The organism is Mycobacterium sp. 050272 (assembly GCF_039023525.1).
Taxonomy (GTDB): domain Bacteria; phylum Actinomycetota; class Actinomycetes; order Mycobacteriales; family Mycobacteriaceae; genus Mycobacterium.
Genome location: NZ_JBCHKV010000016.1, coordinates 55,464 through 111,006, shown reverse-complemented (window position 1 = coordinate 111,006; position 55,543 = coordinate 55,464). Strand labels below are relative to the sequence as shown.

Here is a 55,543-nt window from a genome sequence, read left to right as displayed (position 1 = left end):
CATCAGCGCGAGTGCGCTGTAGGTCGCATACGGGACGATCAGCAGGTTGGCGCGCCGGTCGCCGGCCTCGATGGTCATGACGTGGTGATGCTTCTGGTCCCAGCCCGGCCAATTGAAGTCGGGTGGTCGTTGCAGTGGTTGCCAGTTGACTTTGATCGTCGTGATGTCTCCCAGCATCGGAGTCAGCAGGGCAACCAGGCCGGGCAATTCAATGCTGATGCGGTCGGCGCGCGGCCACCACGCGCCGTCGATGGCGCGGCCGAGCTCCCGCGCCAGCGACAACCGGATGGGTTTCGCTGCGCCTCGACCGGCGAAGGGACGGCTCATCGCCGATGTCCCCTTGCGCTGCGCAGTGTCATAGACTTCACGGGCGATCCCTTCACCGTCGACACTGCCCCCAAAGTCGGGGGCGGCGGAGCGGGGCGCCGATGCGGTTGTACCACCGCTGACAACGAGGCCAACTCGCGCTTGACGCTACGCCACAGCTCGGCAATTCCGGAATGTGACGGTGTGACGCGGCCCAGAAGTGGGGATGGCTCTCTGATGGCAATTCAAGACTGGAATGACGCACCCGAGATTCATCCGTCGCAGATTCGAGTGGGTGACGTCATCGGGACGATTCGCCCCACCGGTCAGCGCTACACCGTCAAAATGATCGGCTCACCACACACAGGCCCGCGACAGTGGACGTTTTTCTGCCGGGACGACGGGGGCCTGCAGCACACCAGCACGTTCCGCGAGGACGAGTTGGTCCGCAGGTACACCAAAGCCTCGTGACAACCGACCGACTAGGTTGCAGCGACTTCGCGGCGTAACTGGCGAACGTAGAGCCATTCGACCGCCGGCATCGCCGCGGTGACGGCGGCGGCCAGCCCATAGCCGACCCAGGACGGGCCATCGTGTCCGACGGCCATCGAGTAGGTCGCCGCGGCGACGGCAATCAGCGCGATGCCCATCGTCGCGGTCAAGACGACGGTGCCGCGCAACCAGATTCGGTCCACCGCCTCGCCGGACCACTCCCCGTCCGCGCCGGCGGCCGGGGCGCGCTGCGGGCGCACCCGTTCGACCACGGGGCGCGTGGTGGACGGCCGGGTCGGCGGCCGCCCCTGCAGGGCCGTCGACCGTACGATCGGCGGTTCCGCCTTGGTCATCCGGCGGGCCCGCAACAGCACCGGGATGGCGCCGGCGATGATCAACGCCGACACGATGATGACGGTGTACAGCACCCACGGCGTGCTGTGCGAATTCCGCGCCGCGCTGTGCAGGCCGCCGCCGAGATCGGCCAGCGCGACGGCAGCGGCCACGCTGACCCCCAGCAACAGCAGCCAGATCGCGGCGCACGTACCCAGCAGGAGGCGATCGATGACATCCGGCGGAACGGTGTCAGGCCCGCGACGATACGCGGAGTATCTGCTGACCATCAGCAGCTCGTCTGGGGTTGGTCAGCATTGTTCGACGACAGCACCGTCCCGTCACTGGTGGTGATCGAGCAATTAAGCCGGCTGACCCGGAAGAGGCTGGACGCCTGCACGGAGCCGACGTCGGACTGCGAGATCGGTGTGACCGTCATCGACCACGGGATGTAGACGTTGTGCTGGGTGCGTGAGCGGCCCGAGGCGTCGACGTAGGTCACCGAGATGATGTCGCCCGGCGCCTTGGTCCCGGTCACCGAGTAGGTGACCTGCCGCGGGCCGGCCGGTGTCGTCGTCGGCGGAGGCGTCGGAGGCGGGGCCGCGGTGGCCGACGTGGTGGCCGGCGGGGGTGCGGTGGACGGCGCGGGCGGCGGCGGAGGCGGTGGGGGCGGTGGGGTCACCGTCACTGTCTGGGTCTCCGTAGCTGTCGGTGGCGGTGGCGGCGGCGGTTCGGTGGTGGTCGGTGGCGGTGGCGGCTTGGTCGTGGTGATTTCGTCCTGCACGGGAGGCGTCGACGACGTGGTGGTGCCCGGATTGGCCAGTTGGCTGGTATCGGTGCGCGCGAACAGCAGCGACACCGACACCACCAGAGCGATCGCGGCCACGATGGCGGCGACACCGACCACCCACGGCCAGCGTGGGGCGCCGCCGTGGTCTTCGTCGTCGTCGGCCGTGTCGTCGTAATTCTCGTAGTCGTAGAGCCTCAGATCGGCCGGCAGATACGGGCCGCTGATGAAATGCTCGGACTCCGGTGCGGAGTAGGCACGCGAATATGCGTCCGTCTCGCCAGTCTGCTCCGCGGCCGGTATTGCGCCGCTGTCGCCGAATGGCTCGAGTTCGTGACGGCCGTGCAATTCGTCGTCGTGCTCGTCTAATTCGTCGTCGGGCTCGCCGCCGGAATTCGGTTCGTGGGTGAGCTCACTGGCCGAATCGGATTCGTCGGGTTCCCATCCCGGGGGTTTCGGCCCGCTCATGTCTGCCTGCCCTGTCCAACTGCGTCACCTGCGCACGCGGCTTCAGGGGTACCTCGTGTCGCACGCGCTCGGGAGATTCTCATGTGCCTGCGCAAACCCTACCGAACCGGGCAGCGCAAAGAAGTCTTGGCAAACGGGCGACAGCTCAACTGATGCCCAGATTGTTACCTTTGAGACGCAAATCAGTGCTTCTCGGGGCCCACGTAGTACTCAAAGACCAATCCGGCGGCCGAAGCAAGGATGAACACCACGCCGGCGACGATCAGCCAGGGCAGCCACAGCGCGATACCGACCGCGGCGACCGAGCCCGACAATGCGAGCATCAGCGGCCACCAGCTGTGTGGGGCGAAGAATCCCAATTCGCCTGCACCGTCGCTGATTTCAGCACCCTCGTAGTCCTCGGGCCGGGTGTCGAGGCGACGGGCCACGAACCGGAAGAAGGTGGCCGTGATCAACGCCAAACCGCCGGTCAGCGCCAGCGCGGTGGTACCCGCCCACTCCTCGCCGCCGGTGGCGTACAGCGCCGTCAGCACCCCGTAGAGCACCGCGCAAAAGACGAAGAACGCGGCGATGAATTCGAACAGCCTCGCTTCGATATGCATTGGGTGTCCTAACCGACTGGTTGCGTCTGTTCGCCGCGGCGAGTGTCGAACGGATGAGTGGTCACCGCGACCGGAGACTGGGCGATCGCCTGCAACGCTTGAGCGTTCGTCTTTCCTTCGCTGCGTTGCTGCAAATAAGCCTTGAAGTCATTGGGCTCAACGACGCGGACCTCGAAGTTCATCATCGAGTGATAGGTGCCGCACATCTCCGCGCAGTGGCCGACGAATGCCCCGGTCTTTTGGATCTCTTCGACCTGGAACACGTTGATCGAGTTGTTCTGCTTGGGGTAGGCCATCACGTCGCGCTTGAACAGGAATTCCGGCACCCAGAAAGCGTGGATGACGTCGGCTGAATTCAGTACGAATTCGATGCGCTTGCCGGCCGGCAGCACCAATACCGGAATCTCGGTGGGCGTTCCCAGCGTCTCGATCTTGTCGAAGTTCAGGTAGGACCGGTCTTCGGTGTTGATCCCGCGCACCGGGCCGACGCGCTCTTCGCCGTGCTCGTCCTTGCCCTCGGGCTTGGAGACCATCGCCTTCTTGCGGGCCTCGTCGGCGCCGTCGTAGTTCAGCGTGCCGTCCTTGAAGTTGATGCTCTGGTAGCCGAACTTCCAGTTCCACTGGAAGGCCGTGACGTCGATCACAACCTCGGGGTTCTTGTCCAGGTGCAGCATCTTCTCCTGCACCACGACGGTGAAGTAGAAGAGCACCGAGATGATCAGGAACGGCGTCACCGTGAGCACCAGCTCCAGCGGCATGTTGTAGCCGAACTGCCGCGGCAGCTCGGTGTCGGTGGCCTTCTTCCGGTGAAACGCCGACGACCAGAAGATCAGGCCCCACACGATGACCCCGACAACCAGCGAAGCGATTACCGCGCCGATCCACAGCTCTCGGTTGAGGTGGGCCTGCGGGGTGATGCCCTCGGGCCAGCCCATGGCAAACACCGTCTGCCAGCTGCAACCACTCAGGGTGACCGCCAGCACTCCCAGCGTTCCGGCCAGCGCCAGCGGTCGAAATATGCGATGCGACAAACGCTGCGAACGGAACTGCCCGCCGGGTGTCACGTTGGCGCCTCCTGCTCGAACGTCGAATACTACGCAGCGTAGACCACGCCGCTGCGCCCGGCGACTAAACCCCGGCCGGTCGGGCGCCGCGTCGTCGCGACCGGCCCGGTGCGGCGCCCACAAGCGTCGTCGAAGTACGGCATATTGGTGGCCGTGTGTGGACTGCTGGCATTCGTCGCGGACCCGGCCGGCCCGGCCGACCGGGCAGGCGGCGCCGGCGCTACCGGAACCGATGACGCGATTACCCGCGCGCTTCGGCTGATGCGGCACCGCGGGCCGGACGAGCCCGGTGGCTTGTTTGATCCCGGCGATGACGGGTCGGTGGTTTTCGGCTTCAATCGCCTCTCGTTTATCGACATCGCGCATTCGCATCAGCCATTGCGCTGGGGACCGCCCGAGGCGCCCGACCGCTACGTACTGGTGTTCAACGGCGAGATCTACAACTACCTCGAACTGCGCGACGAATTGGCCGCCCAGTGCGGCGCCACCTTCGCCACCGACGGTGACGGCGAGGCCATCGTCGCCGGCTACCACCATTGGGGCACCGGCGTGCTGACCCGGCTGCGCGGCATGTTCGCCTTCGCGCTGTGGGACACCGTCAACCGCGAATTGTTCTGCGCCCGCGACCCTTTCGGCATCAAACCGCTGTTCATGGCGACCGGCACCGGCGGCACGGCGGTGGCCAGCGAGAAAAAATGCCTGCTGGATCTCGTCGAGCTGGTCGGGTTCGACACCGCGATCGACGAGCGCGCGGTCCAGCACTACACCGTCCTGCAGTACGTGCCGGAGCCCGAGACGCTGCACCGCGGGGTGCGCCGGCTCGAATCGGGTTGCTACGCGCGCATCCGGCCCGGATCGCCGCCGCAGGTCACCCGCTACTTCGCGCCGAGGTTCGCCGCGGTGCCGTTGACCCGCGACACCGAGCAAGCCCGCTACGACGAGATCACCGCGGTACTCGAGGACTCGGTGGCCAAACACATGCGCGCCGACGTGACCGTCGGGGCGTTCCTGTCCGGCGGCATCGATTCCACCGCGATCGCGGCACTGGCCATCCGGCACAACCCGCGGCTGATCACGTTCACCACCGGATTCGAGCGCGAGGGCTTCTCCGAGATCGACGTCGCGGTGGCCTCGGCCGAGGCCATCGGCGCCCGCCACATCGCCAAGGTGGTCAGCGCCGGCGAGTTCGTCGCCGCCCTACCCGAGATCGTCTGGTACCTCGACGAACCGGTTGCCGACCCGGCGCTGGTGCCGCTGTTCTTCGTCGCGCGTGAGGCCCGCAAGCACGTCAAGGTGGTGCTCTCCGGCGAGGGCGCCGACGAGCTGTTCGGCGGCTACACGATATATCGAGAACCGTTGTCGCTGAAGCCTTTTGACTATCTTCCCCGGCCGCTGCGGCGATCGGTGGGCAAGATGAGCAAGCCGCTGCCCGACGGTATGCGCGGCAAGAGCCTGCTGCATCGCGGTTCGCTGACGCTCGAGGAGCGCTACTACGGCAACGCCCGCAGCTTCTCGGATGCGCAACTGCGCGACGTGTTGACCGGGTTCCGCCACGAGTGGACGCATACCGACGTGACGGCCTCGGTGTACGCCGAATCGGCGGGCTGGGACCCGGTGGCTCGCATGCAGCATCTCGACCTGTTCACCTGGCTGCGCGGCGACATTCTGGTCAAGGCCGACAAGATGACGATGGCCAACTCGCTGGAACTGCGGGTGCCGTTCCTGGACCCGGAGGTGTTCGCCGTCGCGTCGCGGCTACCCGTCGAGGCGAAGATCACCCGAACGACCACCAAGTACGCGCTGCGGCGCGCGCTGGAGCCCATCGTCCCCGCGCACGTGCTGCACCGGCCCAAGCTCGGGTTTCCGGTGCCCATCCGGCATTGGCTGCGTGCCGGCGAACTGCTGGAGTGGGCCTACGCGACGGTGGACGCGTCGCAGGCCGGGCATCTGGTCGACATTGCCGCCGTGCGCCGGATGCTCGACGAACACCGCAGCGGCGTCGCTGATCACAGCCGCCGCCTGTGGACGGTGCTGATCTTCATGCTGTGGCACGCGATCTTCGTCGAGGGCACCGTGGTGCCCCAGATCAGCGAGCCGGTGTACCCGGTTCAGCTGTAGCGGATCGTCGAGTGTGAAACCTGGGCTTGGCGTGTGACGCCACGGCGCTGAGTTCCGGCGTGTCGGCGCCCTGCGCGCACACCCGGCGCCGCGGGTTCACCCTCGACGGCCGGTAGCACTAAGCCAGCACGGCGGCGATCTCGGCGGCCGCCTTGTCGCCGTAGGCATCCGCCAGCCGCGTCTTGGCTTCCGCGTCGTCCCATTTCCAGTTCTGGGTGCCGGTCGTTTCCAGCACCAGCACGGCGACCAGCGAACCCAGCTGAGCCGAACGCTCGATGCTCAGACCGGCGCTGCGCCCGGTGAGGAAGCCGGCCCGGAAGGCGTCGCCGACGCCGGTGGGGTCGGTCTGGCTCTTCTCCGGCACCACGCCGACGTGGGTGGTGGTGCCGTCGCGGTCGACGATGTCCACGCCCTTGGCCCCCAGCGTGGTCACCCGCAGGCCGACCTTTTCCAGCACATCGCTTTCCGACCAGCCGGTCTTGTTGAGCAGCAGCTCCCACTCGTAGTCGTTGGTGAACAGGTAGGCCGCCCCGTCGATCAGCTTGTTGATCTCCTCGCCGGACAGGCGAGGCAACTGCTGGGACGGGTCGGCGGCGAAGTCCAGGCCGAGCTTGCGGCATTCCTCGGTGTGCACCACCATCGCGTCGGGGTCGTTGGCCCCGATGATGACCAGATCCGGCTTGCCGACCGCCGACACGACGTCGGAGAGCTTGATGTGGCGGGCCTCCGACATCGCGCCCGGGTAGAACGACGCGATCTGGGCCATGTCCTCGTCGGTGGTGCAGGTGAACCGGGCGGTGTGCGCGGTCTTGGAGATCAGCACGTTCTCGCAGTTGACCCCGTGGCGTTCCAGCCATTCGCGGTATTCGCCGAAGTCCTCGCCGGCCGCACCGACCAGCGCGACGTCACCGCCGAGCACGCCGATGGCGAAGGCGATGTTGCCCGCCACACCACCACGGTGAATCACCAGGTCGTCGACCAGGAAGCTGAGCGAAACCTTCTGCAGATGCTCGGCCAGCAGATGCTCGGAGAACCGGCCGGGAAAACGCATCAGGTTGTCGGTCGCAATCGAACCGGTTACCGCGATCGTCACGAAATATCCACCCTTCATTGGTAAGCGCGTCCAGCCTACCTACGCGTTTCGACGGCCAACCAGACAGCGCCAGCGTCCACGTCCGGCGCACGGGGGTGCGCTAGCCTCCCTAGGGAACTCACTGAAGTCGCCGGGACCGAATACTCGGGCGGTACCCGCTCGTGGTCGGTGTCTACCAACGTAGGAGAACCACAATGGGCGGTCCGCATTCGCCGAACCATGCTGTCGGCGGCGACGGACCGGTGCCCTACACCGAGCCCGTCGACTTCCCGCACGACCCTCCGGTGGGCGAAACCGCCTACGCACCCAGGCCGGGCAACGAGCGTGCACCGGGCGGCTACCCCGGCCCAACACCGCCGCCGCCGGGCTACCCGAAGCGGCGCTCAACGCGACGGCTGGTCATCGGGGTGCTGGCGGCCGTCGCACTGGTCGCGGCCATGACGGCGGCGATCGTGTATGGCGTCCGAACCAACGGGGCCAACACCGGTGCCGCCTTCTCCGAAGCCTCTGCCAAGACGGCGATCCAGGGCTACCTGGACGCGCTGGAGAACCGCAACACCGACGAGGTCGCCCGCAACGCGCTGTGCGGCCTCTACGACGGCGTCCGCGACCGCCGGTCCGACCAGGCCCTGGCCAAGCTGAGCAGCGACGCGTTTCGCAAGCAGTTCTCGCAGGTCCGACTGACCTCGATCGACAAGATCGTGTACCTGTCGCAGTACCAGGCACAGGCGCTGTTCACGATGCAGGTATCGCCTGCCACCGGCGGCCCGCTGCGCGGCCAGGTTCAGGGGGTCGCACAGCTGCTGTTCCAGCGCGGCGACATCCTGGTGTGCTCGTACGTGCTGCGTACCGGCGGTTCGTACTAGGCCGGCGTTGTGGACGCCGCGCTCAGTTGAAGGAATCCCCGCAGGCGCAAGAACCCGTGGCGTTCGGGTTGTCGATGGTGAAGCCCTGCTTCTCGATGGTGTCCACGAAGTCGATCGAGGCGCCTTCCACATACGGAGCGCTCATCCGGTCGACCGTCAGCGTCACGCCACCGAAGTCGGCGGTCAGGTCGCCGTCCAGCGAACGGTCGTCGAAGAACAGGTTGTAGCGCAGGCCAGCGCAGCCGCCCGGCTGAACTGCGATACGCAGCGCCAGGTCGTCGCGTCCCTCTTGGTCCAGCAGGGACTTCGCCTTGGTGGCGGCGGCCTCGGTCAGGATGACGCCATGGGTCTGAGTAACGGACCCAGCGGTCGACTCGTTTTGCACCGTCATTACTTCTCCTACATGCCTGTCGTTGGGTAGGTGCCCGGGCACCCGAACCACTCGGTGAGAACCCAATGCCTCAACGGTACCTCGCGGGGCCGCTATTCCCGAGTCGCGCCGCCACCTGTGACGCTAATCCCATCAGCTGGTTTGCGGCGTCGGCCAGCGCCAATCCCACCGAGCCGGCGTAATCGGACATGGACAGCGCGGACATGATGCCCGCCGAGCGCACGGACGTTTTATCCAGGCCGACCTGCCCGGCCAGCACGATCACCGGAATTCCCAAGGGGCCGGCCGCCGCCGCGATCGAGCCTACGACCTTCCCGTGCAGCGACTGCTCGTCGAACTTGCCCTCCCCGGTGATGATCAGCTCGGCGATCTGAAGGGCGTCGTCCAGGTAGGTGTGCTCGGCGATGATCGCCGCCCCGGACTCGCAGCGGCCCCCGAGCGCGAGCAAACCCGCGCCGATACCCCCGGCGGCGGCGGCGCCGGGCTCAGAGCTCACGTCGCGTCCGGCCGCCGCTTCCAACTGCAGCGCCCACGCCTCGAGGCGGACTTCCAGCGCCGCGACGGTTGCCGTGTCGGCGCCCTTCTGCGGCCCGAACACCCGGGCCGCGCCCCACGGCCCCACCAGCGGGTATTCCGTGTCCGAGGCGGCGATCAGCTCGACACCGGCCAGTTGGTGCCGGGCCACCTCCAGGCCGCCCAGCTCGGCGATCATGCCCTGCCCCCCGTCGCTGCACGCGCTGCCGCCCAGTCCCACCACGATGCGCCTGGCCCCGGCGCGCAGCGCCTCGGCGATCAGCTGCCCGACTCCCCTGCTGTGTGCCGCCAGCGCCGTCTCGGGGTCGGCCGGACGGCCAAGTAGTGCCAGACCGCAGGCCTGCGCAATTTCCAGGTAGGCGCTCGCCGTCTCCGGATCCCAGACCCACTCGGCTTCGACCGTCGTATCCAAGGGCCCGGCGACCTCGACGCGCCGCTTCTCCCCTAGCCGGCTGGCCAGCACCTCGATGAAACCGGGACCGCCGTCGGACTGTGGGGCAACGATGAACTGGTCGCCCGGGCGGGACCGCGTCCAACCGGTCGCGATAGCGGCGGCAGCTTCGAGCGCCGAAAGACTGTCGCCGTAGCAATCCGGGGCCACCAACACCCGCATAGCCGGCAATTGCAAACGACCCGGAGAAAGACCAGTGGCAACATCGTCCGAGGCCATCGAGCCGTTGTCCATCACCCGTAGCCATTCATCACTGTTAAGGGTAGGTCCAACTAACGTACGGCCGCAGAGCTATCGCGATGCCTGACGAGCCCATTCACCGAACCGGGCGGGTCGCGAAGTAACCTGGCGGTTGTGAAGTTGTTGGGCCGTAAGAAAACCCATGAAGAGGTCGGCGAAGACGATCTCGTGACACCGGTTGCCTCCGATGCCGCCCTGGAGGCGGCATCGCGCGCATCACGCACCACCGGCCCCAAGGGCCGGCCGACCCCCAAGCGCGAAGCTGCCCGGCGCAGCGCGAAGAAGGGCCCCGTCGCCCCGGCGCCCAAGACCGCCGCCGAAGCGCGAGCTCGCCGCAAATCGCTGGCCGGCCCGAAACTCAGCCGCGAGGAGCGCAAGGCCGAGCGCACCGCCGGCCGGGCCCGGATGACCGACCGGCGGGAACGCATGATGGCCGGCGAAGAGGCCTATCTGCTGCCACGCGACCAGGGTCCGATCCGCCGCTATGTGCGCGACGTGGTGGATGCCCGGCGCAACGTGCTCGGCCTGTTCATGCCGGCGACGCTGGGTCTGCTGTTCATCATGTTCGGTGCTCCGCAGCTGCAGCTTTACATCTCCCCCGCGATGCTGGTGATCACCGCGATCATGGCCATCGAGGGCCTGATCCTGGGCCGCAAAGTCAGCAGGCTGGTCGACGCGAAGTTCCCGAGCAACACCGAAAGCCGTTGGAAACTCGGCATTTACGCCGCGGGCCGGGCTTCCCAGATGCGCCGCATGCGGGCGCCGCGGCCTCAGGTCAAGCGCGGCAGCCGTGTCGACTAGCCGTTGCCGGAAAGCCTCCTGACCCCAGTGCGCACCCTGGTGCTCGGCGGGATCAGGTCGGGCAAATCCGAGTGGGCCGAGCAAGCCATCGCCGCGTCGGTGCCGCCCGGGCAACCGGTCCGCTACCTGGCCGCCGGACAAACCGACGACACCGATCCGGACTGGGTTGATCGGATCGCGAGGCACCGCGGGCGGCGGCCCGCGCACTGGTCGACGGTCGAAACCCAGGACATCACCACCGAATTGCGGCAGTCCCCGGCCATCCCGGCCCTGGTCGACGACCTCGGCAGCTGGCTGACCGGGACCCTGGATCGCCACCAAGCCTGGGAGCACGGCTCGGTCGACGGCGCGATCGACGAGATGCTGGACGCTGTCGCTGCGTTCGAATCCGCGCTGGTGCTGGTCAGTCCCGAGGTCGGGTTGACCGTGGTGCCCGCCACCGCCTCCGGCCGCCGCTTCGCCGACGAACTGGGCTCACTCAACCAGCGCGCCGCGGCACTGTGCGATCAGGTGGTGCTGGTGGTGGCCGGTCAACCGTTGTCGATCAAACCGTCAGGGACATGATGGAATTCGCCCCGATCTGCGCCCCCGACGCGGCCGCGGCCGCGGCCGCCCGTGCCCGGCAGGACGCCCTGACCAAGCCGCGCGGTGCGCTGGGCCGTCTCGAGGACCTGTCCGTGTGGATCGCGTCGTGCCAAGGGCATTGCCCGCCAACGCAATTCGCGCGCGCTCGGGTGGTGGTCTTCGCCGGCGATCACGGGGTCGCTCAATCCGGGGTGTCGGCTTACCCGCCGGAGGTGACCGCACAGATGGTCGCCAACATCGATGCCGGTGGCGCCGCGATCAACACGCTGGCCGCGATCGCGGACGCGACGGTGCGGGTGGCCGATGTGGCGGTGGACGCCGAGCCGCTCTCGGAGCAGATCGGCGCACACAAGGTGCGGCGCTGCAGCGGCGACATCGCCGTGCAGGACGCGCTGAGCGACGAGGAGACCGCCAGCGCGATCGCAGCGGGCCAGCGCATCGCCGACGAAGAGGTCGACGCCGGCGCCGACCTGCTCATCGCCGGTGACATGGGCATCGGAAACACCACCGCGGCAGCCGTTCTGGTGGCGGCGCTGACCAACGCCGAGCCGGTTGCGGTGGTCGGCTTCGGCTCCGGCATCGACGACGCCGGCTGGGCCCGCAAGACGGCCGCGGTCCGCGACGCGCTGTACCGGACCCGGCCGGTGCTGCCCGACCCGGTTGCCTTGCTGCGCTGCTGCGGCGGTGCGGACCTGGCCGCGATGGCCGGCTTCTGCGCACAAGCGGCCGTGCGGCGCACCCCGCTGCTGCTCGACGGCATGGCGGTGACGGCCGCCGCGCTGGTCGCCGAACGCCTGGCACCGGGCGCCCGGCAGTGGTGGCAGGCCGGCCACCGATCCACCGAGCCGGGTCATGCGCTGGCGCTGACCGCGCTGGGCCTGGACCCGATCCTGGACCTGCGCATGCGCCTGGGCGAGGGCAGCGGCGCGACGCTGGCCCTGCCGGTGCTGCGTGCCGCGGTGGCCACGCTGTCGTCGATGGCCACGTTCTCCGAAGCCGGAGTTTCCAGCCGGCCCGACGATGCTGCACCGTCTCCGTGATTCGTTCGCTGGCAACGGCTTTCGCGTTCGCAACGGTACTACCCGGGCGAGGAGGCGCGATGGGCCGCGGCGCCATGACCGCGCTGCCGGTGGTCGGTGCGGCCCTGGGCGCACTGGCCGCGGGCATCGTCTGGGGCGGCTCGCTGGCCTTCGGTGCGTCCAGCCCGCTGCCGGGATTGCTTGCGGTGGCGGCACTTCTGCTCGCGACCCGCGGACTGCACATCGACGGCGTCGCCGATACCGCCGACGGGCTGGGCTGCTACGGGCCGCCGGCACGCGCCCTGGCGGTGATGCGCGAGGGATCGGCCGGACCCTTCGGCGTCGCGGCAGTCGTGCTGGTGATCCTGTTGCAGGGCTTGGCATTTTCGGCACTCGGCGCGACCTGGCGGCACGGGCTTGCCGCGATCGTCGTGGCGGTTGCCGCCGGCCGGGTCAGCGCCGTGCTGGCCTGCCGCCGCTCAGTGGCGGCGGCCGACGGTAGCGACCTCGGCGTCGACGTCGTCGGCACTCAGCCACTGCCGGTCGTCGCCGGCTGGATCGTGGTGCTGCTGGCGGCTTCGCTGGTGGCCGGTCCGCGACCGTGGCAGGGCCCGGCCGCGGTGGTGTTCGCGTTGTGCTGCGCCGCGGTGCTGGTCGCGCACTGCGTGCGCCGCTTCGGCGGCATCAGCGGCGACGTGCTGGGCGCCGCAATCGAACTCACCACCACGGTCAGCGCCGTGGCGCTCGCGGCACTGGTCCGGTTCTAGCCCAGCCGTGTCATCCAGCCGTGCGTGTCGACGAAGGTCCCCCGCTGAATGCGGGTCAGCGTGTTGCGCAGCGCCATCGTCACCTCGCCCGGCTGGCCGTCACCGATGCTGAACTCGCTGTCGGCGTACTTCACCCGGCCGACCGGCGTGATGACCGCCGCGGTGCCGCAGGCGAATACCTCGGTGATCTCCCCCGCGGCGGCCTTCTTCTGCCACTCGTCGATATCGATTTTGCGCTCTTCGACCGTGAAGCCAGCGTCAAGTGCCAACTGCAGCAACGAATCCCGTGTGATCCCCGGCAGCAGCGAACCGGACAGCTCCGGGGTGACCAGCCGCGAGGTGCCGCCGCTGCCCAGCACGAAGAACAGGTTCATACCGCCCATCTCTTCGACGAAGCGACGCTCGACCGCATCGAGCCAAACCACTTGGTCGCAACCGTGTTCCGCGGCTTCGGCCTGAGCCACCAGCGACGCGGCGTAGTTGCCGCCGAACTTGGCCGCACCGGTACCGCCGGGGCAGGCCCGCACGTAATCCGTTGACACCCAGACGTCGACGGGGTTGATGCCGTTTTTGAAGTACGCGCCGGCGGGCGAACCGATCAGCAGGTAGCGGTAGTGCTTGGCCGGTCGCACACCCAGCCCCGGCTCGGTCGCGAAGACGAACGGCCGCAGATACAGCGCCTCTTCGCCGCCCGCCTTGGGCACCCAGGCGTTGTCGACAGCGATGAGCTGGCGCAGGGATTCGAGGAAAAGCTCGTCGGGCAGCTCGGGAATCGCGATGCGCCGCGCCGACGCGCGCATCCGGGCGGCGTTGGCGTCCGGGCGAAATGACACGACCGAGCCGTCGGCCCAGCGATATGCCTTGAGTCCCTCGAACACTTCCTGCGCGTAGTGCAGCACGATCGCGGACGGGTCCAGCTGGATTGGGCCGTACGGGATCACCCGCGCGTTGTGCCAGCCCTGGCCCTCGTCGTAATCGACCGAAACCATGTGGTCGGTGAAGAACTTGCCGAATCCGGGGTCGGCCAGGATGGAGTCACGTTCTGCGCCACTAGCGGGATTGGACGCGTGTTGAACGGTGAACTCGAGAAGGCCGCTCGTCATGCGCCGATTGTATATGCGCGTACCAATAGGTTTTTCCCGTATGAAGCCGCGGTGGCTAGCGCGTTTTCAGCTCGACGAACGGTGGGCGCACCACTTCGCACTGCGCCGCACGACCGCGCACGTCGACGGTGACCTGCTGACCGTCTTCGACCCCGGCGTCGGTGTCGATCAACGCCAGCGCGATGCCGGCCTGCAGCGTCGGAGAAAACGTCCCGGATGTGGTGAGCCCGACCGGGTTTTCCCCGGCCAGCACCGTCAGCCCGGGTCGCAACACCCCCCGGCCCAGCATCTTCAGACCCCGCAGCAGCCGCGCCGGCCCCGCCGACTTCTCGGCCAGCAGCGCATCGCGGCCGAAGAACGCGTCCTTCTTCCAGCCGATCGCCCAGCCGCAGCGGGCCTGCAGCGGCGAGATGTCCAGCGACAACTCGTGGCCGTGCAACGGATAACCCATCTCGGTGCGCAGGGTGTCGCGGGCGCCCAGACCGGCCGGTTCGCCGCCCGCGTTCGACACCGCCGTCACCAGCGCGTCGAACACCACACCCGCGGCGTCCCAGGGCGGCAGCAGTTCGTAGCCGTGTTCGCCGGTGTAGCCGGTGCGGCAGACCCGCACCGGCACGCCCGAGAAGGAGGCGTCGGCGTAGGCCATGTAGTCCATATCGGTCGGCAGTCCCAGCTCGGCGAGCACGTCGGAGGAGCGCGGGCCCTGCACCGCCAGCACCGCGTAGGAGCGATGCTCGTTGGTGATCGTCAGACCCGCCGGTGCGGCCGTCTGCAGCGCCTCGACCACCGCGGCCGTATTGGCGGCATTGGGCACCAGAAATATCTCGTCGTCGTCGACGTAGTACGCGATCAGGTCGTCGATGACGCCACCAGATTCGGTGCAGCACAACGTGTATTGCGCCTTGCCCGGTTCGATGCGGCCCAGGTCGTTGGTCAGCGCGGAGTTGACGAACTGGGCGGCACCCGCACCGCGAACCAGCGCCTTGCCCAGATGGCTGACGTCGAACAGGCCGACGGCATTTCGCGTCGCGTTGTGCTCGCTGACGGTGCCCGCGTACGACACCGGCATCAGCCAGCCGCCGAATTCGGCAAAACTGGCGCCCAACTCACGATGACGATCTTCCAGCGGTCCCTTGAGTGCCTGCGTCGCATCGCTCACGACGATCCACCCTAATCGTGGGAGTACCTGGCAGACTGCTGTAGGTGTCCGATTCCCTGGATTTCGAGGCGCTGGAGGCCGCCGGGGTAGCGAATGCGCGCGAGCGGGCCGACTTGATCAAATACCTGGACGACCTTGGCTTCACGGTCGAAGAAATGGCGGAAGCCGAACTCCGCGGCCGGTTGTTCGGCTTGGCCGGTGACGTTTTGTCGTGGTCGGGGCGACCGATTTACACGGTGCAGACCGCGGCCGAGCAACTCGGGATATCAGCCGAAGACGTCGCACGCGCCTGGGCTTTACTCGGCCTGACCGTCGCCGGTCCCGATATTCCGGTGCTCAGCCAGGCCGACGTCGACGCCCTGGCGACCTGGCTGGCGATCAGGGCGGTCGTCGGCCAGGAGGGGGCCTTCGGCCTGTTGCGGGTGCTGGGTGCTGCCATGGCCCGGTTGGCAGAAGCCGAGTCGACGATGATTCGCGCCGGGACGCCGGATATCCAGATGACCCACACCCGTGACGAGCTCGCCACCGCACAGGCGTACCGCTCCGTCGCCGAATTCGTCCCCCGGCTCGGCGCCCTGATCGACGTGGTGCACCGTCACCATCTGACCAGCGCTCGAACCCACTTCGAAGGCGTTTTGCGCGACACGTCGGCCGCCGTGGTGTGTGGTGTCGGTTTTGCGGATCTGTCCGGCTTCACCGCACTGACTCAGGCGCTGACGCCGGCGCAGCTGTCACATCTGCTCAACGAGTTTGCCGGCACCGTCTCGGATGTGGTGCATGCCGACGGTGGCCGGGTGGTGAAGTTCATCGGCGACGAGGTGATGTGGGTGAGTTCGGCGCCCGAGCAGTTGCTGCGGGCGGCGGTTCATCTGGTGGAGCACCCCAAAGCCCGTGACGAAGGATTGCAGGTCCGCGCCGGCCTCGCGTACGGCACCGTCGTCGCCATCAACGGTGACTATTTCGGCAACCCGGTCAACCTGGCCGCCCGACTCGTGGCGGCAGCGGCCCCAGAACAGATCCTGGCCACCTCCGAGCTGCGCGACAAGTTGCCCGACGTGCCCGCGGTCGCGTGTGGACCGTTGACGCTCAAGGGATTTGACGACCCGGTACCCGCGTTCGACCTGAGTGCGGGGACGCTGCCGAGCTAGACACCACCCCAGTTGACTAGGGTGTTTACGCGTGAGTACCGAACCGGGATACCAGGCTCCTTCTGTCACTGTGGCCACGTCGCTGTCTAAACGCGGTGCGGGTTCGTCGGTATTGGTCTTGCCGGTCGTTTCGACCGGTGACGAAGACCGGCCGGGCGCGACCGTAGCCGCCGCCGAACCCTTCCTGTCCGAGGAAGCCGTCGCCGAGATCCTGGCCGGCCTGCAGGCACTGGACGCCACCGGCGCCAGCGAGCAGGTGCACCGTCTGGTGGTGTCGTCGCTTCCGGTAGCCAGCGTGCTCACCGTCGGCCTCGGGAAGCCGCAATCCGAATGGCCCGCCGAAACCGTCCGGCGCGCCGCCGGGGTGGCCGGCCGCTCGCTGGGCAAGGCCGAGTCGGTGATCACCACGCTGGCCGAGCTGCCCGGCCAGGACGTGGCCTCCGCCGCGGTCGAGGGACTGATCCTGGGCAGCTACCGGTTCACCGACTTCCGCAGCGCGAAGACCGCGCCCAAAGACAAAGGGCTGAGCAAGATCACGGTGCTGGCCACGGCGAAAGACGCCAAGAAGCAGGTCGCCCACGGTGCAGCCGTCGCGGCCGCGGTCGCCACCGCGCGCGATTTCGTCAACACCCCGCCCAGTCACCTGTTTCCCGCCGAATTCGCCAAACGCGCAAAGGCTTTGGGCGAGTCCGTCGGCCTCGAGGTGGAGGTACTCGACGACAAGGCGCTGCAAAAGGGTGGCTACGGCGGCATTGTCGGGGTGGGGCAGGGCTCGTCGCGGCCCCCGCGGCTGGTGCGCCTGATCCACCGCGGCTCGAAGCTGGCTAAGAAGCCCAAGCAAGCCAGGAAGGTGGCGCTGGTCGGCAAGGGCGTCACGTTCGACACCGGCGGCATTTCGATCAAGCCTGCCGCCTCGATGCATCACATGACCTCGGACATGGGCGGTGCCGCCGCGGTGATCGCGACCGTCGCGCTGGCCGCGCAGCTCGAACTGCCGATCGACGTGATCGCCACCGTACCGATGGCCGAGAACATGCCTTCGGCGACCGCGCAGCGGCCCGGCGACGTCCTCACCCAGTACGGCGGAATCACCGTCGAGGTGCAGAACACCGACGCCGAGGGCCGGCTCATCCTGGCCGACGCCATCGTGCGCGCGTGTGAGGACTATCCGGACTATTTGATCGAGACATCCACGCTGACCGGTGCGCAGACGGTGGCACTAGGAGCCCGCATCCCCGGAGTGATGGGCAGCGACGAGTTCCGCGACCGGGTAGCCGCGATCTCGCAGCGGGTGGGCGAGAACGGCTGGCCGATGCCGCTGCCTGACGAGCTCAAGGACGACCTGAAGTCTCAGGTCGCCGACCTGTCCAACATCAGCGGGCAGCGCTTCGCCGGCATGCTGGTGGCCGGGGTGTTCCTGCGCGAGTTCGTCGCCGACGGGGTGAGCTGGGCGCACATCGATGTGGCGGGGCCGGCCTTCAACACCGGCAGCCCCTGGGGCTACTCCCCTAAGGGTTCCACCGGGGTGCCGACCCGCACGATGTTCGCGGTGCTCGAAGACATCTGCGAAAAGGGCTAGTGAACGGCTAGCGGGTCAGCCGGTCGAGGAAGGCCTTGCCGAGCCGACGGCGCGGCCAGCCAGTCAACCCATCGCCCGCGAGCGCGGCGCGGGCCGCGTTGCGTCCGCAGGCACCGTGCACCGAGCCGCCCGGCGTCGCCGACGCGCTGCCCAGATAAAGCCGCTCGACCGGCGTTTCGGCCCGGCCCATTCCGGGCGCCGGACGAAAGATCAGCATCTGATGCAATTGCGCGGTCCCGCCATTGAGCGCCCCGAGGTGCAAGTTGGCGTCGCTGGCCTCCAAGTCGGACGGACGTTGCACGAAGCGGTCGATCACCGCCGCGCCGAAGCCGGGCGCATGCTCTTCGATGACCCGGTCCATCGATGCCGCCAGCCGCTGCGCCGAAGCGTCGTCAGCCACATTCCGCGGCAAATGTGTGTAGGCCCAGACACTTTCGGTGCCCGCCGGTGATCTGCTGGGGTCTGCCGTGGTGGTCTGGCCCAACAACATGTAGGGATGATCGGGCACCACGCGGGTATTCAGGTCTGCCATCCAGCGGATCAGGCCGTCCCCGTCGGCGCCCAAGTGGACAGTGCCGACCAAGCCCAGGCTTTTCGCTCGCCACGGAATCGGTTTCGCCAGCGCGTAGTTGACCTTCACCACCGGCGGGTCCCAGCTGTAGTGCGCGAGGTCGCGGCGCAGCGCAGCGGGAACCGCGTCGGGCGGCAGCATGTCGCAGAACAATCTGGGTGCGGTCACGTCGGCCACCACCGCGCGGCGCACGTGCACAGTTCGTCCCTGCGCGGTGCTCACGCCGACCGCCCGTCCGGCCCGCACGTGGATGCGAGACACATTCTGATCGCACTCGATTCGCGCACCGGCCGAGCACGCGCGCGCGACCAGCGCCGCCGTCAATTGCCCGGAGCCGCCCACCGGAACCGGCCAACCGTGATCCTGGGCCAGCATCGTCATCAGAAAGCCCATCGCGCCGCTGACCGGCGCGTCCGGTGGAACATCGGCATGCATCGCGTTGCCCAACAACAACCTTCGCGGCGCCTCACCGTCGAACAGCTGGCTCGCCATGGCATTGGCCGGCTGCACCAGCAGCCGCGCGACCCGGACCGCTTCGGGCGTGCCGAGCCTGCGCAGCAGGCCCAGCAGCGGCCGCACCGGCGGGAACGGCGCCAGCATCGCATCCAGCAGCGGCGCCTTGATCTTGTGCCACAACTCCACGAGACGCCACCAGTTGTCACCGTCGGCGGGGGATCGCCGCGCGAATTCCGCTGCCGTCCGGGCGGCGTCAGGGTAGACGATGGGCGGGTCATCGTCGGCGCCGTCACGCGGGTGGCCGACCACTGCCGGCGCGCGCGACCACCGCAGCCCGTGATCTTCGAGCCGCAGCGACTGCATGGCCGGTGAGACCACCGTCATCGGGTAGAACGAGCTGAACAGATCGGTGACATAGCCCGGAGTCAGCTCGGCGCTGCGTACCGCGCCACCCGGCTCGGGTTGGGCCTCGAGCACCAGAACGTCCCAGCCGGCGTCGGCCAGCATCGACGCGGCGACCAGGCCGTGGTGTCCGGCTCCGATGACGACCGCGTCTGCCGTGTCTGCGGCCACGGGCTACTTGACCTGGCTCGGCTCAAGGCGTTCGGCCAGCGCCGCCAGCCGCAGCAGGCACTCGCGGTTGCGCGGGTAGACGGCCGCGAGCGCCAGTCGGTCGGGGATGATCTTCATCGGACCCGTCGCGGGCACCTCGATCATGTCGATTCGGCATCCATCGCCAATGTCGTTGAGCCGCAGCGTAATCCGGGCAGCGCCAAGGACACCCAGGTGTGCACGAAGTATCAGTTCCTCGCCCGGAGTGCAGCTTTCGACGACGGTTTTGTCGTTGATCACCAACGGCCACACGCCCACCGAGTGCCGGATCGCCGAGCCAGGCTGCGGCCAGTCCGAGTCGACGGCGCGGGTGCGGCTGTTGCCGACCACCCATTGGGTGTAGGTCCATCCGTTGGCCATCGCGTCCCAGACCTGCTGGCGGGAAGCGCGCACCTCCCGGCTGGTGGCCATCTGTTCCTTCGACGTCATGTGAAGTCCTTCGTATCGGGGTCTCGGCTCGGGTACCCCGGCAGCTGCGGCCCAAGCGCGGCAACCACGTCCGCGCTGCCGCCGGCGGACAGTTCAGGCGTTTAGCCACCTCTGTCGATGGATAACCTCCCTGCGATCAGTACTCGAACGGGAGGCGAATCATGACGGTGCGTCGGTTGATCCTTGCTGTGGCCGCCGTGCTGCTACTGGCCGGCGTGATCGGGCTGCTGGTGCCGGTCTCGGTGTCCGACGGAAATGGCGGTTCTTTGGGGTGCGGGAACGCTGTTGTCGCGGATCTCACCGCGGCGCGTAACGCCAACGACAAGAGCGTGGCCAACATCCCGATCGTCAACCAGGTGGTGCCGCACACCGACTACGTGGCGCGCTGCGAGTCGGAGCTGGGTGCCCGTCGGACCTGGACCATCCCCTTGACGATCGTCGGGCTCGTCGCGATAGCGGGTGCACTGCTGGTGCGCCGTGAAGGGGCGCCGGCGGCCTGAGCCGAGCGATCCGCGCGGGTCAGATCACCCGCAACCGCGCGGTGCTGCGCAGTGCTTGCGGCAGCAGCCGCGAAACCCCGTACAGCGCATAGGCTTCCGGCGCCACCGGGCGAATCGGCTTGTTCTTGCGGACCGACGTCAAAATCGCGTCGGCGACCTTTTCGGGCCCGTAGCGGCGCAGCGCGAACATCTTGCCCAGCTGACCCCGTCGGCCGTCGACATGTTCGTCGTGCTTGCCGGCGGGCGCATCGAAGCGGGTGGTGTTGATGATGTTCGTGTTGATCAGACCCGGGCAGATCGTGGTCAGACCGACGTTGGCGGCGTCGAGTTCGGCGCGCAGGCAATCGGAGAACATGTACGTCGCGGCTTTGGACGTGCAGTAGGCGTTCAGCGACTGTAGGGGGGCGTAGGCGGCCATCGACGACACGTTGACGATGTGCCCGCCGGTGCCGCGCTCGACCAACCGCCGCCCGAACGCCCGGCTGCCGTTCACCACGCCGCCGAGGTTGACATCGAGCACCCGGTCGAACTGTTCGGCGGGGGTGTCCAGGAACTGGCCGGCCTGTCCGATACCCGCGTTGTTGACCACGACGTCGGGCACCCCATGGTCGGCGCAGACCCGCTCGGCGAACGCCTCGACCGCGTCGGTGTCGGACACGTCCAGGACGTAGGCGTGCGCGACACCGCCGCGTGCGGCGATCGCGGCCGCGGTCTCCTTGACGGCGGCTTCGTCGATGTCGCTGACGATCAGCTCTGCGCCCTCGCGGGCGAAGGCGTATGCGGTCGCGCGCCCGATTCCACTGCCGGCGCCGGTGACCGACACCAGCGTGTCGCCGAAGACCCGGCGGGGACGGCCGACTTGCGCACGCAGCAGCGCACGGCTGGGCGCCTTGCCGTCGGTCAGGTCCGCGAACTCGTGCACGGCGGCAGCCATCACCTGCGGGTGCGACATCGGCGAGAAGTGCCCGGCCCGGATGTCGCGCCGCCACAGCCGCGGCACCCACCGAGCGGTCTCGTCGTAGCCGTACGGCCGGACGTATTGGTCGCGGGTGTTGACGATCAGCTGCACCGGCACGTCGACGACACCGATGGGCTGGCCGCGCACGGCGAACGAACGAAAGTAGTTGGCGGGATAGGTTTTAACCGAGCTGGCCGCATCCGCGGCCATGTTCGGGGAGTGATGAATCTGCTCAGCGGGAATGTTATCGACCACCATCCGCCGCAGCGCGCGCACCGAGAAGGCCGCCCGAATCAACAGCGGCGCCAGCACCGGGACCGAGAAGAAAAGCATGTAGGTCAGCCGCAGCGCCTGACTGACCGAGCGGGCGAACCGACGCGGGCGCCACGGTTGGCGCAGGCCGCTGAAGATGTATTCCACGAGTTGCTCGTGGCTCGGGCCGGATACCGACGTGAACGACGCCACCCGGTCAGCGGCGCCCGGCCGTTTCAGGTACTCCCAGATACCCACCGAACCCCAGTCGTGAGCCAGTACGTGCACCGGCGCGCTCGGGCACAGTTCATTTGTCACCGCCGCGAAGTCGTCGGCGAAGTGCGCCATCGTGTACGACGAGACCTTCTTGGGCGACCCCGACAGCCCGACGCCGCGGTTGTCGTAGCGCAGCACCCGGAACCGCTGGGTCAGCAGCGGTACGACGCCGTCCCACAGCACGTGCGAATCGGGCCACCCGTGCACCAGTACGACCGTGGGACCGTCGGGGTTGCCTTCCTCGTGGACCGCGATGCGGACACCGTCCGCGCTGTCGACGAACTGCTGTATTGCCGGCATTGAACTTCCGCCTCCCCGCGATCTAGCGTGACCGCCCCCTGACAATTCGGCCCACCGCAGCAAGCGGGTCAGCCCTGGTTGTGTGCCGACGCGGAGGCAATGACAGGATAGTTTCGACGTCAACTTGCAGACACCGCGGTGTGGTAAGTCAGATGTTGACCTGCGCAGACCCACGAGCGATCGAGGAGTCAAAAGACATGGCCTTCTCCGTCCAAATGCCGGCACTCGGTGAGAGCGTCACCGAGGGGACGGTCACCCGCTGGCTCAAGCAGGAAGGCGACACGGTCGAGCTCGACGAACCGCTTGTCGAGGTGTCGACCGACAAGGTCGATACCGAAATTCCCTCGCCGGCCGCGGGTGTGCTGACCAAGATCGTCGCCCAGGAGGACGACACCGTCGAGGTCGGCGGCGAGCTCGCCGTCATCGGCGACGCCTCGGAGAACGGCGCCTCCGCCACGCCCAGCCAACCGGCAGCCGAGCCGGAACCGGAACCCGAGGCCCAGCCGGAGTCGCAGGCCCAGCCGGAGCCCGAGCCCGAACCTGCCGCGCAGGCCGCACCCGCCCCGCAGGCCGCGAGTTCGAGCAACGGCAGCGCGACCCCGGTCCTGATGCCCGAGCTCGGCGAGTCGGTCACCGAAGGCACCGTGACGCGCTGGCTCAAGAAGGTCGGCGATTCGGTCCAGGTCGACGAGGCGCTGGTGGAGGTCTCCACCGACAAGGTCGACACCGAGATCCCGTCCCCGGTGGCCGGAGTCCTGGTCAGCATCACCGCAGACGAGGACGACACCGTCGCCGTCGGCGGCGAGCTGGCCCGGATCGGCAGTGGCTCGGCCGCGGCCGCCACCCCGCCTGCGGCCCCCAAGCCGGAGCCCAAGCCCGAACCGGCGCCGGCGCCCAAGGCCGAGGCCCCGCCGGCCCCCAAGCCCACTCCCGCGCCGGAGGCCCCACCCGCGCCGAAGCCGCAACCCACGCCCGAGTCGGCCCCAGCCCCCAAGGCCGCACCGTCCGAGCTGACCGAGCCCCAGGGCGACGGCAGTCCGTACGTGACGCCGCTGGTGCGCAAGCTGGCCAGCGAAAACAACATCGACCTTGCCTCGGTGAAGGGCACCGGCGTCGGTGGCCGCATCCGCAAACAGGACGTGCTGGCCGCCGCGCAGCGCAAGCAAGAGGCCGCAAAGGCCCCCGCTGCTTCGGCCGCTCAGGCTCCCGCCGCACCGGCGGCCAAGGCTTCGCCGGCGCCGGCACCGGCGCTGGCCCATCTGCGCGGTACCACGCAGAAGGCCAACCGGATCCGTCAGATCACGGCCAAGAAGACCCGGGAATCCCTGCAGGCCACCGCGCAGCTCACCCAGACCCATGAGGTCGACATGACCAAGATCGTGGGACTGCGCGCGAAGGCGAAGACGTCGTTCGCCGAGCGTGAGGGCGTGAATCTGACCTACCTGCCGTTCATCGCCAAGGCGGTGATCGACGCGCTGAAGATTCACCCCAACATCAACGCCAGCTACAACGAGGACTCCAAGGAGATCACCTACTACGACGCCGAGCACCTGGGTTTCGCCGTCGACACCGAGCAGGGCCTGCTCTCCCCCGTGGTCCACAACGCCGGCGACCTGTCGCTGGCCGGGCTGGCCCGCGCGATCGCCGACATCGCCGAGCGCGCCCGCACGGGCAACCTGAAACCGGATGAGCTGTCCGGCGGCACCTTCACCATTACCAACATCGGCAGCCAGGGCGCGTTGTTCGACACCCCGATCCTGGTTCCGCCCCAGGCCGCCATGCTGGGCACCGGCGCGATCGTCAAGCGCCCGAGGGTAGTGGTCGACGAGAGCGGTAACGAATCGATCGGCGTGCGCTCGATCTGCTACCTGCCGCTAACCTACGACCATCGGCTGATCGACGGGGCCGATGCCGGACGATTCCTCACCACGGTCAAGCACCGGCTTGAAGAGGGAGCGTTCGAGGCCGACTTAGGTCTTTAGAAAGGCTTGAGCACATTGGCCAAGCCCGTCGTCGCGATTGCGGGTTCCTCCGGCCTGATCGGTTCCGCCTTGGCTGCGGCCCTACGCGCCGCCGACCATCGGGTGTTGCGCATCGTGCGCCGGACGCCGGCGAATCCCGATGAGCTGCACTGGAATCCGGAAAGCGGCCAGTTCGATCCCGACACGCTCGCCGAGGTCGACGCCGTCGTCAACCTGTGTGGTGTCAATGTCGGCAAGCGCCGGTGGTCGGGGGCGTTCAAGCAGAGCCTGCGCGACAGCCGCATCGCCCCGACGGAGGTGTTGGCCACCGCGGTCGCCGACGCCGGCGTCGAGACCCTGATCAACGCCAGTGCCGTGGGCTACTACGGCAACACCAAAGACCGCGTAGTCGACGAAAACGACCGCGCGGGAACGGGTTTCCTGGCCCGGCTCTGCGAAGACTGGGAGGCCGCGACACTGCCGGCCCAATACGGCGGTGCCCGGGTGGTGCTGGCCCGCACCGGCCTGGTGATGGCCGCGGCGGGCGGCGCGTTACGCCGGATGCGTCCGCTGTTCTCGGTCGGCCTGGGCGCCCGGCTGGGCAGCGGCCGTCAGTACATGTCGTGGATCAGCCTGGAGGACGAAGTGCGGGCGCTGCTGTTCGCGATCGGGCACCCTTCGCTGTCCGGGCCGGTGAACATGACCGGGCCCGCACCCGTCACCAACGCCGAGTTCACCACCGCCTTCGGCAGCGCGGTGAACCGTCCGACCCCGATGATGCTGCCGGCCGTCGCGGTGCGAGCCGCGCTCGGCGAGTTCGCCGACGAGGGGCTGTTGACCGGTCAGCGTGCCATCCCGTCGGCTCTCGAACGCGCCGGATTTCAGTTCCACCACAACACCATTGGCGAGGCGCTGGCCTATGCCACCGCGCGGCGAGACCAGGACTAGCGCCCTACGCGACGTCTGGATCGCCTCCCTGGTGGTGTAACAGTTTCTGCGGGTGGTGGTAGGTGTTGGTGCGGGGTTGGCCGCGTTCTAGGTGCGGCGGCGGTATCCATTCGGTGTCGCCGTTCGCCCGTTTTCGGGTGGTCCAGCCACGAGGCTGCAGCAGGCGGTGGTGGGTGCCGCAGGCCAGGGTGAGGTCGTCGATGTCGGTGTCGTGGCATTGGGCGTAGTCGGTGATGTGGTGGACTTCGCAGTAGTAGCCGGGGGTCGTGCATCCGGGCGCTGAGCAGCCACGGTCCTTGGCGTACAGCACAATTCGCTGCCCCGGTGAGGCGAGCCGTTTGCTGTGATACAGCGCCACCGGCTTGCCCTTGTCGAACACGGTCAGGTAGTGATGGGCGTGGCGGGCCAGGCGGATCACGTCGCTGATCGGCAATCGGGTGCCGCCGCCAGTCGTTCCCCGGCCGGCCGCGGCCTCGAGTTCGGCCAGGGTGGTGGACACGATGATGGTGGCGGGTAGCCCGTTGTGCTGGCCCAGTTCTCCGGAGGCCAGGACCGCGCGCAGGGCGGCATTGAGGCCGTCGTGATTTCGTTGCGCGGTGGAGCGGGGATCGTGATCGATCGCGTCTTGGCTGGGCGTGCCGTCGACACACGGAGAGTCATCGGTGGGGTTGCACATGCCCGGTGCGGCGAGCTTCGCCAACACCGCCTCGAGCGTGGCCCGTGCTTCCGGGGTGAGCCAGCCGGCCAGGGCCGACATGCCGTCGGCCCCTTGCTTGCCCAGGGTTATTCCGCGGCGGCGGGCCCGGTCGTCGTCGGTGAAACTGCCGTCCGGGTTCAAGCAATCGGTTAGGTGCTCGGCGAAGCCGAGGAGCTGATCGGGCCGATACTGGGTGGCCAGGCGGGCGAGGTCGGCTTCGGCGTGGGTGCGGGTCTCGATGTCGATCCAGCCCGGCAGCTGGTGGTAGAAGCGGCGAATCACCGCGACATGTTCGGTCCCCAGCTTTCCGGCTCGTTGGGCGGTGGCGGCCAGCACCGGCGCCAGCGGCTCGCCCGTCAGTGCGCGCCGCTCACCCAGGTCGGCGGCGTCGCGCACCCGCCTCCCGGCTTCGGCGCGGCTGATCAAGGTCCAGTCCGCGATGGCATGGGAGAGTTTGCCGCCCAACTCCGCCGGGGTGGCTTCCTGCTGGAGCTGGTTGATCAGCGGGTGTTCACCGGCGGACAGGCGTCGGCGCATGTTTTCGTAGCGTTGCAGTCTCGTCAGGCGTTCGCGGGTGTCCAGCATGTCCGAGTCCAACCCGAGCACCATCTCGAGGGCCGCGTCCAAGGCATCAAACGCCGCGTCCTCGTCGATGGCCACTGCTGAACTCATACCCCGAAACTATCGGCACCCACCGACAAAAAACCCGGCAATGTGACTACAGAAACACAAGTGGCACAAGAGATTTGACGAGTGTGCACTCACGGCGATTGTCGCTGCGAGGCGGGCACAACAGCGCTTGGTCCGAACACCGCGCCAAGTTGCGTCCCGCCGGCATGACACTGGATCCGCGAGAATTTCACCCGGGGCGTAACCTCGCCAACGTGACAAGCTCCATCCGGTCCAGTGCGGCACCCATCAACGTCCGTCAACTGGGAACGGTCGAATACCGCACCGCCTGGCAACTACAGCGCGACCTGGCCGACACCAGGGTCGCCGGCGGTGCCGACACCCTGCTGCTGCTGGAGCACCCCGCGGTCTACACCGCCGGGCGGCGCACCGAGCCGCACGAACGACCGGCGGACGGCACTCCCGTCGTCGACACCGACCGTGGCGGCAAGATCACCTGGCACGGGCCGGGGCAGTTGGTCGGCTACCCGGTGATCGGTCTGGCCGAGCCCCTGGATGTGGTGAATTACGTTCGGCGCCTTGAGGAATCGCTGATCAAGGCGTGTCGCGATCTGGAGCTGGATGCGGGCCGGGTCGACGGCCGCTCCGGCGTCTGGCTGCCCGGCCAGCCCGCGCGCAAGATCGCCGCGATCGGCGTGCGGGTGTCCCGGGCGACCGCCCTGCACGGATTCGCGCTCAACTGCGACTGCGACCTGAACGCGTTCGGGGCCATCGTGCCCTGCGGCATCACCGACGCCGGGGTGACGTCATTGTCCGCCGAACTCGGCCGCACCGTCACCGTCGACCAGGTCCGCGCGGCCGTCGCCGCGGCGGTGTGCGACGCCCTGGACGGGGTCTTACCGGTGGGGGCACCGGACGCCGCCCGCGTAGCATCAGCAATGTGACTGTCGCTCCGGAAGGCCGCAAACTGCTGCGGCTTGAGGTGCGCAACGCGCAGACCCCGATCGAGCGCAAGCCGCCCTGGATCAAGACGCGGGCCCGGATGGGACCGGAGTACACCGAGCTCAAAAGCCTGGTCAAACGCGAAGGGCTGCACACCGTCTGTGAAGAGGCCGGCTGCCCCAACATCTTCGAATGCTGGGAGGACCGGGAAGCCACCTTCCTGATCGGCGGCGACCAGTGCACCCGCCGCTGCGACTTCTGTCAGATCGACACCGGCAAACCCGCCGAGCTGGACCGCGACGAGCCCAGGCGCGTCGCCGAAAGCGTGCGGACGATGGGGTTGCGCTATGCCACCGTCACCGGCGTCGCCCGCGACGACCTGCCCGACGGCGGGGCGTGGCTGTACGCCGAAACCGTGCGCGCCATCAAGGAGCTCAACCCGTCGACCGGCGTCGAGCTGTTGGTCCCCGACTTCAACGGCGAGCCCGGCCGCTTGGCGGAGGTGTTCGCGGCGCGCCCAGAAGTGTTGGCGCACAACGTCGAAACGGTCCCGCGTATCTTCAAGCGGATTCGGCCGGCGTTCACCTACCAGCGCAGCCTGGGCGTGCTCACCGCAGCACGCGAGGACGGACTGGTCACCAAGAGCAACCTGATCCTCGGCCTCGGCGAGACGTCCGACGAGGTGCGCACCGCGCTGGCCGATCTGCACGACGCCGGCTGCGACATCGTCACCATCACCCAGTACCTGCGCCCGTCGGCGCGCCACCACCCGGTCCAGCGCTGGGTGAAGCCCGAGGAGTTCGACGAGTTCGCGCAGTACGCCGAGGGGCTGGGCTTCGCCGGGGTGCTGGCCGGGCCGCTGGTGCGATCGTCGTATCGGGCCGGGCGGCTCTACGAGCAGGTGGTACGTAGCCGCGCCTCCGACATCCTGGGGTAACTCGACGCCGCCGGTAACCCGCCGCCTCGTATCCTTGGTGATTATGGCTAAACCCCGCACTACCGCCGAGAACAAGGCCGCCCGGGCAGCGGCGGCCGCCGAACGCAAGGCCGCGGCCAAAGAGCGCCGCGGCCAGCTGTGGCAGGCGTTCAACGTGCAGCGCAAGCAGGACAAGCGCCTGCTCCCCTACATGATCGGCGCCTTCGTCCTGATCGTGGCCGTCTCGACGACGGTCGGTGTGCTGGTCGGCGGGTTCACCATGTTCACCCTGATCCCGCTCGGCGTGGTGCTAGGCGCGCTGGTGGCGTTCATCATCTTCGGGCGCCGGGCCCAGAAATCGATCTACCGCCAGGCGGAGGGGCAAACCGGCGCGGCAGCCTGGGTGCTGGACAACCTGCGCGGCAAGTGGCGGGTCACGCCCGGGGTGGCCGCGACCGGCCACTTCGACGCGGTGCACCGGGTGATCGGCCGGCCGGGCGTCATCTTGGTCGGCGAGGGTGCGACGAGCCGCGTCAAACCGCTTCTGGCCCAAGAGAAGAAGCGCACCGCACGACTGGTCGGCGACGTCCCGATCTACGACATCGTCGTCGGCAACGGCGAGGGCGAAGTTGCGCTGTCCAAGCTGGAGCGTCACCTGACCAAGCTGCCGGCCAACATCAGCGTCAAGCAGATGGACACCCTGGAGTCGCGGCTGACTGCGCTCGGGTCGCGCGCCGGGGCCGCCGTGATGCCGAAGGGGCCACTGCCCAACGCCGGCAAGATGCGGGGCGTACAGCGCACGGTGCGCCGCAAGTAGGCGCGGCTAACGCCGGACGACGGCGGTGTTGGTCACCCGGTCCTGAATGCCCCGCCCGTCCCAGTCGGTGAACAACGCCGGGACCACCAAGGCGACCAGCAGCCCGCGCGCCGCCACGCGGCCCACGCCCAGGCGTCCGTCCAGCGCGGTCACCCGAAGGCCGAGCGCGAGCTGACCCGGGGTGAATCCGTACAGCCGCACGGCCACCACACCGAGCAGAAACCAGATCACCAGCACCGCCGTCGACAACATCCGTTCGGAGAACATGCCGAATGCCATCGCCAGCGCTGCCAGACCGTATGCGATCAGCCAGTCGACCATCAATGCGGCGAGCCGGCGTCCCATCGACGCCAGTGAGCCCGGGCCGCTCTTCGGCAAGCCGAGGGTCTCGCCGGGGTACGCCGGGCGCGACTCCGGCATCATCGCACCTTCGTCGCGTCGGAGCCGGCCGCCGACGGCAGGGACGGGTTGCTGCGCCCGCGCGGCCGACCAGATACGATTTTGCGGTCCATGGGCCTCACAATAGAACCCGCCGTTGCTCCACTCCGATCTGTGGGACGCGTGGTCACGTAACCTCCGCGCAACACGGGGTTGATGGGCGGGCAACATCATCTTCATAGCGTCAGGCCGCGGATTACCAAGCAAAGGAGCAATCAGTGACCGAAAAGACGCAGGATGACGTCTTCAAACTCGCCAAGGACGAAAACGTCGAATTTGTCGACGTCCGGTTCTGTGACCTGCCCGGCATCATGCAGCACTTCACGATTCCGATTTCGTTCTTCGACGAGAGCATCTTCGAAGACGGCTTGGCCTTCGATGGCTCGTCGATTCGCGGCTTCCAGTCGATCCACGAGTCGGACATGTTGCTCCTGCCCGACCCCGCGACCGCACAGATCGACCTGTTCACCGAACACAAGACGCTGAACCTCAACTTCTTCGTGCACGACCCCTTCACCCTGGAGGCGTACTCGCGCGACCCGCGCAACGTCGCCCGCAAGGCGGAGAACTACCTGATCAGCACCGGCGTCGCCGACACGGCCTACTTCGGCGCCGAGGCCGAGTTCTACATCTTCGACTCGGTGAGCTTCGACTCGCGCACCAACGGCTCGTTCTACGAAGTCGACGCGATCTCCGGCTGGTGGAACACCGGCTCGCCTACCGAAGAAGACGGCAGCCCCAACCGCGGCTACAAGGTGCGCCCCAAGGGTGGGTACTTCCCCGTGGCCCCCGTCGACCACTACGTCGATCTGCGCGCCCAGATGCTGTCGAACCTGATCAAGGCGGGCTTCAGCCTGGAGAAGGGCCACCACGAGGTGGGCACCGGCGGTCAGGCCGAGATCAACTACAAGTTCAACACCCTGTTGCACGCGGCCGACGACATGCAGTTGTACAAGTACATCGTCAAGAACACCGCGTGGCAGAACGGCAAGACCGTCACCTTCATGCCCAAGCCGCTGTTCGGCGACAACGGCTCCGGCATGCACACCCACCAGTCGTTGTGGAAGGACGGCAGCCCGCTGATGTACGACGAGACCGGCTACGCCGGGCTGTCGGACACGGCGCGCCACTACATCGGCGGACTGCTGCACCACGCGCCGTCGCTGCTGGCATTCACCAACCCGACCGTGAACTCCTACAAGCGGCTGGTGCCCGGCTACGAAGCCCCGATCAACCTGGTGTACAGCCAGCGAAACCGGTCGGCGTGTGTGCGTATCCCGATCACCGGCAGCAACCCGAAGGCCAAGCGCCTGGAGTTCCGTTGCCCCGACTCGTCGGGCAACCCGTACCTGGCATTCGCGGCCATGCTGATGGCCGGCCTGGACGGCATCAAGAACAAGATCGAGCCGCAGGCGCCGGTCGACAAGGACCTCTACGAGTTGCCGCCCGAAGAGGCCGCCAACATCCCGCAGGCGCCCACCCAGCTGTCCGCGGTGATCGACCGGCTGGAAGAGGACCACGAATACCTCACCGAGGGAGGCGTTTTCACGCCCGACCTGATCGAGACGTGGATCAACTTCAAGCGCGAGAACGAGATTCTGCCGGTCCAGATCCGGCCGCACCCCTACGAGTTCGCGCTGTACTACGACGTCTAAGTCGGCTTAACGAACAACACCCGCGTGGCAATCGCCGCGCGGGTGTTGTCGTCGATGCGGGTCAATTCCTGCCACGGCGGCCGGGACCGGCGCCGGGACCGGGACCACCGCCGCCCGGGCCGGGACCATTGCCGGCACCGGGACCGGAGCCCAACCGCCCCTGGCCGGGACCAGGGCCGGCGCTGGGGCCAGCGGCGGGACCGGGCCCGTCACCGGCGAGGGGGCCCGAGCCGGGGCCATTGCCCGCGAGCGGACCGGAGCCATCGGGAGCCTGCCGCGACGGGGCCGGGGCCGCCGGTTGAGGCGAGGCCTCGGCCGCCTCGGCCGGCGGCGGAGCACCCTTCGGAGTCTGAGTCGCGGGCGCGGCCTGCTGCTGTGTCGCCTGCTGCTGTTGCGGTTGCCCCTGCGGCTGCTGTGCTTGCGTCGTCGCCTGCTGCTGAGTGGCCTGCTGTTGCTGTTGCTGCTGAGTACTTTTCGGCGCCGGCTCGGCAGGCACCGGCGACGGCGTGGCCCCGGCCGACGCCGGCGGCTGCTTCGATGTCGCCGCAGGCGCGGGGGTGGGGTTCGGATCCTTCGACGGGTCGGCCCCGGCGATCGGGTCGGTCGCCACCATGATCGCACCAGCCGCCAATGCCGTGCAGGCCGCGAACGCGAGACCGTTGATGAGTGTGCGGCTCATGTGGCAATCCTTCGCTGTGCTGTCCGAGGCGCGGCAGCAAAGTCGGATGCTTACCGTCGCTTGCGCGAAAAACTAGCTCGCACAACAAAACCAGGTAGCGACATGGCGGAGTTTTCGGCCGCTGGTAATCCCCCGTTCGCCGACGTCGGGAGTGGATCCCGCCGGTGGACCGCCGGCCTACTCGTATCCGGGGCGCCCGAGCGTCACAGCGAGTTGCCGGAGCAACGCGGTCCGGAACCGGTCGGCCGAGGGGCTGGGAAACCGCAGCACCCGCGGAATCATGGCGCCGACGATCGTGGCGAACAGCAGATCGACGACGTCCTCCACCGCGATCGCCGGCGTGAAGACGCCGGCGTCACGGCCCTCGATCACGGTGCGCAGAAACGGTGCCCGGTAACGGGCCCAGCCCTCTTCTCCGTAGTCCCGCAATTCCCCGTCGCGGATGCCCGAGCGCCAGAACTCGATCAGCATCTGGTGGTTGCGCAGCGGCGTATTGAGGTTGCGGTCGATCATCGCGACCAGGCGGTTCCACGGGTCTTTCTCGGCGTCGGCCACGGCCTCGAGCGCGGCCACCTCGACTTCGGTCGCATGTCGCATCGCCTCGATCAGCATGTCCTCGCGTGAGCCGAAGTAGTTCTGCAGCGTGCTGATCGCCGTACCGCTGGCCCGTGCGACATCGGCAAAACGGGCATTTTCATAGCCCCGCTCCGCCAGCACCCCGGCGGCGGCTTCGACGGCCGCGTTTCGGCGTGCACCCCCGGCCCGGCGTGTTCGACGTTCGACAGCCATTTCTGTATGGTACGGAAATACCGGGCCCGGACAAGCCAGCCGTCTCGGCGCGCCCTAGGCGGCGGAACGCGGCGGGATGTTGTGGTTGAGCCGGAATCTGTTGTACGGGTCGTAGCGTTGTTTGACCGTCTGCAATTTGTCATACACCTCGGGCTCGTAGACTCGCCTGATACGGCCCCCGGATATGTCGGCCGGTCCGACGAAGCTTGGATTGGTCATCTCGTGCAGCCAAGGACGCAGTGCCGCAAGGAGTTCACGGCCCGAGTCACGGTAGGACGCGACGTCTTGTCCCGGCGGCACGACGGTAAGACCGAACATCGCATACGCGGCGTCGCGGGCACCCACCGCATTGGGGAATGGTGCTGGTCTGCTGAAAGCTCCTTGCAAATGCCGGATATCGACGATGTTGATCGTGCTGCCGGATTCGGGCCCGACCGTGTCGACGATGGCTTTGACGGTCTCGCCGGTCAGTTCTCGAAGCAGTCCGAAGTGCTCGACCGCGGGCGCGGGATCGGTTGGGTCGTTGCTGATGGTGGCGAACTGGGTGTACGGGATGTCGGCCACGGTGTCCGCCAGCGTGGGCGCCGCCGCGCGCAGCGGGTCGATCAGCTTCGAGCCAGTCTGGGCTTCGCCGACATACGACACCCGCACCGCTACGGTCAAGTGCCCCTGCATGAATGGCGGTAGGCTGGGCAACGGGGGCAGGTTCAGCACCGCGAATGATGTCGTCAACTCGTCGGGCGCGGACGCGGTGAGTTCTCGGTAGGCCTGCAGTACTTGCCGGATGTGCTCGCCGGAGTAGAACAGTGCGCCGGCATACAACCGTGTCACCGGGAAGAGCGCGAATTCCATCGCCACCACCACGCCGAAGTTGCTCTTGCCGCCGAGTAACGCACCGAACAAATCGGGTTCGGATTCTGCTGATACACAACGCAATCGGCCATCCGCGGTCACCACGTCGATGGCACTGACATGATCGGCGGCCCAGCCGTACTTACGGCCCATCGTCGAGCTTGCCCCGCCGCTGAGTGTGTAGCCGACGACGCCGACGCCGGGTGAGGAACCTGGCAGTCCAGCCAGCCCGTGCAGCGCGGCAGCGTCGACCAGCTGACCGAAGCGAACTCCGGCATCTACTCGTGCACAATGCTTTTCGGGATCGATGACGATGTCGGACATCCGTCCCGTGGTGATCATCAACGTATCGTCAGATGCGGCCACGGTCGGCCCGTGGCCGGTGTTGAGAACGGCGATGTTCAGGCCATGCCGCGCCGCGAACATCACCGCCTCAGATACGTCCGCGGTGTTGCTGGCGGCGACGGCGAGCGCGGGTCGGTGCCGCACCGCCGTATTGAACACCGCCACCTCGTCGTCGTAGTTCAAATCGTCAGCGGTGAAGACCGGTCCCCGCAGCGCGTTCCGAAGTTCCGCGACACTGTCCCGCCACGACGTCATCGCAGCCCCTTTCGCTCGCACTATCGGTATCCCAATACGGTATCACGATACCGATATTTGGCGAGCCGAGCGCGGTGGGCGAGGTGTGGTGTTCTTACCGTCCCCGAATTGAGCCGCGTCTGGCGCTCAGAATCCGGAGTCTCCTCCGCCGCCAGAGTCGAATCCGCCGCCGCCTGAATCGAATCCGCCGCCTGAATCGAATCCGCCGCCGAAATCAACGCTGCCACCGGAGTCGTAACCCCCGCTGTCACTACCACCGGCAAAGCTGACGTCGCCACCCCCGGAATACGAATCGCCCGAGCTTTGATAGCTTCCGTCAAACCCGACGTTTCCCTGCTGACTGTCGTAGTCAATGTTCTGGCCACCGCTGTAGCCGCTATCCGTCCATGTTGAGTCGCGACCCGCCTCGAAGCCTCGCTCGTAGCTGCCGCCCCAACGGTCGTCCAGGAGCGCATCCATCAACAGGACATCGGTGATCCCCCACCCCCAGCCCGGTCCCCAGAACGGGTATGGATAAAAGCCCGGATAGAAAAACATCCCGTTGTAATAACCGCCGCCGTAGTAGTGCGAGTATCCCGGTTGCGGCGAGGTGCTGTAGTTGTTGTTGGCGATCGTCACGCTCTGACCGGTTTCCGGGTTGGTCGTCCGCACGCTCGCCTGCCTGCGGTCCGCCATCGCGACTGAATTCACGGCGTTCACATCGGGTTTGGCGTCCGGGTACAGCTTCTGGTAGGCCCTGGCCACCGTCGCCTGCACGACCCGCAGGTGCGCCCGCGCGGCGGAGTAGTCACCCGACTGGTAGGCGTGACGCGCTTCGTACAGGCTGGAGTTAGCCTTCGTCGCCTCGGCACTTACATCGACATCGCCGTCGGTGACCAGCGCATTGTTGATATCGGTGACGCCGGATTCGGCGTTGATCAACTCTTGCTTTATTTCGTCTTGCGCCTCGGCGTCCCTGCGGCGCTTACTGTTTCGGCTCACGGCGAATACGATCAGACCCACCAACGCCAGCACGACGCCGATGACGATCAACATCGTCCACAGCCACGTCCAGCTGGTGTGCTTCTGACTCGACACGGGAGACGTGTTGACGTGTGAACCGGATGCCACATTGACGTCGGCCAGCCTCCCGATGAACTCACTGGTCGCACCGAAGGGATCATTGTGGTGATCTCTGGCCGACTGACTCAGCAGTGGATCGACGTTGTCGGCAACGGGCTTCGGCACGTTATAGGCGCGCACGTGGTAACCCTTGGCGTCGATGACCAGGATGACGCCGCTGAATTCGGGATTGCGACCCAGGATGACGTCGTGGATGGCGTCCGGTGTGGTCACCCCGGTCTGGTCGGGCGCAACGGCCGCAACCCACAGCGGTGGCGCACTGCTCCAGGCCCAACGGGTGGTCAGGATCTGCTGGTTGAGCTGGTCGGCGTTCTGCAGCGGCGGCCTGCCCGCCGAGTCCGCCACCACGTGCGTGTGCGCGTCGAAGCGCGCCACCACTTGATCCGTGTAGGTGTCGGCCATGGCGGACGGCGCGCACAGCAAGCAGCTGCAGGCCGCGGCAACCACGCCGATGGTCATCGCAACGACCGCCGCGACGTACCTCTGATGTCTCACGTCCTCCCTTTCAGAGCTCAGATCTCTAACGTGCCGGCCTGACACCCAAGATTCCGCGCGATGCGCCTGCGGGCTGCCCGTCGGCCATGTCGACAAGCTCGAGCCAACTTCCGGGAGCGATGTAGTGGCGCTTGACGTCCTCACGATGCATGTCGATGACCAACACGCCCGCATCCGTGACTTCGTAGTTGTCGAATGCGCCGTAGTCGCGCGGTTCGCCGTTGCTGAACACCACCGTGAAAGGCATGCGTTCGAGTATGGCCGCGACCGAACTCACCGTCTAGCCGTCGAGCGCGAGATCCTTGCGGAAGCGCTGCAGGCCGTCGATCTTGTCGTCGAGCGTCGCCTCGGGTCCGGAGTAGAACATCCACGGCATCGTGATGATGCCGGTAATACCGGCGTCCGCGACGCGTTGGTAGTCAGCGGTGGTGAAGGCGTCGGTCAGCGGCGTGAGAATGGTGAAATCTTGCATACTCAAACCGTTTTGGGCGCGCAGTTCACGCAGCTTGCCGACCGCCTCGATCGCATGCTCGGTCTTGATCAGGTCGCCGATCCAACCGTCGTTGCGCGCCGCTCGGCGCAATGCGGCATCGCTGAGCCCGCCGACGTAGACCGGTATCGGCGGCGGAGTCGGTTGCATCTCCAGGCGCGGCGTCTGGTAGAACTCGCCGTCAAACTCCGTCCAGCCCGGCGACCACAGCGCGCGCATCAATTCGATCATCTCGTCAGTGCGCTTGCCGCGGCGGTCGAATTGTTCGCCCATCAGCGCGAATTCCTCACGGCACCAGCCGACTCCGATGCCGAGCTCAAGGCGTCCCGACGCCAAGACAGCCGCGGTGCCAATGGCTTTGGCCGCCGAGTACGGATTGCGCATCGCGGGGATGTAGACCGTGGTGACGAACCGCAGCCGAGTGGTGACCTGGGCCAGCGCGCCGGCCAGCACCCAGGGGTCGAGCCAATCCGTAAACGGCTGCCAGCGCCGTTGCCCGTCTTTGGTGTACGGGTATGGCGTCTCGAGGGTCTCCAGGTTCACCACATGATCGGGTATACCGATGCCGTCGTAGCCGAGTTCGTCGGCAGCCTTGGCGATCTCGACGATCTCCCGGGTGTTCAAAAACGCACTGCTGACGTAGAACTTCATTGGCCGTCCCGCGCCCACGCCGGTTCGATGAAGACGCCCTCGGCCTGCACGGTCACCCCTTCCGCATCCGAAATAGTGCCCTTCGCAAAGACTTTGACGCCCTGGGCGTGGTCGATCCACGCATCGCAACGCAACGGGCCCAACGGGGTGCCGCGCAGGTACTTCACGCTGATGGTTCCGGTGAAGCGCGCCTTGGACAATCCGTCGCTGGCCGCCTCGCCGAGCATGTGGTCGAGCACCAGTGCACTGACGCCGCCGTGCACCAAACCGGGCGGGCCCTCGTAGGCGGTTCCCAGCACGAACTCGCTGTGGCAGCGTCCGTCTCCGTCGTGTTGGACGACCACCGGCGGCGCGATCGGATTGCACGCACCGACGACGGCGTTGCCCAACGGCAGCGGACGGCCATCCACCCGAAAGTTGACGCCGACCGGCCGGGTCCGTTCGCGCAGCAACCGGGTGACGGCCTCGATCTCGTTGCGCGCCTTGGCGACGACGTCTTCATCGGCCTCGGTCCGGATGGTGGCGTCGATGAGTTCGCGAACCGCGTCGGCCAACGGCGCGTACAGACCCGTCACCCGGTCAGCCTCTGCGGTGCTGAGCACCTCGAACATTGCCTCGAACGCGCCGGCTCCTTGACTCAACTCCCGAACACCTTGCGCACCACCGCTTTTGCACGTCGCGTCACCCGCAGATAGTTGTCCAAGAACTCACTTCCATCATCGTTGTGCCAGCCCGCCGCGACCGCGACCGCATTGAGCTGACGTCCGGGCCCCGGTAGTTGGTCGGTCGGCTTGCCCCGCACCAGCACCAGGGCGTTGCGCGCCCGGGTGGCGGTCAGCCAGGCCAGCCGCAGCAGCTCCACCTCGTCGGCGGGAACCAGTCCCGTCTCGGCGATGACGTCGAGCGATTCCAGCGTCGAGGTGTTGTGCAGCGCCGGGATCTCGTGCGCGTGCTGCAGTTGCAGCAGCTGCACCGTCCATTCGATGTCGGCCAGTCCCCCGCGGCCCAGCTTGGTGTGGGTCTTGGGGTCGGCGCCGCGCGGCAATCGTTCCGACTCGACACGGGCCTTGATCCGGCGAATCTCGTGCACCGCCTCGGCGGACACACCGTCGGGTGGATAGCGGGTCTTGTCGGCCATCAGCAGGAAGCGCTGGCCCAGATCAGGGTCGCCAGCCACCGCGTGCGCACGCAGCAGCGCCTGGATCTCCCACGGCTGGGCCCACTGGTCGTAGTAGGCGGTATAGGAACCCAGGGTCCGGACCAGCGCGCCGCTGCGACCCTCGGGTCGCAGATTGGCGTCGACTTCCAGTGGCGGGTCGACACTGGGTGTCCCGAGCAGCGTGCGAACCTGCTCGGCGATCGGCGTCGCCCACTTGACCGCCGCGGAATCTTCGACGCCGCTGGTCGGTTCGCACACGAACATCACATCGGCGTCGGAGCCGTAGCCCAGTTCGGCGCCGCCCAGCCTGCCCATGCCGATCACCGAAATCGTCGCCGGCGCCTTGCCGTCTTCGGGCAGGTTGGCCCGGGTCAGCGCGTCCAGGGCCGCCTGCAGCACGGCCACCCAGACCGACGTGAGCGCCTGGCACACGTCCCGAACCTCGAGCATGCCGAGCAGGTCCGCCGATCCGATGCGGGCCAGCTCCCGGCGTCGCAGCGTGCGCGCGGCGGCGATGGCGCGGACCGGGTCGTGGTGCCGGGCCGCAGAGGCGACCAGCGCGCGCGCCAGCGCGGCGGGCTCGGTTTCGAGCAGCTTCGGCCCCGCCGGCCCGTCGCCGTAGTCCTGAATCACCCTGGGCGCGCGCATCAATAAGTCCGGCACGTAGGTGGAAGTCCCCAGCACGTTCATCAGCCGCCTGGCCACCGCGGGCTTGTCGCGCAGCGTGGACAGGTACCAGGTTTCCGAGGCCAGCGCCTCGGACAGACGCCGGTAGGCCAGCAGTCCGGCGTCGGGATCCGGCGTATACGACATCCAGTTCAGCAGCCGGGGCAGCAGCACCGACTGCACCCGGCCGCGGCGGCCGCTTTGGTTCACCAACGCCGACATGTGTTTCAGCGCGGTCTGCGGCCCCTCGTAGCCCAGCGCGGCCAGCTGACGCTCGGCGGCCTCCGACGTCATGCCGTGTGAGATCTCCAGGCCGGGCGGCCCGATCGACTCCAGCAGCGGCTGGTAGAAGAGCTTGGCGTGCAGCTGGGACACCCGCACGTTCTGGTGCTTGAGTTCCTCGCGCAGCACCCCGGCCGCGTCGTGGCGGCCGTCCGGGCGAATGTGGGCCGCGCGCGCCAGCCAGCGCACCGCCTCCTCGTCGTCGGCCTCCGGAAGCAGGTGCGTGCGCTTGAGCCGCTGCAGCTGCAGCCGGTGTTCGAGCAGCCGCAGAAACTCATAGGAGGCGGTCAGGTTCGCGGCGTCCTCGCGGCCGACGTAGCCACCCTCGCCCAGCGCGGCCAGCGCGTCGACCGTGGAGGCCACGTGCAGGGACTCGTCGCCGCGGCCGTGCACCAACTGCAGTAGCTGCACAGCGAACTCGACATCGCGCAGTCCCCCACTGCCAAGCTTGAGCTCGCGAGCGCGGACCTCGGAAGGCACCAGCTGCTCGACGCGCCGGCGCATGGCCTGCACCTCGACCACGAAGTCCTCGCGCTCGCAGGCGATCCAGACCATCGGCATCAACTCGTCGAGGTAGCGCTTGCCCAGTTCGGCATCGCCCACGGCGGCGCGGGCTTTCAGCAGCGCCTGGAACTCCCACGTCTTCGCCCACCGCTTGTAGTAGGCGACGTGCGATTCGACGGTGCGGACCAGCTCACCGCTGCGGCCCTCCGGGCGCAGGCCGGCATCCACCTGGAAGCATGCGGTCGACGCGACCCGCATCATCTCGGTGGCTACCCGGGTGGACAGCGAGTCGGCCTGCTCGGAGACGAAAATGATGTCGACGTCGCTGACGTAGTTCAATTCGCGGGCACCGCATTTGCCCATCGCGATGACCGCCAGCCGCGGCGGGGCCTTGTCGCCGCACACGGTCGCCTCGGCGGCCCGCAGCGAGGCCGCCAGCACGGCGTCGGCGGTGTCGGACAGCTGGGCGCCGACCACGGTGAACGGCACTACCGGCTCGTCCTCGACCGTCGCCGCCAAGTCGAGTGCCGCCAGCACCAGCAGATGGTCGCGGTACAACGTGGACAACCGTGGCACTAGCGAATTCGGCACGGCCAGCGCGTCTTCGACACACCCGATGAACGCTTCGTGCAGCTCCTCGCGCGTCGGCAATTTCACCTTGCCCTGCAGCAGCTTCCACGACTTCGGGTTTGCGACCAGATGGTCACCGAGGGCCAGCGACGAGCCCAGCACCGAGAACAGCCGCCCCCGCAAACTGCGCTCATTGAGCAGTGCGGTGTTGAGCTCGTCCCAACCGGTGTCGGGGTTCTCCGAGAGCCGAACCAATGCCCGCAGCGCGGCGTCCGGATCGGGTGCACGCGACAACGACCACAACAGGTCGACGTGCGCCTTGTCGTCGTGTGCCGTCCAGCCCAGTTGTGCCAGGCGGTCACCGGCGGGTGGATCGACCAAACCGAGCCGCCCGACGCTGGGCAGCCGGGGGCGCTCGGTCGTGGGTCTGGTCACGACCAAAACGGTAGCGCAAGCTGCCGATCTCTCAGACCAACCGGCGGCCTCTGTGAGCTACAGCGACAGGTAAGTGCTCAGCTCGTAAGGCGTGACGTGGCTGCGGTAGTTCGCCCACTCCGTGCGCTTGTTGCGCAGGAAGAAGTCAAAGACGTGCTCCCCCAACGTTTCCGCGACGAGCTCGGAGGCCTCCATGGCGTGCAATGCGCTGTCGAGGCTGGTGGGCAGCTCGCGGTAGCCCATCGTGCGGCGCTCTTCGGGGGTGAGGTCCCAGACGTTGTCCTCGGCCTGCGGACCGAGCACGTAGCCCTTCTCCACGCCGCGCAGTCCGGCGGCCAGCAACACGGCGAACGCCAGATAGGGGTTGCACGCCGAGTCGGGGCTGCGGACTTCGATGCGCCGCGACGACGTCTTGTGCGGGGTGTACATCGGCACCCGCACCAGCGCGGACCGGTTGGCCGCCCCCCACGACGCCGCGGTGGGCGCCTCGCCGCCATGCACCAGGCGCTTGTAGGAGTTGACCCATTGGTTGGTAACCGCGCTGATCTCCGAGGCGTGCTCGAGGATCCCGGCGATGAACGACTTGCCCACATCCGAGAGCTGCAGCGGGTCGTCCGGGCTGTGGAAGGCGTTGACGTCGCCCTCGAACAGGCTCATGTGGGTGTGCATGGCCGAGCCGGGGTGTTCGCCGAATGGCTTGGGCATGAACGACGCCCGTGCGCCATTTTCGATCGCGACTTCTTTAATGACGTAGCGGAACGTCATCACGTTGTCGGCCATGGACAGCGCGTCGGCGAATCGCAGGTCGATCTCCTGCTGGCCGGGTGCGCCCTCGTGATGACTGAACTCCACCGAGATGCCCATGAATTCGAGCGCCTCGATGGCATGCCGGCGGAAGTTGGACGCGGAGTCGTGGATGGCCTGGTCGAAGTAGCCGGCGTTGTCGACCGGCACCGGCGGAGTTCCGTCGTTGGGGCCGGGCTTCAGCAAGAAGAATTCAATTTCGGGGTGCACGTAGCAGGAGAAGCCCAGGTCGTTGGCCTTCTGCAGCTGCCGTCGCAGCACGTGACGGGGATCGGCCCAGGACGGCGAGCCGTCCGGCATGGTGATGTCGCAGAACATCCGCGCCGAGTGGTGATGGCCGCTGGGCGAGGCCCACGGCAGCACCTGGAAAGTCGACGGGTCGGGGTTGGCCACCGTGTCGGATTCCGAGACGCGCGAAAACCCTTCGATCGAGGATCCGTCGAAGCCAATGCCTTCTTCGAAAGCGCCTTCGAGTTCGGCCGGGGCGATGGCGACCGACTTCAGGTAGCCGAGCACGTCCGTGAACCACAACCGGACGAAGCGAATGTCCCGTTCCTCCAGCGTGCGGAGGACGAATTCCTTCTGTCGATCCATACGTCGAACAGTAGGCAATTGCTGTTAATTCCGTGTTACACGGGTGCTTAGTGCTCGGCACTGTTGTTACAGCCACCAGCGCAAACACCCGCGCCGGACGCCCCGGCGGACCCCGCATCCGGGACGCCATTTCGTCGTGTCGGCGCATCGGGCGCCACAGGCCGAATTCTGATGATTCCTCAGCAGTGGCTCAGCGACGAATCCGTACCGTCGGCCGCATCGACAGCCACAGGCTCCCACGCCAAATCCGTAACCGGCTGGTGCGGTTACCGTTGTTCGTCCGAAATACGTAACCTGTTAAAGTAGTTACACGCAAGTAAGAGGCATCAGCAGGAGGTACTGAACGTGATCGCCAAACTTCTCGCCGTCACAGCTATCGGTGTCGGTGTCGCTGTGGGACAAGGCCCGAGCCAGGCACTCGTGGCGGATCCCGCGTTCAACGACCTCAGCTGCACCTGCCAGACGCCGCCGCCCGTGCCGGGCCAGACGACCGAGGACCGGATCAACCAAGGCCTGCAAGACGCGCTCAACAGGTGAGACCGCGGAGAGGCTATTGGTCGTGGCGCCGGAAACGCCACTGCTTTATCTGAATTCCGACGGCTGCGGCGAATTCGTATGAATCCGGCCTGCGCCCGGCAGTGTCGCTTGTCCGCCGCTTCGGCGCCTGTCACCTTGGCTAATCGGGGGCTAATCAAGGCGGCTACGCCCCAGCTAGAGAGGCTAGGAATGATCAGCAAAGCAGTGGCGGGTTTCGCCCTCGTTCTCGGCACCGCCGTGGGGCTGGCAGCGCCGGCTGCCGCGGACCCCGCGTTCAATCAGCTCCAATGCAGCTGCCAAGCGCCCACCCCTGACCGCAGCCCGTTTGCCGAAGAGCGCATCAACCGCGGGCTTCAGGACGCTCAGGGTCGCTGATCGGTAGATCGGCTCAGGGTTGGCAATGCAATGCCGGTGGCGGTGTGCCCGTGACGAAATAGCGCATCACGGTGCCGTCCACGCACTGGTTTCCACCGAAAACCGCGGTGTGCTGCGTCCCGTCGAAGGTGATCAGCGGCGCACCTAGCTGGCGGGCCAAGCTCACGCCCGCCTGATACGGGGTCGCCGGGTCGTGCGTAGTGGAGACCACGACGACCTTGCCGAGCGGCATCGCCGGAGCGGGGTGCGGTGCGGACGTCGCCGGGACCGGCCACAGGCCGCACAGGTCGCGCGGGGCGTTGCCGGTGAACTGCCCGTAGCTGAGGAACGGCGCGGCCTGGCGGATCTGCTGATCGGCGGCTACCCAGGTCGCGGGATCCGTCGGCGCCGGCGCATCGACACACCGGATGGCGTTGAACGCGTCCTGGTCGTTGTCGTAGTGCCCCTGCTTGTCGCGGCCCTGGTAGTCGTCGGCGAGCAGCAGCAGGTCGCCCGCGTCGCTGCCGCGCTGCAACCCGAGCAGGCCGCTGGTCAGGTACTTCCAATGCTGCGGCGTGTAAAGCGCGTTGATCGTCCCGGTGGTCGCGTCGGCATAGCTCAGGCCGCGCGGGTCCGACGTGCGTCCCGGCTTGGCCACGAGCGGGTCGATCAGTGCGTGGTAGCGGTTGACGAACTGGGTCGGATCGGTGCCCAGCGGGCATGCCGGTGAGCGCGCGCAGTCCGCGGCGTAGTCGTTGAAAGCGGTTTGGAATCCCGCGGTCTGGCTGATGTTTTCCTGGATCGGGTCGACGGTCGGGTCGATGGCACCGTCGAGCACCATCGTGCGCACGTGGTCGGCGAAATGCTCGAGGTACGTGGTACCCAGCTCGGTGCCGTAGCTGAAGCCGAGATAGTTGATCTGCTGGTCGCCCAGCGCCTGACGCACCATGTCCATGTCGCGCGCGACGGACGCGGTGCCGGTGTTGGCCAGGAAGTCTTTGCCCATCCGGCTCACGCATTCCTGCGCCAACTGCCGGTAGATCTGCTCGATGTGCGCCACGCCCGTCGGGCTGTAATCGACCATCGGTTCGGTCCGGTAGGCGTCGAACTCGGCATCGGTGCGGCAGCGCAGCGCGGGGGTGGAGTGCCCGACACCGCGCGGGTCGAACCCGACCAGATCGAAGTGCCGGGTGATGTCGCTGTTCTGCAAATCCGGCGCCATTCCGGCGACCATGTCGACAGCCGACCCGCCGGGTCCGCCCGGATTGACCAACAGCGACCCGATCCGCTGGCCCGTCGCCGGCACCCGAATCACCGCCAACTTCGCTTGTGCCCCAGTGGGATTGCTGTAATCAATCGGGACCGACACGGTGGTGCACTGTGCGGTGGGAACCTGGCTGCTGTCGTTGAGAACTTGGCTGCAACTACCCCAGTTCGCCGGCGACGCCGCGGCCGGCGGCGCCGGGTTCGGGGTCTGGCCGGCACCGGGCTCCGGCGTTGCGCCGGCGGTGGGCAGCGCCGGTTGGACGGTAACCAAGAGACCTAACGACAGCAGCACCGAGCTCAGCGATCTCAGGCGCGACATGGCTGTCAATCGTCGCAGCCTTCGGTACCTGTGACGGCGCGAATCGGTCACGCCTTGGTCTCGGGCCCGGCGCGTCGCCACGGCGAATCAGCTTTCGGGTGCCACTAGCACTTCGCGCCGCTCGGCGGGGTGGTGCCGCCGATCAGATACGCCGTCACATAGTCGTCGACGCAGCTGTCGCCCTGGAACACGACCGTGTGCTGAGTGCCGTCGAAGGTGAGCAACGAGCCGCGCAGCTGGTTGGCCAGATCGACGCCGGCCTTATACGGCGTCGCCGGATCGTGCGTGGTTGACACCACGACGGTCGGGGCGAGGCCGGGCGCCGACACCGAGTGCGGTTTGCTGGTCGGCGGCACCGGCCAGAACGCGCAGGTGCCCAGCGGTGCGTCACCGGTGAACTTGCCGTAGCTCATGAAGGGGGCGATCTCGCGGGAGCGGCGATCTTCGTCGATTACCTTGGCGCGGTCGGTGATTGGCGGCTGGTCGACGCAGTTGATGGCGACCCGCGCGTCGGTGGCGTCGGAGTAGTGCCCCTTCTGATCGCGGCGCATATACATGTCGGCCAGGGCCAGCATCGTGTCGCCGTGGTTGTCGGTCAGCTCGCGCAGACCGTCGGTCAGGTGATGCCACAGCGTCGGCGAATACAGCGCCATGATCGTGCCCACGACGGCGTCGCTGTAGCTCAACCCGCGCGGGTCCTTGGTCGGGATCGGCCTGCCGACGAGTTGATTGTTCGGGTCGACCATCGGATCGATCAGGCTGTGGTAGACGTCGACGGCCTTGGCCGGGTCGGTACCCAGCGGGCAGGCCGCCTGCTTGGCGCAGTCGGCGGCGTAGTTGTTGAACGCGTCCTGGAATCCCTTGGCCTGACGCAGATCGGCCTCGATCGGGTCGGCGTTGGGGTCGACGGCGCCATCGAGGATCATCGCCCGCACGTTGTGCGGGAACGCCTCGGCGTAGGCAGCCCCGATCCGGGTGCCGTACGAGTAGCCCAGGTAGGTCAGCTTGTCGTCGCCGAGGGCCGCGCGGATGGCGTCCAGATCCTTGGCGACGTTGACGGTCCCGACGTTGGCCAGAAAGTCCTTGCCCATCTTGTCGAGGCAGCGGCCGACGAACTGCTTGGTCTCGTCCTCCATATGCGCGACGCCGGCCGGGCTGTAGTCGACGTTCGGCTCGGTGCGCAACCGGTCGTTGTCGGCATCGGAGTTACACCAGATCGCAGGACGCGACGACCCCACGCCCCGCGGGTCGAACCCGACCAGGTCGAACCGCTCGCGGACCCGCTTGGGCAACGTCTGGACGACGCCGAGCGCGGCCTCGATGCCGGATTCACCGGGGCCGCCGGGGTTGATCACCAGCGAGCCCAGCTTGTCGCCCGTCGCCGGGAAGCGAATCATCGCCAGCGTCGCGACGTCGCCGCCCGGGTGGTCGTAGTCGACGGGCACAGCGAGCTTGCCGCACATGGCGCCGCCGGGAAGCTTCACCGATCCGCTGATGACCCGACACGGTGTCCACTCCACGGGCTGCCCCAATTTCGGGCCCGCCATCAGCGGATGTCCGGCGACAACGCGTACGCAGCCCCCCAGCAGCAGCGCCACGGCAGCGATCGCTGTCGAGACCGCAAGCATGCGCGCGAACCTGTCGCGGCGAGTCAGACTCATGCCAACACATGCTGCCAGAGAGAACCTGAGACTTTCGTGAGCGGCCGCGGCAGGTCGGCTACCAGTGGTTATTCCGGGCCGACCAGGAACTCACCGGCGCGCGCAATGGCACGATTCACACTCCCGCGACGGTGCAACCGCCCCGAAGAGATGGCAGAATGGCGCACGTCAGACGAACCCGGGGACCTGTAACGGCCACGAGGATCGACCCGACCACCATTGAGGGACAATGATGTCTGAGCAGCACGTTTACGGTGCAAGCGCGGCGGATGACGCCGCCAAGGCGCCCCGCACCAAAATTCGCACCCATCACTTACAGAAAATGAAGGCCGAAGGCCACAAGTGGGCCATGCTCACGGCCTACGACTATTCGACCGCGCGCGTTTTCGACGAGGCCGGCATCCCGGTCTTGCTGGTCGGCGACTCGGCGGCCAACGTCGTGTACGGCTACGACACCACGGTGCCCGTCTCGATCGACGAGCTGATCCCGCTGGTTCGCGGCGTTGTCCGGGGCGCCCCACACGCCCTCGTGGTCGCCGACCTGCCGTTCGGCAGCTACGAGGCCGGGCCCACCGCCGCGCTGGCCGCCGCCACCCGCTTCATGAAGGAAGGCGGCGCGCATGCCGTCAAGCTCGAGGGCGGCGAGCGGGTCGCCGAGCAGATCGCCTGCCTGACCGCGGCCGGCATCCCGGTGATGGCCCACATCGGCTTCACCCCGCAAAGCGTCAACAGCCTGGGCGGCTTCAAGGTGCAGGGCCGCGGCGACGCGGCCGAGCAGACCGTGCACGATGCGATCGCGGTGGCCGAAGCCGGCGCGTTCTCCGTCGTGATGGAAATGGTGCCCGCCGAATTGGCCACCCAGATCACCGGCAAGCTGACCATCCCGACCGTCGGGATCGGCGCCGGCCCGAACTGCGACGCGCAGGTGCTGGTTTGGCAGGACATGGCGGGCATGAGCAGCGGCAAGTCGGCACGGTTCGTCAAGCGATTCGCCAACGTCGGCGACGAATTACGCCGGGCCGCTGTTCAATACGCCGAAGAAGTGGCCGGCGGAGTTTTCCCCGCCGACGAACACTGCTTCTGAGCTACTGCATTTGGCATCGAATCTTGAAGTCGGTCAGCGGCTGCCGAATTGCTTCAAGGTCGGCGTGGGTTTGCGGGTTGGCGTCCATGTACTGCTTGATCTGATCGCCAATCTCGCTGCGCGGCTGGCCTTTTAGGCTGGTGAAGTACGCGTTGACGTCCGGGTGGGTGAACAGATACACCGACGTCGCCGCGGCAACGCCCGAGGAAACCTGGGCGAGATCGGCTGCTGTGCAGTTCGGCGGTAGCGGCCCCGGCTCCGGGTCCGCTTGAGCCGAGCCCACGGCGGCGAAAAGCATTGCACCGCTGATCGCGCCGGCGGCAATTCCGCCGACGACCGCGCGCGAAGTGGCGAGCGCGAAAAACACCATCGTTAGCTCCTCCGTCAGGTACCGATACCTACCCGCACGCAAACCATAAGCGGTTTCGGCGATTCCATGGACGAAATCCATTCAGGTGGCAAAGAGACAAAACCCCGCCGCATGGCCGCCGGGGCCGATATTCTTGCGAAATGAATCGGCGCCGCTGGATCGGGACACTGCTGGCTGTGTTGGCGATGATGCCAATTCCCGGAATCGTCGTCGCGACGGGATCCGCCGGGCGGGCCCAAGCCACGGTCTGTGTCGGTGCCGGCCGGCGGGTGTCGGTCAGCGGTTGCGCCAACGTCGCCGACGCGATCCAGCGCTACGTACCGCCACCGACGGATTACGCGCCGATGCCGGAGGACACTGCGCCGCCTCCCCCGCCCCCGTAGTCGATCGCGCGGCGGGAAGCATCCGTCCGCCCAGGCCAGCGGTCGCGGACACGCCGCAGCAACGATCGCTGCCGGCGGTGCAAGTGTGGTGTGGCACCCTATGGGTAACCAGCTACGAGCGTCGATGACCGTGTAATGCCCCGTCGGCGCGCCCCCTTTATGGAGCCGAAAAAATGCCAGAAACCTCGCGTCATCTGGAGGTCGAGCGCAAGTTCGACGTCCTCGATTCGACGGTCACACCGTCGTTCGAAGGCATCGCGACGGTGGCCCGGGTGGAGAAGTTGCCGACGCAATCGCTGGACGCGATGTACTTCGATACACAGACGCAGGACCTCGCCCGCAACAAGATCACTCTGCGTCGCCGCACCGGCGGCCACGACGCCGGCTGGCACCTGAAGTTGCCGGCCGGGCCCGACTCCCGCACCGAGATCCGCATGCCTTTGGGCTCCGCGGACGACGAGACCGTGCCCAGCGAATTGCTGGACGTGGTGCTGGCGATCGTCCGTGACCGGCCGCTGCGACCCGTTGCCCGCATCACGACTCAGCGCGAAAGCCAGGTGCTGTACGGCACCGAGGGCGCGCCGTTCGCGGAGTTCAGCAATGACCACGTCCGCGCCTGGTCGGCCAATGCGAGTGATAGCCCGGACTCGGAGCCCGTCGTCCAGGAGTGGCGGGAATGGGAACTCGAGCTCGACGAATCCCGTGGGGCGGACGACACCGAGCTGCTGAGCCGATTGAGCAACCGGCTGCTGGATGCCGGCGGCGAACCCGCGAATCATGCCTCCAAGCTGGCGCGGGTGCTCGGTACGACGTTGCCGACCAACGGGTCTGAACCGCCCGACGATCCGGTGCAGCGGGCGATCGCCGAGCAAATCAACGAGCTGGTGGTGTGGGACCGCGCGGTGCGCGCCGATGTCTTCGACTCCGTGCACCAGATGCGGGTCACCACCCGCAAAATCCGCAGCCTGCTCAAGGACGCCCAAGCGGGATTGTCCGACGACACCCATGCTTGGGTCCTCGACGAGCTGCGCGAGCTCGCCGGCGTCTTGGGCGTGGCACGCGACGCCGAGGTGCTCGCGCAGCGCTACGAGCAAGAGCTGGACCGGCTCTCACCGGAGCTGGTGCGGGGACCGGTGCGCGAACGCCTGGTCGAGGGCGCCAAGCGCCGCTATCAATCGGGGCTGCGGCGGTCGCTGATCGCGATGCGGTCGCAGCGCTACTTCCGGCTGCTCGACGCGCTCGATTCGATAGTGGCCGAAACGCCGACGACCGCGACCGGTGAGCAGCCGGCGCCGGTCACGATCGACGCCGCGTACAAGAAGGTACGCAAGGCCGCCAAGGCGGCCGCCGAAGCGGACCAGGCCGCGCAAGCGCACGAAGAGCAGCTCGCCGCGGGCGCCGACGAGGAGCCCGACGACGACGAAGAAGAACACGATCGCGACGAGGCGCTGCACGTAATTCGTAAGCGCGCCAAGCGACTTCGCTATACGGCTGCGGCGACCGGGGCGGACGACGTCTCCAAGCAGGCCAAGGCCATCCAGTCGCTGCTCGGGGACCACCAGGACAGCGTGGTCAGCCGGGAGCACCTGGTCCAACAGGCCGACGCCGCACATGCCGCGGGCGAAGACACCTTCACCTACGGCCTGCTCTACCAGCAGGAGTCGGATCTGGCCGAGAGCTGCCGCCAGCAGCTCGACGAGGCGCTGCGCAAGCTCGACAAGTCGGTCAAGAAAGCGCGCTGACTAAGGGCGGGCGAGTTGGCCTGTAAGCCGGATTCTGTTCCCCACCGCCGCGGCGTAACCAACGGCGGCACGGCGGCGACCATCCATCTGGACACACCGTCGCCGGGTGCCTCGAGCGGCCTACCCGCAGGCTCGGGCGAGCTACCCTCAATCGCCTGCGCGGCCGCACCTTTCGGTGCGGCCTTCTTGACCTTGCTTCGGGTGGGGTTTGCCTAGCCACCCCGGTCACCCGGGATGCTGGTGCGCTCTTACCGCACCGTTTCACCCTTACCACCGCGAGGGTGGCGGTTTGTTTTCTGTGGCACTTTCCCGCGAGTCGCCTCGGATTGCTGTTAGCAATCACCCTGCTCTGTGAAGTCCGGACTTTCCTCGAACCGCCTCGCGACGGTCCGCGGCCGCCCGGCCAACTCGTCCGCACGAACACGGTACTCGCTGGGGAATCTGCTGACCAGCGGCATTTGACATGGCCGCATTTATTGCATCATTGCCTAAATAGCAATGTTGGTGTCACATTGACCGCATGACAGAAACCGACGGGTACGTCGATCAGGCGTTCGCGGGACTTGCTGACCCGCAGCCGATGTACAAGACGTTGCGCGAAACCACGCCGGTGTTCCGGTCACCGTCGGCGTGGGTTCTCAGCCGCCTGGCCGACATCGAGATGGCGCTCAAGCACACCGAGTTGTTCTCGTCGAACATGGACGCCGTCGACCTTGGCAACGTCCGGCCGATGATTCCCCTGCAAATCGACCCGCCCAATCACGCGAAATACCGCCGCATCCTCGATCCGTTGTTCACCCCGCGAGAGATGGCCCGGCGCGAACCACGCGTCAGCGAGCTGGTCAACGAGATGATCGACCGCTTCGCCGGACGGGGCGAATGCGACTTCCACGAAGAGTTCGCCGTTCCCCTGCCCTGCACCGTCTTCCTGCAATTGCTCGGCCTGCCGCTGGAGGACCTCGACCAGTTCCTGGAGTGGAAGGACGGCATCATCCGGCCGGAGGGCGACTCGGGGTTTGACCGGCGTCACGAGTCCGGTGCGCCTACGGCGCAACAGATCTATGCGTATTTCGAGCGCGCCATCGACGACCACATCGCCAACCCGCGCGACGACGTGCTGTCCTCGATGATCGCGGCGACCGTGGAAGGTAAACCGCTGACCCGCGAGGAGCTGCTCGACATTTGCATCCTGTTCCTGATCGCCGGGCTGGACACGGTGACCGACTCGCTGGACTGCTTTTTCGTCTACCTGGCGCGCCATCCCGAACACCGCCGCCAGCTCGTCGAGCAGCCCGACATCCTGCCGAGTGCCATCGAGGAGCTGCTGCGCTGGGAGACACCGGTGCCCGGCGTGGCCCGCGTCGCCGTCCAGGACACCGAGATCGGCGGGTGTCCCATCAGCAAGGGTGAGCGAGTCAGCCCGTTGCTCGGCGCCGCCAACACCGACCCCGCCGAATTCCCCGATCCGGAGTTGGTGGACTTCAGCCGCAGCCCGAACCGGCACCGCGCGTTCGGCGGCGGCCCGCACCGCTGCCTCGGATCTCACCTGGCCCGGATGGAGCTGCGGGTGGCGTTACGCGAATTCCACCGGCGCATACCGGATTACGAGGTCAAGCCCGGCACGCAGCTGACGTACACAGCCGCGCTGCGGTCGGTCGAGACACTGCCCTTGGTGTTCCCGGTGTCATGACGCGCGTCTCGGTCGATCCCGACTTGTGCACCGGGCACGGACGCTGTTACAGCCTGGCACCCGAGGTCTTCGACGCCGACGACGTCGGCCACTGTGTGGTGCTCGTCGAAGACGTCTCGGGTGAGTTGGAAGGACAGGCCGTCGTCGGCGAGAAAAACTGCCCGGAGCAAGCCATCACGTTGTCGCGCTGACTAGCTCATGTGGTCTGTTTGCCGGCAATCGCGTGGTAGGCCAGATCGGCGATCGCCGAGCAGTATTCCTCTTCGATAGCAGCGTCGGAGTACAGCGCGCGAATGTTGATGGGCGCCAACAGAACCTGGGTGGCAGCCACCGTGGTGATTCCGTCGCGTAGTTCGCCGCGCTGCCTGGCCCGGTCGATGATCTGGCGCACCACCGCGAAACGGGCCCGCCAGAACATCATTCGGGTTTCTTCGTCGTGACGTCCACGCGGCGCCATCACCAAAGCCCGCAAGAATGCCCGGCCCACGTCGTTGTTGACGCGCTTGGCGACGCTGATGGCCAAAGCTTGCAGGTCTCCGCGCAACGAGCCCGTGTCCGGCACCTCACCCCAGGTCTCGAGGTCAGCGAGCGCTGCGTCGACGATCAGCCGTTGACGATCGCCCCAGTGCTGGTAAATCGTTTCCGCGTCGATGCGATGACGCTCGGCCAGTGCCTCGATGCTGAATCGCTCGACGCCCCAGCGGGCCAACTCGTCGAGCACCGCCGGCATCACCTGCGCCCGGACGTCCGCCGGAACGGCGTCCGGCAATTCGTCGGGTGGTTGATCCGCCGACATCTACTACTCCTAGCGGCTAGAGGTAGCCGGTCTGATTCACGAGTCGCACCGAAGATGCCCCGTCCGAATAGAACTCAGCGATGCTCAAGGATGCCAGGTCGAGGTGCAATCTGTACAGGATCTCGGGTCCGGCATCCAGCGCCAGGCGCAGCAACATCTTGATCGGCGTGACGTGCGAGACGACCAGCACCGTGGCACCGGGATAGGTGGCCAGGATTCGCTCGCGCGCCTGCAGGACCCGGTCGAGCGCGGCATCGAAGCTCTCGCCGCCCGGCGGCTGCGTGCTGGTGTCGCGCAGCCAGCGGGTGTGTAAGTCCGGATCGCGTTCGGCGGCCTCGGCGAACGTCAGCCCCTCCCAGCCGCCGAAGTCGGTCTCGATCAGGTCGTCGTCCACGGCCACGTCCAGGCCCAGCGCCTTGGCCGCCACGGACGCCGTGTCGTAGGCGCGTTGCAGTGGCGAGGAGATGACCGCGGCGATTCCACCGCGCTCTGCCAGATACCGCGCCGCCGCTTGGGCCTGCCGGCGGCCCAGGTCGGTCAGTTCCGGATTGCCGCGCCCGGAATAGCGCCGCTGCACCGACAGCGCGGTCTGGCCGTGGCGCAGCAACAGCAGCCTGGTCGGGGTGCCGCGCGCTCCGGTCCAACCGGGCGGCGACGACGGTTGTGTCGCAGCGGATTTCGCGTCGGAAGCGGCTGTGGATTCGGTGGGCGCCGACGCGGAGATCGCCGACTCGGCTTCCTGCGAACACACTTCGGCCGCGGCGTCCATCGCTTCGTTGGCCAGCCGATCGGCGTGCTTGTTGCGTTCGCGCGGTATCCACGTGTAGCTGATCCGTTCGAAACGCACCGCCAGCTTTCGCGCCTCGGCGTGCAACTCGATCAGGTCGGGATGCTTGACCTTCCATCGCCCCGACATCTGCTCCACCACCAGCTTGGAATCCATGAAGACGTCAGCCTCGCTGGCACCGAGCCGCACGGCGTCTTCCAAACCGGCTATCAGCCCGCGGTATTCGGCGACATTGTTGGTCGCCCGGCCGATCGCCTGCTTGCTTTCGGCCAGCACGGTGTCGCGGTGCTCGGCGTGCACCACCGCGCCGTAGCCCGCCGGCCCGGGATTGCCGCGGGACCCGCCGTCGGCTTCGATGACGACCTTCATCGGCCGGGCGCCTTGACCCGCAACAGGATCGCGCCGCACTCCGGGCAGCGCACCACGTCGTCGTCGGCCGCCGCGGAGATGCGGGCCAGCTCGCCCCGGTCGATCTCGATCCGGCATGCGCCGCACCGATGCCCGAGCAGCGGCCCGGCGCCCGGTCCTCCCCCGGCTCGCTGCCGCTCATAGAGGGCGGACAAATCGGGGTCCAGTGCCGCGGCCAGCCGGTCCCGTTGCGACGAGTGCGCCTGGCGGGTCTCGTCGATTTCGGCCAGCGCGGCGTCGAGGCCCTGCTGCGCTCCGGCCAGCTCGGCCTGCAATGCCTCCATCGCGTCCTGCTCGGCGATCACCTGGGCCTGCAACTCCTCGCGACGTTCCATGACTTCCAGCAGCGAATCTTCCAGGCTGCTCTGCCGACGCGTCAGGGTTTCCAGTTCGTGCTGCAGGTCCGCCAGCTGCTTGGGGTCGGTGGTCCCCGACTCCAGCAACGACCGGTCGCGGTCTTCGCGCTGGCGCACCGCCGCGATCTCCGACTCGTAACGTGACACCTGAGAGTCCAAGTCCTCCAGCGCGATTCGCACCGCGCCCAGCCGGTCATTAGCGGCGTCGTGTTCGGCGCGCATCCGCTCGATGGCCTCGCGCTGCGGCAGACGTGTGGCCCGATGCGCGATCCGGGTCAGCTCCGCGTCCAGCTCGGACAGTTCCAACAGCGAACGCTGCTGTGCTACTTCGGCTTTCATCATTGATCTCCACATGTTTCGTCGCCGAGATTCCAGGGGTCGGTGCGAGTGGTGGACACGTGTACCGGCAGTTCCGCACCGAAACGGGACCGCAGCACCTCGGCAGCTTGCGCGCACCAGGGGAATTCGCTGGCCCAGTGCGCGACGTCGACCAGCGCCACGTCCGACCCACGGCAATGCTCGTCGGCGGGATGATGGCGTAGGTCGGCGGTCACATAGGCCTGTACGTCGGCGCGGGCAGCAAGGCTCAGCAGCGAATCTCCGGCGCCGCCGCACACCGCGACCCGCGACACGACCCGGTCCGGGGCACCGGCGGCCCGCACGCCCCAGGACGTCCGCGGCAACGCGGAAACGACCCGGGAGACGAAGGCGCGCAACGATTCGGGTTGGGCCAGCATGCCGATACGGCCCAACCCGGCCTCACCCGGCGCGGGCACCAGGGCGAAGATGTCGAACGCGGGCTCCTCGTAGGGGTGGGCGGCGCGCATCGCGGCCAGCACGGCCGCTCGGGCCCGCGCGGGTGCGACGACCTCGAACCGGTCCTCCTCCACCCGCTCGACGGTCCCGACGCTGCCCACCGCGGGTGTGGCGCCCTCATGCGGCAAGAACTGCCCGATACCGCTGACGCTCCAGCTGCAGTGCGAGTAGTCGCCGATGTGCCCGGCGCCGGCCTGGAACACGGCCGCCTGCACCGCTGCTGCGTTCGCGCGCGGTACATAGATCACCCACTTATCGAGATCGCCCGGCTCCGAAAGGGGTTCGAGCACGGCCTCGACGGTGAGACCAAGAGCGTGCGCCAGCGCGTCGGAGACACCGGGCGATGCCGAGTCGGCATTTGTGTGCGCGGTGAACAGCGAACGCCCGCTTCGGATCAGCCGGTGCACCAGCGCGCCCTTGGGCGTGTTGGCCGCGACCGTGTCGACCCCGCGCAACAGCAGTGGGTGATGAGCCAGCAGCAGGCCCCCCTCGGGGACTTCGTCGACGACCGCCGCTGTGGCATCGACGGCAATTGTCACCGAATCCAGCACATCGTCGGGGTCCCCGCACACCAGGCCAACCGAATCCCACGATTGAGCAAGCCGCGGCGGGTAGGCCTCGTCCAATACCTCGATGACGTCGGACAGCCGCGCGCTCACCGTTGCCTCCCACCATGCGAGACCGGCGTGGCCTCCGAGATCGCTTGGACCAGCAGCGGCCACTCTTGGCGCACCGCGACCCGCAGATAACCGTCGTCGAGGCCGACGAACGTGTCGCCACGGCGCACTGCGATCCCCTTGTCGTGCAGATCCGTTCGCATGCGAACGGCATCGGGGATGCGGAATAGGACAAACGGGGCGCGGCCGTCGACCACCTCGGCGCCCAGCGCCGTCAGAGCGGCCGCCATCTCGGTGCGCAACAGCATCAGCCGTGCGGCGTCGGCTTGCGCGTCGGCAACCACGTCGGCCGCACAGCATGCGTCGATGGCCGTCAGCTGCAGCGTCCCCACCGGCCAGTG

55 protein-coding genes and 1 other RNA gene (2 of these 56 only partly in view) are annotated in these 55,543 nt (G+C 67.5%); 23 read left to right on the top strand and 33 right to left on the bottom strand.

Annotation, left to right across the window (positions count from 1 at the left end):
• A protein-coding gene (locus AAHS21_RS24905; RefSeq protein ID WP_342930205.1) for a DUF5994 family protein crosses the window boundary here: on the bottom strand, window positions 1-327 show its 5' portion. 114 nt of this gene lie to the left of the window's left edge; 327 of the gene's 441 nt are visible here — the first part of the coding sequence; it begins with the start codon at window positions 325-327; the stop codon falls past the left edge of the window.
• Between the two features lie 216 nt (window positions 328-543).
• Here AAHS21_RS24905 and AAHS21_RS24900 point away from each other — a divergent pair, with 216 nt between their 5' ends.
• A complete protein-coding gene (locus tag AAHS21_RS24900; RefSeq protein WP_342930204.1) occupies window positions 544-777 on the top strand; it encodes a hypothetical protein in 234 nt (77 codons plus the stop codon).
• An 11-nt stretch (window positions 778-788) separates the two neighbouring features.
• On the opposite strand, the gene AAHS21_RS24895 is transcribed toward AAHS21_RS24900, so the two are convergent.
• From AAHS21_RS24895 to AAHS21_RS24880, 4 genes are all read right to left on the bottom strand, one after another.
• On the bottom strand, window positions 789-1,421 hold the full coding sequence (locus tag AAHS21_RS24895) for a DUF2561 family protein (RefSeq protein ID WP_342930203.1): 633 nt from the start codon (window positions 1,419-1,421) through the stop codon (window positions 789-791).
• A complete protein-coding gene (locus AAHS21_RS24890; protein WP_342930202.1) occupies window positions 1,421-2,386 on the bottom strand; it encodes an MmpS family transport accessory protein in 966 nt (321 codons plus the stop codon). The genes AAHS21_RS24895 and AAHS21_RS24890 overlap by 1 nt, the downstream gene beginning before the upstream one ends.
• A 182-nt stretch (window positions 2,387-2,568) precedes the next feature.
• The gene (locus AAHS21_RS24885) at window positions 2,569-2,988 is read right to left on the bottom strand and encodes a cytochrome c oxidase subunit 4 (protein ID WP_096288656.1); all 420 of its coding nucleotides are present in this window, start codon (window positions 2,986-2,988) and stop codon (window positions 2,569-2,571) included.
• An 8-nt stretch (window positions 2,989-2,996) separates the two neighbouring features.
• Entirely contained in the window at window positions 2,997-4,052 is a 1,056-nt protein-coding gene (locus tag AAHS21_RS24880) for a cytochrome c oxidase subunit II (protein WP_342930201.1), read from the bottom strand.
• 153 nt (window positions 4,053-4,205) lie between these two features.
• On the opposite strand from AAHS21_RS24880, the gene asnB reads away from it, so the two are divergent.
• Window positions 4,206-6,170 (top strand): asparagine synthase (glutamine-hydrolyzing), encoded by a 1,965-nt coding sequence (gene asnB, locus AAHS21_RS24875; RefSeq protein WP_342930200.1) that lies wholly within the window; start codon window positions 4,206-4,208, stop codon window positions 6,168-6,170.
• Between the two features lie 118 nt (window positions 6,171-6,288).
• On the opposite strand, the gene AAHS21_RS24870 is transcribed toward asnB, so the two are convergent.
• A complete protein-coding gene (locus AAHS21_RS24870; RefSeq protein WP_342930199.1) occupies window positions 6,289-7,263 on the bottom strand; it encodes a carbohydrate kinase family protein in 975 nt (324 codons plus the stop codon).
• A 194-nt stretch (window positions 7,264-7,457) separates the two neighbouring features.
• Between AAHS21_RS24870 and AAHS21_RS24865 the strand changes: the two genes are divergently transcribed.
• The gene (locus AAHS21_RS24865) at window positions 7,458-8,129 is read left to right on the top strand and encodes a hypothetical protein (RefSeq protein ID WP_342930198.1); all 672 of its coding nucleotides are present in this window, start codon (window positions 7,458-7,460) and stop codon (window positions 8,127-8,129) included.
• A gap of 22 nt (window positions 8,130-8,151) precedes the next feature.
• Here the strand turns inward: AAHS21_RS24865 and AAHS21_RS24860 are convergent, their stop codons facing one another.
• Together AAHS21_RS24860 and AAHS21_RS24855 are read right to left on the bottom strand one after the other, a co-directional pair.
• A complete protein-coding gene (locus AAHS21_RS24860; RefSeq protein WP_342930197.1) occupies window positions 8,152-8,520 on the bottom strand; it encodes an iron-sulfur cluster assembly accessory protein in 369 nt (122 codons plus the stop codon).
• Window positions 8,521-8,590: 70 nt separating this feature from the next.
• Window positions 8,591-9,667: a glycerate kinase gene (locus AAHS21_RS24855; protein ID WP_342930196.1), complete on the bottom strand. Its 1,077-nt coding sequence runs from the start codon at window positions 9,665-9,667 to the stop codon at window positions 8,591-8,593.
• Between the two features lie 246 nt (window positions 9,668-9,913).
• Here AAHS21_RS24855 and AAHS21_RS24850 point away from each other — a divergent pair, with 246 nt between their 5' ends.
• From AAHS21_RS24850 to AAHS21_RS24835, 4 genes are read left to right on the top strand one after another with little or no spacing between them, the layout of a single operon-like run.
• Window positions 9,914-10,546 (top strand): DUF3043 domain-containing protein, encoded by a 633-nt coding sequence (locus AAHS21_RS24850; protein ID WP_342930255.1) that lies wholly within the window; start codon window positions 9,914-9,916, stop codon window positions 10,544-10,546.
• A gap of 27 nt (window positions 10,547-10,573) precedes the next feature.
• Window positions 10,574-11,110 (top strand): bifunctional adenosylcobinamide kinase/adenosylcobinamide-phosphate guanylyltransferase, encoded by a 537-nt coding sequence (locus AAHS21_RS24845; RefSeq protein ID WP_342930195.1) that lies wholly within the window; start codon window positions 10,574-10,576, stop codon window positions 11,108-11,110.
• Complete coding sequence (gene cobT, locus AAHS21_RS24840) at window positions 11,107-12,171, top strand: nicotinate-nucleotide--dimethylbenzimidazole phosphoribosyltransferase (RefSeq protein WP_342930194.1); 1,065 nt, start codon at window positions 11,107-11,109, stop codon at window positions 12,169-12,171. The genes AAHS21_RS24845 and cobT overlap by 4 nt, the downstream gene beginning before the upstream one ends.
• Window positions 12,168-12,917, top strand: a complete 750-nt coding sequence (locus AAHS21_RS24835) for an adenosylcobinamide-GDP ribazoletransferase (RefSeq protein ID WP_342930193.1) — start codon at window positions 12,168-12,170, stop codon at window positions 12,915-12,917. Before cobT ends, AAHS21_RS24835 begins: the two co-directional genes overlap by 4 nt.
• On the opposite strand, the gene AAHS21_RS24830 is transcribed toward AAHS21_RS24835, so the two are convergent.
• Both AAHS21_RS24830 and gcvT read right to left on the bottom strand, forming a co-directional pair.
• Window positions 12,914-14,020 (bottom strand): branched-chain amino acid aminotransferase, encoded by a 1,107-nt coding sequence (locus AAHS21_RS24830; protein WP_342930192.1) that lies wholly within the window; start codon window positions 14,018-14,020, stop codon window positions 12,914-12,916. The genes AAHS21_RS24835 and AAHS21_RS24830 overlap by 4 nt on opposite strands.
• Before the next feature lie 55 nt (window positions 14,021-14,075).
• Window positions 14,076-15,179: a glycine cleavage system aminomethyltransferase GcvT gene (gcvT, locus tag AAHS21_RS24825; RefSeq protein ID WP_342930191.1), complete on the bottom strand. Its 1,104-nt coding sequence runs from the start codon at window positions 15,177-15,179 to the stop codon at window positions 14,076-14,078.
• 44 nt (window positions 15,180-15,223) lie between these two features.
• Between gcvT and AAHS21_RS24820 the strand changes: the two genes are divergently transcribed.
• The gene (locus AAHS21_RS24820; RefSeq protein WP_342930190.1) at window positions 15,224-16,327 is read left to right on the top strand and encodes an adenylate/guanylate cyclase domain-containing protein; all 1,104 of its coding nucleotides are present in this window, start codon (window positions 15,224-15,226) and stop codon (window positions 16,325-16,327) included.
• Between the two features lie 31 nt (window positions 16,328-16,358).
• Window positions 16,359-17,906 carry a leucyl aminopeptidase gene (locus tag AAHS21_RS24815; RefSeq protein WP_342930189.1) on the top strand — a complete coding sequence of 516 codons (1,548 nt, stop codon included), beginning with the start codon at window positions 16,359-16,361 and terminating at the stop codon, window positions 17,904-17,906.
• 7 nt (window positions 17,907-17,913) lie between these two features.
• Here the strand turns inward: AAHS21_RS24815 and AAHS21_RS24810 are convergent, their stop codons facing one another.
• Together AAHS21_RS24810 and AAHS21_RS24805 are read right to left on the bottom strand one after the other, a co-directional pair.
• Window positions 17,914-19,506 carry an NAD(P)/FAD-dependent oxidoreductase gene (locus AAHS21_RS24810; protein WP_342930188.1) on the bottom strand — a complete coding sequence of 531 codons (1,593 nt, stop codon included), beginning with the start codon at window positions 19,504-19,506 and terminating at the stop codon, window positions 17,914-17,916.
• Between the two features lie 3 nt (window positions 19,507-19,509).
• Window positions 19,510-19,974 (bottom strand): SRPBCC family protein, encoded by a 465-nt coding sequence (locus AAHS21_RS24805; protein ID WP_096288683.1) that lies wholly within the window; start codon window positions 19,972-19,974, stop codon window positions 19,510-19,512.
• Between the two features lie 161 nt (window positions 19,975-20,135).
• Between AAHS21_RS24805 and AAHS21_RS24800 the strand changes: the two genes are divergently transcribed.
• Entirely contained in the window at window positions 20,136-20,474 is a 339-nt protein-coding gene (locus AAHS21_RS24800; RefSeq protein WP_342930187.1) for an aminopeptidase, read from the top strand.
• Window positions 20,475-20,493: 19 nt separating this feature from the next.
• On the opposite strand, the gene AAHS21_RS24795 is transcribed toward AAHS21_RS24800, so the two are convergent.
• Window positions 20,494-22,260: an SDR family oxidoreductase gene (locus AAHS21_RS24795; RefSeq protein WP_342930186.1), complete on the bottom strand. Its 1,767-nt coding sequence runs from the start codon at window positions 22,258-22,260 to the stop codon at window positions 20,494-20,496.
• Between the two features lie 197 nt (window positions 22,261-22,457).
• Between AAHS21_RS24795 and sucB the strand changes: the two genes are divergently transcribed.
• Together sucB and AAHS21_RS24785 are read left to right on the top strand one after the other, a co-directional pair.
• On the top strand, window positions 22,458-24,242 hold the full coding sequence (gene sucB, locus AAHS21_RS24790; RefSeq protein ID WP_342930185.1) for a 2-oxoglutarate dehydrogenase, E2 component, dihydrolipoamide succinyltransferase: 1,785 nt from the start codon (window positions 22,458-22,460) through the stop codon (window positions 24,240-24,242).
• A 15-nt stretch (window positions 24,243-24,257) separates the two neighbouring features.
• A complete protein-coding gene (locus AAHS21_RS24785; protein WP_342930254.1) occupies window positions 24,258-25,169 on the top strand; it encodes a TIGR01777 family oxidoreductase in 912 nt (303 codons plus the stop codon).
• Between the two features lie 4 nt (window positions 25,170-25,173).
• Here AAHS21_RS24785 and AAHS21_RS24780 read toward each other — a convergent pair whose 3' ends face one another.
• On the bottom strand, window positions 25,174-26,538 hold the full coding sequence (locus AAHS21_RS24780; protein ID WP_342930184.1) for an HNH endonuclease signature motif containing protein: 1,365 nt from the start codon (window positions 26,536-26,538) through the stop codon (window positions 25,174-25,176).
• Window positions 26,539-26,750: 212 nt separating this feature from the next.
• Between AAHS21_RS24780 and lipB the strand changes: the two genes are divergently transcribed.
• The 3 genes from lipB to AAHS21_RS24765 are packed head-to-tail and all read left to right on the top strand — an operon-like array spanning window position 26,751 to window position 29,171.
• The gene (lipB, locus tag AAHS21_RS24775) at window positions 26,751-27,440 is read left to right on the top strand and encodes a lipoyl(octanoyl) transferase LipB (RefSeq protein WP_342930183.1); all 690 of its coding nucleotides are present in this window, start codon (window positions 26,751-26,753) and stop codon (window positions 27,438-27,440) included.
• A complete protein-coding gene (gene lipA, locus AAHS21_RS24770; protein ID WP_342930182.1) occupies window positions 27,437-28,375 on the top strand; it encodes a lipoyl synthase in 939 nt (312 codons plus the stop codon). The genes lipB and lipA overlap by 4 nt, the downstream gene beginning before the upstream one ends.
• A gap of 43 nt (window positions 28,376-28,418) precedes the next feature.
• Window positions 28,419-29,171, top strand: coding sequence for a DUF4191 domain-containing protein (locus tag AAHS21_RS24765; protein ID WP_342930181.1), 753 nt, complete (start codon window positions 28,419-28,421; stop codon window positions 29,169-29,171).
• A gap of 6 nt (window positions 29,172-29,177) precedes the next feature.
• On the opposite strand, the gene AAHS21_RS24760 is transcribed toward AAHS21_RS24765, so the two are convergent.
• Window positions 29,178-29,594 (bottom strand): RDD family protein, encoded by a 417-nt coding sequence (locus tag AAHS21_RS24760; protein WP_342930180.1) that lies wholly within the window; start codon window positions 29,592-29,594, stop codon window positions 29,178-29,180.
• 233 nt (window positions 29,595-29,827) lie between these two features.
• On the opposite strand from AAHS21_RS24760, the gene glnA (AAHS21_RS24755) reads away from it, so the two are divergent.
• A complete protein-coding gene (gene glnA, locus AAHS21_RS24755) occupies window positions 29,828-31,264 on the top strand; it encodes a type I glutamate--ammonia ligase (protein ID WP_342930179.1) in 1,437 nt (478 codons plus the stop codon).
• 61 nt (window positions 31,265-31,325) lie between these two features.
• Here the strand turns inward: glnA (AAHS21_RS24755) and AAHS21_RS24750 are convergent, their stop codons facing one another.
• From AAHS21_RS24750 to glnA (AAHS21_RS24710), 9 genes are all read right to left on the bottom strand, one after another.
• Window positions 31,326-31,943, bottom strand: coding sequence for a hypothetical protein (locus AAHS21_RS24750; RefSeq protein ID WP_342930178.1), 618 nt, complete (start codon window positions 31,941-31,943; stop codon window positions 31,326-31,328).
• 177 nt (window positions 31,944-32,120) lie between these two features.
• On the bottom strand, window positions 32,121-32,732 hold the full coding sequence (locus AAHS21_RS24745; RefSeq protein ID WP_342930177.1) for a TetR/AcrR family transcriptional regulator: 612 nt from the start codon (window positions 32,730-32,732) through the stop codon (window positions 32,121-32,123).
• A gap of 54 nt (window positions 32,733-32,786) precedes the next feature.
• Window positions 32,787-34,184, bottom strand: coding sequence for an FAD-binding oxidoreductase (locus AAHS21_RS24740; protein WP_342930176.1), 1,398 nt, complete (start codon window positions 34,182-34,184; stop codon window positions 32,787-32,789).
• Between the two features lie 126 nt (window positions 34,185-34,310).
• On the bottom strand, window positions 34,311-35,765 hold the full coding sequence (locus AAHS21_RS24735) for a hypothetical protein (RefSeq protein WP_342930253.1): 1,455 nt from the start codon (window positions 35,763-35,765) through the stop codon (window positions 34,311-34,313).
• A 61-nt stretch (window positions 35,766-35,826) separates the two neighbouring features.
• Entirely contained in the window at window positions 35,827-36,048 is a 222-nt protein-coding gene (locus AAHS21_RS24730; protein WP_342930175.1) for a hypothetical protein, read from the bottom strand.
• Between the two features lie 33 nt (window positions 36,049-36,081).
• On the bottom strand, window positions 36,082-36,942 hold the full coding sequence (locus AAHS21_RS24725) for a TIGR03619 family F420-dependent LLM class oxidoreductase (RefSeq protein ID WP_342930174.1): 861 nt from the start codon (window positions 36,940-36,942) through the stop codon (window positions 36,082-36,084).
• Entirely contained in the window at window positions 36,939-37,583 is a 645-nt protein-coding gene (locus tag AAHS21_RS24720; protein ID WP_342930173.1) for a hotdog domain-containing protein, read from the bottom strand. The genes AAHS21_RS24725 and AAHS21_RS24720 overlap by 4 nt, the downstream gene beginning before the upstream one ends.
• Window positions 37,580-40,564 carry a bifunctional [glutamine synthetase] adenylyltransferase/[glutamine synthetase]-adenylyl-L-tyrosine phosphorylase gene (locus AAHS21_RS24715; protein ID WP_342930172.1) on the bottom strand — a complete coding sequence of 995 codons (2,985 nt, stop codon included), beginning with the start codon at window positions 40,562-40,564 and terminating at the stop codon, window positions 37,580-37,582. Before AAHS21_RS24715 ends, AAHS21_RS24720 begins: the two co-directional genes overlap by 4 nt.
• A gap of 51 nt (window positions 40,565-40,615) precedes the next feature.
• Window positions 40,616-41,956 (bottom strand): type I glutamate--ammonia ligase, encoded by a 1,341-nt coding sequence (gene glnA / locus AAHS21_RS24710; protein WP_025735084.1) that lies wholly within the window; start codon window positions 41,954-41,956, stop codon window positions 40,616-40,618.
• Window positions 41,957-42,301: 345 nt separating this feature from the next.
• Here glnA (AAHS21_RS24710) and AAHS21_RS24705 point away from each other — a divergent pair, with 345 nt between their 5' ends.
• Together AAHS21_RS24705 and AAHS21_RS24700 are read left to right on the top strand one after the other, a co-directional pair.
• Window positions 42,302-42,493 (top strand): hypothetical protein, encoded by a 192-nt coding sequence (locus tag AAHS21_RS24705; RefSeq protein ID WP_342930171.1) that lies wholly within the window; start codon window positions 42,302-42,304, stop codon window positions 42,491-42,493.
• Between the two features lie 189 nt (window positions 42,494-42,682).
• Window positions 42,683-42,868 carry a hypothetical protein gene (locus AAHS21_RS24700; protein ID WP_342930170.1) on the top strand — a complete coding sequence of 62 codons (186 nt, stop codon included), beginning with the start codon at window positions 42,683-42,685 and terminating at the stop codon, window positions 42,866-42,868.
• Between the two features lie 13 nt (window positions 42,869-42,881).
• Here AAHS21_RS24700 and AAHS21_RS24695 read toward each other — a convergent pair whose 3' ends face one another.
• Together AAHS21_RS24695 and AAHS21_RS24690 are read right to left on the bottom strand one after the other, a co-directional pair.
• Entirely contained in the window at window positions 42,882-44,441 is a 1,560-nt protein-coding gene (locus AAHS21_RS24695) for an alpha/beta hydrolase (protein ID WP_342930169.1), read from the bottom strand.
• A 95-nt stretch (window positions 44,442-44,536) separates the two neighbouring features.
• Window positions 44,537-46,093 (bottom strand): alpha/beta hydrolase, encoded by a 1,557-nt coding sequence (locus tag AAHS21_RS24690; protein WP_342930168.1) that lies wholly within the window; start codon window positions 46,091-46,093, stop codon window positions 44,537-44,539.
• A gap of 232 nt (window positions 46,094-46,325) precedes the next feature.
• Here AAHS21_RS24690 and panB point away from each other — a divergent pair, with 232 nt between their 5' ends.
• Entirely contained in the window at window positions 46,326-47,177 is an 852-nt protein-coding gene (panB, locus tag AAHS21_RS24685; RefSeq protein WP_342930167.1) for a 3-methyl-2-oxobutanoate hydroxymethyltransferase, read from the top strand.
• Between the two features lies 1 nt (window position 47,178).
• Here panB and AAHS21_RS24680 read toward each other — a convergent pair whose 3' ends face one another.
• Window positions 47,179-47,547, bottom strand: coding sequence for a heme-binding protein (locus AAHS21_RS24680; protein WP_342930166.1), 369 nt, complete (start codon window positions 47,545-47,547; stop codon window positions 47,179-47,181).
• A 140-nt stretch (window positions 47,548-47,687) separates the two neighbouring features.
• Between AAHS21_RS24680 and AAHS21_RS24675 the strand changes: the two genes are divergently transcribed.
• Both AAHS21_RS24675 and AAHS21_RS24670 read left to right on the top strand, forming a co-directional pair.
• Window positions 47,688-47,930 (top strand): hypothetical protein, encoded by a 243-nt coding sequence (locus tag AAHS21_RS24675; RefSeq protein ID WP_342930165.1) that lies wholly within the window; start codon window positions 47,688-47,690, stop codon window positions 47,928-47,930.
• Window positions 47,931-48,103: 173 nt separating this feature from the next.
• Window positions 48,104-49,672: a CYTH and CHAD domain-containing protein gene (locus AAHS21_RS24670; protein ID WP_342930164.1), complete on the top strand. Its 1,569-nt coding sequence runs from the start codon at window positions 48,104-48,106 to the stop codon at window positions 49,670-49,672.
• A gap of 7 nt (window positions 49,673-49,679) precedes the next feature.
• Here AAHS21_RS24670 and rnpB read toward each other — a convergent pair.
• Window positions 49,680-50,083: RNase P RNA component class A (gene rnpB / locus AAHS21_RS24665), an RNA gene on the bottom strand.
• A gap of 109 nt (window positions 50,084-50,192) precedes the next feature.
• On the opposite strand from rnpB, the gene AAHS21_RS24660 reads away from it, so the two are divergent.
• Complete coding sequence (locus AAHS21_RS24660; RefSeq protein ID WP_342930163.1) at window positions 50,193-51,362, top strand: cytochrome P450; 1,170 nt, start codon at window positions 50,193-50,195, stop codon at window positions 51,360-51,362.
• Entirely contained in the window at window positions 51,359-51,553 is a 195-nt protein-coding gene (locus tag AAHS21_RS24655) for a ferredoxin (RefSeq protein ID WP_342930162.1), read from the top strand. Before AAHS21_RS24660 ends, AAHS21_RS24655 begins: the two co-directional genes overlap by 4 nt.
• Window positions 51,554-51,558: 5 nt before the next feature.
• On the opposite strand, the gene AAHS21_RS24650 is transcribed toward AAHS21_RS24655, so the two are convergent.
• The 5 genes in view from AAHS21_RS24650 to cobC are tightly spaced (at most 16 nt apart) and all read right to left on the bottom strand, a layout consistent with a single transcriptional unit that may run on beyond the window.
• Window positions 51,559-52,158: a TetR-like C-terminal domain-containing protein gene (locus AAHS21_RS24650; protein WP_342930161.1), complete on the bottom strand. Its 600-nt coding sequence runs from the start codon at window positions 52,156-52,158 to the stop codon at window positions 51,559-51,561.
• A gap of 16 nt (window positions 52,159-52,174) precedes the next feature.
• Complete coding sequence (locus tag AAHS21_RS24645; protein ID WP_342930160.1) at window positions 52,175-53,314, bottom strand: bifunctional RNase H/acid phosphatase; 1,140 nt, start codon at window positions 53,312-53,314, stop codon at window positions 52,175-52,177.
• A complete protein-coding gene (locus tag AAHS21_RS24640; protein WP_342930159.1) occupies window positions 53,311-54,048 on the bottom strand; it encodes a zinc ribbon domain-containing protein in 738 nt (245 codons plus the stop codon). Before AAHS21_RS24640 ends, AAHS21_RS24645 begins: the two co-directional genes overlap by 4 nt.
• Complete coding sequence (locus AAHS21_RS24635) at window positions 54,048-55,184, bottom strand: Nif3-like dinuclear metal center hexameric protein (protein WP_342930158.1); 1,137 nt, start codon at window positions 55,182-55,184, stop codon at window positions 54,048-54,050. The genes AAHS21_RS24640 and AAHS21_RS24635 overlap by 1 nt, the downstream gene beginning before the upstream one ends.
• Window positions 55,181-55,543, bottom strand: the 3' portion of a protein-coding gene (gene cobC, locus AAHS21_RS24630; protein ID WP_342930157.1) for an Rv2231c family pyridoxal phosphate-dependent protein CobC. It continues 705 nt past the right edge of the window; 363 of the gene's 1,068 nt are visible here — the last part of the coding sequence; its start codon lies beyond the right edge, outside the window; it ends in the stop codon at window positions 55,181-55,183. The genes AAHS21_RS24635 and cobC overlap by 4 nt, the downstream gene beginning before the upstream one ends.

What these genes read in the sequence shown, in the direction of transcription:
- AAHS21_RS24900 (WP_342930204.1), top strand. Translation starts at nt 544, where the DNA reads ATGGCAATTCAAGACTGGAATGACGCACCCGAGATTCATCCGTCGCAG.
- AAHS21_RS24895 (WP_342930203.1), bottom strand. Translation starts at nt 1,421, where the DNA reads ATGGTCAGCAGATACTCCGCGTATCGTCGCGGGCCTGACACCGTTCCG.
- AAHS21_RS24890 (WP_342930202.1), bottom strand. Translation starts at nt 2,386, where the DNA reads ATGAGCGGGCCGAAACCCCCGGGATGGGAACCCGACGAATCCGATTCG.
- AAHS21_RS24885 (WP_096288656.1), bottom strand. Translation starts at nt 2,988, where the DNA reads ATGCATATCGAAGCGAGGCTGTTCGAATTCATCGCCGCGTTCTTCGTC.
- AAHS21_RS24865 (WP_342930198.1), top strand. Translation starts at nt 7,458, where the DNA reads ATGGGCGGTCCGCATTCGCCGAACCATGCTGTCGGCGGCGACGGACCG.
- AAHS21_RS24860 (WP_342930197.1), bottom strand. Translation starts at nt 8,520, where the DNA reads ATGACGGTGCAAAACGAGTCGACCGCTGGGTCCGTTACTCAGACCCAT.
- AAHS21_RS24855 (WP_342930196.1), bottom strand. Translation starts at nt 9,667, where the DNA reads ATGCGGGTGTTGGTGGCCCCGGATTGCTACGGCGACAGTCTTTCGGCG.
- cobT (WP_342930194.1), top strand. Translation starts at nt 11,107, where the DNA reads ATGATGGAATTCGCCCCGATCTGCGCCCCCGACGCGGCCGCGGCCGCG.
- AAHS21_RS24830 (WP_342930192.1), bottom strand. Translation starts at nt 14,020, where the DNA reads ATGACGAGCGGCCTTCTCGAGTTCACCGTTCAACACGCGTCCAATCCC.
- AAHS21_RS24805 (WP_096288683.1), bottom strand. Translation starts at nt 19,974, where the DNA reads ATGACGTCGAAGGAACAGATGGCCACCAGCCGGGAGGTGCGCGCTTCC.
- AAHS21_RS24800 (WP_342930187.1), top strand. Translation starts at nt 20,136, where the DNA reads ATGACGGTGCGTCGGTTGATCCTTGCTGTGGCCGCCGTGCTGCTACTG.
- AAHS21_RS24795 (WP_342930186.1), bottom strand. Translation starts at nt 22,260, where the DNA reads ATGCCGGCAATACAGCAGTTCGTCGACAGCGCGGACGGTGTCCGCATC.
- sucB (WP_342930185.1), top strand. Translation starts at nt 22,458, where the DNA reads ATGGCCTTCTCCGTCCAAATGCCGGCACTCGGTGAGAGCGTCACCGAG.
- AAHS21_RS24780 (WP_342930184.1), bottom strand. Translation starts at nt 26,538, where the DNA reads ATGAGTTCAGCAGTGGCCATCGACGAGGACGCGGCGTTTGATGCCTTG.
- AAHS21_RS24765 (WP_342930181.1), top strand. Translation starts at nt 28,419, where the DNA reads ATGGCTAAACCCCGCACTACCGCCGAGAACAAGGCCGCCCGGGCAGCG.
- AAHS21_RS24760 (WP_342930180.1), bottom strand. Translation starts at nt 29,594, where the DNA reads ATGATGCCGGAGTCGCGCCCGGCGTACCCCGGCGAGACCCTCGGCTTG.
- AAHS21_RS24750 (WP_342930178.1), bottom strand. Translation starts at nt 31,943, where the DNA reads ATGAGCCGCACACTCATCAACGGTCTCGCGTTCGCGGCCTGCACGGCA.
- AAHS21_RS24745 (WP_342930177.1), bottom strand. Translation starts at nt 32,732, where the DNA reads ATGGCTGTCGAACGTCGAACACGCCGGGCCGGGGGTGCACGCCGAAAC.
- AAHS21_RS24740 (WP_342930176.1), bottom strand. Translation starts at nt 34,184, where the DNA reads ATGACGTCGTGGCGGGACAGTGTCGCGGAACTTCGGAACGCGCTGCGG.
- AAHS21_RS24735 (WP_342930253.1), bottom strand. Translation starts at nt 35,765, where the DNA reads ATGACCATCGGCGTGGTTGCCGCGGCCTGCAGCTGCTTGCTGTGCGCG.
- AAHS21_RS24730 (WP_342930175.1), bottom strand. Translation starts at nt 36,048, where the DNA reads ATGCCTTTCACGGTGGTGTTCAGCAACGGCGAACCGCGCGACTACGGC.
- AAHS21_RS24725 (WP_342930174.1), bottom strand. Translation starts at nt 36,942, where the DNA reads ATGAAGTTCTACGTCAGCAGTGCGTTTTTGAACACCCGGGAGATCGTC.
- glnA (WP_025735084.1), bottom strand. Translation starts at nt 41,956, where the DNA reads ATGGATCGACAGAAGGAATTCGTCCTCCGCACGCTGGAGGAACGGGAC.
- AAHS21_RS24700 (WP_342930170.1), top strand. Translation starts at nt 42,683, where the DNA reads ATGATCAGCAAAGCAGTGGCGGGTTTCGCCCTCGTTCTCGGCACCGCC.
- AAHS21_RS24690 (WP_342930168.1), bottom strand. Translation starts at nt 46,093, where the DNA reads ATGAGTCTGACTCGCCGCGACAGGTTCGCGCGCATGCTTGCGGTCTCG.
- panB (WP_342930167.1), top strand. Translation starts at nt 46,326, where the DNA reads ATGTCTGAGCAGCACGTTTACGGTGCAAGCGCGGCGGATGACGCCGCC.
- AAHS21_RS24680 (WP_342930166.1), bottom strand. Translation starts at nt 47,547, where the DNA reads ATGGTGTTTTTCGCGCTCGCCACTTCGCGCGCGGTCGTCGGCGGAATT.
- AAHS21_RS24675 (WP_342930165.1), top strand. Translation starts at nt 47,688, where the DNA reads ATGAATCGGCGCCGCTGGATCGGGACACTGCTGGCTGTGTTGGCGATG.
- AAHS21_RS24670 (WP_342930164.1), top strand. Translation starts at nt 48,104, where the DNA reads ATGCCAGAAACCTCGCGTCATCTGGAGGTCGAGCGCAAGTTCGACGTC.
- AAHS21_RS24660 (WP_342930163.1), top strand. Translation starts at nt 50,193, where the DNA reads ATGACAGAAACCGACGGGTACGTCGATCAGGCGTTCGCGGGACTTGCT.
- AAHS21_RS24655 (WP_342930162.1), top strand. Translation starts at nt 51,359, where the DNA reads ATGACGCGCGTCTCGGTCGATCCCGACTTGTGCACCGGGCACGGACGC.
- AAHS21_RS24650 (WP_342930161.1), bottom strand. Translation starts at nt 52,158, where the DNA reads ATGTCGGCGGATCAACCACCCGACGAATTGCCGGACGCCGTTCCGGCG.
- AAHS21_RS24645 (WP_342930160.1), bottom strand. Translation starts at nt 53,314, where the DNA reads ATGAAGGTCGTCATCGAAGCCGACGGCGGGTCCCGCGGCAATCCCGGG.
- AAHS21_RS24640 (WP_342930159.1), bottom strand. Translation starts at nt 54,048, where the DNA reads ATGAAAGCCGAAGTAGCACAGCAGCGTTCGCTGTTGGAACTGTCCGAG.